General features: G+C 63.7%; 52 protein-coding genes, 1 tRNA gene and 1 riboswitch (1 of these 54 cut by a window edge). Of the genes, 29 read left to right on the forward strand and 24 right to left on the reverse strand.

Features of this window, described 5'->3' with window-relative positions; genetic code table 11:
* The 3 genes in view from xerD to queG are tightly spaced (each overlapping or abutting the next) and all read right to left on the reverse strand, a layout consistent with a single transcriptional unit that may run on beyond the window.
* Positions 1 to 329, reverse strand: the beginning of a protein-coding gene (gene xerD, locus NCS00_RS11520) for a site-specific tyrosine recombinase XerD (RefSeq protein ID WP_008342745.1). Its footprint begins 601 nt before the window's first position; 329 of the gene's 930 nt are visible here — the first part of the coding sequence; the start codon lies at positions 327 to 329; the stop codon falls past the left edge of the window.
* A complete protein-coding gene (locus NCS00_RS11525) occupies positions 326 to 802 on the reverse strand; it encodes a methylated-DNA--[protein]-cysteine S-methyltransferase (RefSeq protein ID WP_250440151.1) in 477 nt (158 codons plus the stop codon). Before NCS00_RS11525 ends, xerD begins: the two co-directional genes overlap by 4 nt.
* Complete coding sequence (gene queG / locus NCS00_RS11530; protein ID WP_250440152.1) at positions 799 to 2,040, reverse strand: tRNA epoxyqueuosine(34) reductase QueG; 1,242 nt, start codon at positions 2,038 to 2,040, stop codon at positions 799 to 801. The genes NCS00_RS11525 and queG overlap by 4 nt, the downstream gene beginning before the upstream one ends.
* Before the next feature lie 18 nt (positions 2,041 to 2,058).
* Between queG and tsaE the strand changes: the two genes are divergently transcribed.
* Both tsaE and NCS00_RS11540 read left to right on the forward strand, forming a co-directional pair.
* Positions 2,059 to 2,631, forward strand: coding sequence for a tRNA (adenosine(37)-N6)-threonylcarbamoyltransferase complex ATPase subunit type 1 TsaE (tsaE, locus tag NCS00_RS11535; RefSeq protein WP_175980460.1), 573 nt, complete (start codon positions 2,059 to 2,061; stop codon positions 2,629 to 2,631).
* Positions 2,613 to 4,115 carry an N-acetylmuramoyl-L-alanine amidase gene (locus NCS00_RS11540; protein ID WP_175980461.1) on the forward strand — a complete coding sequence of 501 codons (1,503 nt, stop codon included), beginning with the start codon at positions 2,613 to 2,615 and terminating at the stop codon, positions 4,113 to 4,115. The genes tsaE and NCS00_RS11540 overlap by 19 nt, the downstream gene beginning before the upstream one ends.
* A 19-nt stretch (positions 4,116 to 4,134) precedes the next feature.
* Here the strand turns inward: NCS00_RS11540 and NCS00_RS11545 are convergent, their stop codons facing one another.
* Together NCS00_RS11545 and NCS00_RS11550 are read right to left on the reverse strand one after the other, a co-directional pair.
* On the reverse strand, positions 4,135 to 5,013 hold the full coding sequence (locus NCS00_RS11545; RefSeq protein WP_250440153.1) for an EamA family transporter: 879 nt from the start codon (positions 5,011 to 5,013) through the stop codon (positions 4,135 to 4,137).
* Positions 5,014 to 5,177: 164 nt separating this feature from the next.
* Positions 5,178 to 5,444, reverse strand: coding sequence for a hypothetical protein (locus tag NCS00_RS11550; RefSeq protein WP_175980463.1), 267 nt, complete (start codon positions 5,442 to 5,444; stop codon positions 5,178 to 5,180).
* A 180-nt stretch (positions 5,445 to 5,624) separates the two neighbouring features.
* Between NCS00_RS11550 and NCS00_RS11555 the strand changes: the two genes are divergently transcribed.
* A complete protein-coding gene (locus NCS00_RS11555; RefSeq protein WP_250440155.1) occupies positions 5,625 to 6,524 on the forward strand; it encodes a pirin family protein in 900 nt (299 codons plus the stop codon).
* 68 nt (positions 6,525 to 6,592) lie between these two features.
* Positions 6,593 to 7,441 carry a thioredoxin gene (gene trxA, locus NCS00_RS11560; RefSeq protein WP_175980465.1) on the forward strand — a complete coding sequence of 283 codons (849 nt, stop codon included), beginning with the start codon at positions 6,593 to 6,595 and terminating at the stop codon, positions 7,439 to 7,441.
* A 64-nt stretch (positions 7,442 to 7,505) separates the two neighbouring features.
* Here the strand turns inward: trxA and NCS00_RS11565 are convergent, their stop codons facing one another.
* Positions 7,506 to 8,351: a tRNA threonylcarbamoyladenosine dehydratase gene (locus NCS00_RS11565; protein ID WP_250440156.1), complete on the reverse strand. Its 846-nt coding sequence runs from the start codon at positions 8,349 to 8,351 to the stop codon at positions 7,506 to 7,508.
* Between the two features lie 286 nt (positions 8,352 to 8,637).
* Here NCS00_RS11565 and pdxH point away from each other — a divergent pair, with 286 nt between their 5' ends.
* On the forward strand, positions 8,638 to 9,279 hold the full coding sequence (gene pdxH, locus NCS00_RS11570) for a pyridoxamine 5'-phosphate oxidase (protein ID WP_250440157.1): 642 nt from the start codon (positions 8,638 to 8,640) through the stop codon (positions 9,277 to 9,279).
* A gap of 101 nt (positions 9,280 to 9,380) precedes the next feature.
* Positions 9,381 to 10,595, forward strand: a complete 1,215-nt coding sequence (locus NCS00_RS11575; protein ID WP_008342762.1) for a class I SAM-dependent methyltransferase — start codon at positions 9,381 to 9,383, stop codon at positions 10,593 to 10,595.
* A 60-nt stretch (positions 10,596 to 10,655) separates the two neighbouring features.
* Here the strand turns inward: NCS00_RS11575 and NCS00_RS11580 are convergent, their stop codons facing one another.
* Positions 10,656 to 11,087: a DUF29 domain-containing protein gene (locus tag NCS00_RS11580; RefSeq protein ID WP_250440158.1), complete on the reverse strand. Its 432-nt coding sequence runs from the start codon at positions 11,085 to 11,087 to the stop codon at positions 10,656 to 10,658.
* Positions 11,088 to 11,214: 127 nt separating this feature from the next.
* On the opposite strand from NCS00_RS11580, the gene NCS00_RS11585 reads away from it, so the two are divergent.
* On the forward strand, positions 11,215 to 12,324 hold the full coding sequence (locus NCS00_RS11585; protein WP_250440159.1) for a DUF72 domain-containing protein: 1,110 nt from the start codon (positions 11,215 to 11,217) through the stop codon (positions 12,322 to 12,324).
* Between the two features lie 14 nt (positions 12,325 to 12,338).
* Here the strand turns inward: NCS00_RS11585 and msrA are convergent, their stop codons facing one another.
* The gene (msrA, locus tag NCS00_RS11590; protein ID WP_250440160.1) at positions 12,339 to 12,887 is read right to left on the reverse strand and encodes a peptide-methionine (S)-S-oxide reductase MsrA; all 549 of its coding nucleotides are present in this window, start codon (positions 12,885 to 12,887) and stop codon (positions 12,339 to 12,341) included.
* A 323-nt stretch (positions 12,888 to 13,210) separates the two neighbouring features.
* On the opposite strand from msrA, the gene NCS00_RS11595 reads away from it, so the two are divergent.
* Entirely contained in the window at positions 13,211 to 13,723 is a 513-nt protein-coding gene (locus tag NCS00_RS11595; protein WP_239295111.1) for a flavin reductase family protein, read from the forward strand.
* Position 13,724: 1 nt separating this feature from the next.
* Here the strand turns inward: NCS00_RS11595 and NCS00_RS11600 are convergent, their stop codons facing one another.
* Positions 13,725 to 14,228, reverse strand: coding sequence for an Lrp/AsnC family transcriptional regulator (locus tag NCS00_RS11600; protein ID WP_008342772.1), 504 nt, complete (start codon positions 14,226 to 14,228; stop codon positions 13,725 to 13,727).
* Between the two features lie 133 nt (positions 14,229 to 14,361).
* Here NCS00_RS11600 and kynB point away from each other — a divergent pair, with 133 nt between their 5' ends.
* From kynB to kynA, 3 genes are read left to right on the forward strand one after another with little or no spacing between them, the layout of a single operon-like run.
* Positions 14,362 to 14,988, forward strand: a complete 627-nt coding sequence (gene kynB / locus NCS00_RS11605; protein ID WP_244807600.1) for an arylformamidase — start codon at positions 14,362 to 14,364, stop codon at positions 14,986 to 14,988.
* 26 nt (positions 14,989 to 15,014) lie between these two features.
* On the forward strand, positions 15,015 to 16,265 hold the full coding sequence (gene kynU, locus NCS00_RS11610) for a kynureninase (RefSeq protein WP_250440161.1): 1,251 nt from the start codon (positions 15,015 to 15,017) through the stop codon (positions 16,263 to 16,265).
* Positions 16,266 to 16,278: 13 nt separating this feature from the next.
* A complete protein-coding gene (gene kynA / locus NCS00_RS11615; RefSeq protein ID WP_250440162.1) occupies positions 16,279 to 17,154 on the forward strand; it encodes a tryptophan 2,3-dioxygenase in 876 nt (291 codons plus the stop codon).
* Between the two features lie 4 nt (positions 17,155 to 17,158).
* On the opposite strand, the gene NCS00_RS11620 is transcribed toward kynA, so the two are convergent.
* Entirely contained in the window at positions 17,159 to 17,947 is a 789-nt protein-coding gene (locus NCS00_RS11620; protein ID WP_008342778.1) for an IclR family transcriptional regulator, read from the reverse strand.
* Positions 17,948 to 18,081: 134 nt separating this feature from the next.
* Between NCS00_RS11620 and NCS00_RS11625 the strand changes: the two genes are divergently transcribed.
* From NCS00_RS11625 to NCS00_RS11640, 4 genes are all read left to right on the forward strand, one after another.
* The gene (locus tag NCS00_RS11625) at positions 18,082 to 19,272 is read left to right on the forward strand and encodes an acyl-CoA dehydrogenase (protein ID WP_241814132.1); all 1,191 of its coding nucleotides are present in this window, start codon (positions 18,082 to 18,084) and stop codon (positions 19,270 to 19,272) included.
* A 296-nt stretch (positions 19,273 to 19,568) separates the two neighbouring features.
* Positions 19,569 to 19,871, forward strand: coding sequence for an ElaB/YgaM/YqjD family protein (locus NCS00_RS11630; protein WP_008342781.1), 303 nt, complete (start codon positions 19,569 to 19,571; stop codon positions 19,869 to 19,871).
* A 183-nt stretch (positions 19,872 to 20,054) separates the two neighbouring features.
* Entirely contained in the window at positions 20,055 to 20,435 is a 381-nt protein-coding gene (locus NCS00_RS11635) for a phage holin family protein (protein ID WP_034471543.1), read from the forward strand.
* A gap of 21 nt (positions 20,436 to 20,456) precedes the next feature.
* The gene (locus NCS00_RS11640) at positions 20,457 to 20,963 is read left to right on the forward strand and encodes a DUF3318 domain-containing protein (RefSeq protein WP_008342783.1); all 507 of its coding nucleotides are present in this window, start codon (positions 20,457 to 20,459) and stop codon (positions 20,961 to 20,963) included.
* A gap of 8 nt (positions 20,964 to 20,971) precedes the next feature.
* On the opposite strand, the gene NCS00_RS11645 is transcribed toward NCS00_RS11640, so the two are convergent.
* The 7 genes from NCS00_RS11645 to glyA form a co-directional block, all read right to left on the reverse strand.
* Entirely contained in the window at positions 20,972 to 21,424 is a 453-nt protein-coding gene (locus tag NCS00_RS11645) for a type IV pilin protein (RefSeq protein WP_250440163.1), read from the reverse strand.
* 8 nt (positions 21,425 to 21,432) lie between these two features.
* Positions 21,433 to 21,912 carry a pilus assembly PilX family protein gene (locus NCS00_RS11650; RefSeq protein WP_008342787.1) on the reverse strand — a complete coding sequence of 160 codons (480 nt, stop codon included), beginning with the start codon at positions 21,910 to 21,912 and terminating at the stop codon, positions 21,433 to 21,435.
* Positions 21,909 to 22,697: a PilW family protein gene (locus NCS00_RS11655; RefSeq protein ID WP_250440165.1), complete on the reverse strand. Its 789-nt coding sequence runs from the start codon at positions 22,695 to 22,697 to the stop codon at positions 21,909 to 21,911. Before NCS00_RS11655 ends, NCS00_RS11650 begins: the two co-directional genes overlap by 4 nt.
* Positions 22,694 to 22,954, reverse strand: coding sequence for a hypothetical protein (locus NCS00_RS11660; protein WP_008342791.1), 261 nt, complete (start codon positions 22,952 to 22,954; stop codon positions 22,694 to 22,696). Before NCS00_RS11660 ends, NCS00_RS11655 begins: the two co-directional genes overlap by 4 nt.
* A 108-nt stretch (positions 22,955 to 23,062) precedes the next feature.
* The gene (locus NCS00_RS11665; protein WP_008342793.1) at positions 23,063 to 23,611 is read right to left on the reverse strand and encodes a GspH/FimT family pseudopilin; all 549 of its coding nucleotides are present in this window, start codon (positions 23,609 to 23,611) and stop codon (positions 23,063 to 23,065) included.
* Positions 23,612 to 23,770: 159 nt separating this feature from the next.
* A complete protein-coding gene (gene nrdR / locus NCS00_RS11670) occupies positions 23,771 to 24,253 on the reverse strand; it encodes a transcriptional regulator NrdR (RefSeq protein WP_008342795.1) in 483 nt (160 codons plus the stop codon).
* A gap of 18 nt (positions 24,254 to 24,271) precedes the next feature.
* Complete coding sequence (gene glyA, locus NCS00_RS11675; protein WP_034471530.1) at positions 24,272 to 25,519, reverse strand: serine hydroxymethyltransferase; 1,248 nt, start codon at positions 25,517 to 25,519, stop codon at positions 24,272 to 24,274.
* A gap of 166 nt (positions 25,520 to 25,685) precedes the next feature.
* A riboswitch (ZMP/ZTP riboswitch) is annotated at positions 25,686 to 25,784 on the reverse strand.
* Between the two features lie 206 nt (positions 25,785 to 25,990).
* Between glyA and ydfG the strand changes: the two genes are divergently transcribed.
* The 9 genes from ydfG to NCS00_RS11720 all read left to right on the forward strand — a co-directional run bounded on the left by ydfG (position 25,991) and on the right by NCS00_RS11720 (position 32,720).
* On the forward strand, positions 25,991 to 26,737 hold the full coding sequence (gene ydfG, locus NCS00_RS11680) for a bifunctional NADP-dependent 3-hydroxy acid dehydrogenase/3-hydroxypropionate dehydrogenase YdfG (protein WP_034471528.1): 747 nt from the start codon (positions 25,991 to 25,993) through the stop codon (positions 26,735 to 26,737).
* Between the two features lie 127 nt (positions 26,738 to 26,864).
* On the forward strand, positions 26,865 to 27,326 hold the full coding sequence (gene ybgC, locus NCS00_RS11685) for a tol-pal system-associated acyl-CoA thioesterase (protein WP_250440166.1): 462 nt from the start codon (positions 26,865 to 26,867) through the stop codon (positions 27,324 to 27,326).
* A 165-nt stretch (positions 27,327 to 27,491) separates the two neighbouring features.
* Positions 27,492 to 28,169, forward strand: a complete 678-nt coding sequence (tolQ, locus tag NCS00_RS11690; protein ID WP_008342801.1) for a protein TolQ — start codon at positions 27,492 to 27,494, stop codon at positions 28,167 to 28,169.
* 15 nt (positions 28,170 to 28,184) lie between these two features.
* Positions 28,185 to 28,628, forward strand: coding sequence for a protein TolR (gene tolR / locus NCS00_RS11695; RefSeq protein ID WP_008342802.1), 444 nt, complete (start codon positions 28,185 to 28,187; stop codon positions 28,626 to 28,628).
* Entirely contained in the window at positions 28,625 to 29,728 is a 1,104-nt protein-coding gene (gene tolA / locus NCS00_RS11700) for a cell envelope integrity protein TolA (protein ID WP_034471522.1), read from the forward strand. The genes tolR and tolA overlap by 4 nt, the downstream gene beginning before the upstream one ends.
* 126 nt (positions 29,729 to 29,854) lie before the next feature.
* Entirely contained in the window at positions 29,855 to 31,147 is a 1,293-nt protein-coding gene (gene tolB / locus NCS00_RS11705; RefSeq protein ID WP_008342805.1) for a Tol-Pal system beta propeller repeat protein TolB, read from the forward strand.
* Between the two features lie 55 nt (positions 31,148 to 31,202).
* Positions 31,203 to 31,709, forward strand: a complete 507-nt coding sequence (pal, locus tag NCS00_RS11710) for a peptidoglycan-associated lipoprotein Pal (RefSeq protein WP_008342807.1) — start codon at positions 31,203 to 31,205, stop codon at positions 31,707 to 31,709.
* Between the two features lie 36 nt (positions 31,710 to 31,745).
* Positions 31,746 to 32,495: a tol-pal system protein YbgF gene (gene ybgF / locus NCS00_RS11715; protein ID WP_008342809.1), complete on the forward strand. Its 750-nt coding sequence runs from the start codon at positions 31,746 to 31,748 to the stop codon at positions 32,493 to 32,495.
* Between the two features lie 149 nt (positions 32,496 to 32,644).
* Positions 32,645 to 32,720: transfer RNA gene (locus NCS00_RS11720), tRNA-Lys, on the forward strand.
* Between the two features lie 65 nt (positions 32,721 to 32,785).
* Here NCS00_RS11720 and NCS00_RS11725 read toward each other — a convergent pair.
* Positions 32,786 to 33,379 (reverse strand): hypothetical protein, encoded by a 594-nt coding sequence (locus tag NCS00_RS11725; RefSeq protein ID WP_250440167.1) that lies wholly within the window; start codon positions 33,377 to 33,379, stop codon positions 32,786 to 32,788.
* Positions 33,380 to 33,555: 176 nt separating this feature from the next.
* On the opposite strand from NCS00_RS11725, the gene NCS00_RS11730 reads away from it, so the two are divergent.
* Positions 33,556 to 34,620, forward strand: a complete 1,065-nt coding sequence (locus NCS00_RS11730) for a helix-turn-helix transcriptional regulator (RefSeq protein WP_008342813.1) — start codon at positions 33,556 to 33,558, stop codon at positions 34,618 to 34,620.
* A gap of 4 nt (positions 34,621 to 34,624) precedes the next feature.
* Here the strand turns inward: NCS00_RS11730 and NCS00_RS11735 are convergent, their stop codons facing one another.
* The gene (locus tag NCS00_RS11735; RefSeq protein WP_250440168.1) at positions 34,625 to 38,074 is read right to left on the reverse strand and encodes an ATP-binding protein; all 3,450 of its coding nucleotides are present in this window, start codon (positions 38,072 to 38,074) and stop codon (positions 34,625 to 34,627) included.
* Positions 38,075 to 38,077: 3 nt separating this feature from the next.
* Positions 38,078 to 39,334 (reverse strand): metallophosphoesterase family protein, encoded by a 1,257-nt coding sequence (locus tag NCS00_RS11740; protein ID WP_250440169.1) that lies wholly within the window; start codon positions 39,332 to 39,334, stop codon positions 38,078 to 38,080.
* 149 nt (positions 39,335 to 39,483) lie between these two features.
* Here NCS00_RS11740 and NCS00_RS11745 point away from each other — a divergent pair, with 149 nt between their 5' ends.
* Positions 39,484 to 39,738 carry a hypothetical protein gene (locus NCS00_RS11745; protein ID WP_175980481.1) on the forward strand — a complete coding sequence of 85 codons (255 nt, stop codon included), beginning with the start codon at positions 39,484 to 39,486 and terminating at the stop codon, positions 39,736 to 39,738.
* On the opposite strand, the gene rsmA is transcribed toward NCS00_RS11745, so the two are convergent.
* The 4 genes from rsmA to NCS00_RS11765 form a co-directional block, all read right to left on the reverse strand.
* Entirely contained in the window at positions 39,720 to 40,535 is an 816-nt protein-coding gene (gene rsmA / locus NCS00_RS11750) for a 16S rRNA (adenine(1518)-N(6)/adenine(1519)-N(6))-dimethyltransferase RsmA (RefSeq protein ID WP_008342822.1), read from the reverse strand. The genes NCS00_RS11745 and rsmA overlap by 19 nt on opposite strands.
* A 27-nt stretch (positions 40,536 to 40,562) precedes the next feature.
* Positions 40,563 to 41,534: a 4-hydroxythreonine-4-phosphate dehydrogenase PdxA gene (gene pdxA, locus NCS00_RS11755; protein WP_239295124.1), complete on the reverse strand. Its 972-nt coding sequence runs from the start codon at positions 41,532 to 41,534 to the stop codon at positions 40,563 to 40,565.
* Positions 41,535 to 41,538: 4 nt separating this feature from the next.
* Entirely contained in the window at positions 41,539 to 42,882 is a 1,344-nt protein-coding gene (locus tag NCS00_RS11760; RefSeq protein WP_008342825.1) for a peptidylprolyl isomerase, read from the reverse strand.
* A 132-nt stretch (positions 42,883 to 43,014) separates the two neighbouring features.
* Positions 43,015 to 45,405, reverse strand: a complete 2,391-nt coding sequence (locus NCS00_RS11765) for an LPS-assembly protein LptD (protein ID WP_239295125.1) — start codon at positions 45,403 to 45,405, stop codon at positions 43,015 to 43,017.
* Between the two features lie 227 nt (positions 45,406 to 45,632).
* Between NCS00_RS11765 and NCS00_RS11770 the strand changes: the two genes are divergently transcribed.
* The 3 genes from NCS00_RS11770 to purB all read left to right on the forward strand — a co-directional run bounded on the left by NCS00_RS11770 (position 45,633) and on the right by purB (position 48,831).
* Positions 45,633 to 46,658 carry an aminoglycoside phosphotransferase family protein gene (locus tag NCS00_RS11770; RefSeq protein WP_250435160.1) on the forward strand — a complete coding sequence of 342 codons (1,026 nt, stop codon included), beginning with the start codon at positions 45,633 to 45,635 and terminating at the stop codon, positions 46,656 to 46,658.
* Positions 46,659 to 46,664: 6 nt separating this feature from the next.
* Complete coding sequence (murU, locus tag NCS00_RS11775; protein WP_250435162.1) at positions 46,665 to 47,366, forward strand: N-acetylmuramate alpha-1-phosphate uridylyltransferase MurU; 702 nt, start codon at positions 46,665 to 46,667, stop codon at positions 47,364 to 47,366.
* Positions 47,367 to 47,442: 76 nt separating this feature from the next.
* On the forward strand, positions 47,443 to 48,831 hold the full coding sequence (gene purB, locus NCS00_RS11780; protein ID WP_250440170.1) for an adenylosuccinate lyase: 1,389 nt from the start codon (positions 47,443 to 47,445) through the stop codon (positions 48,829 to 48,831).
* The last annotated feature ends 116 nt before the right edge of the window (positions 48,832 to 48,947 follow it).

Consider the following 48,947-nt stretch of genomic DNA (forward strand, 5'->3'; position numbering starts at 1 on the left):
AGCGTCGGATCGGCGGACACGCGATGCTCGCGCAACGCCCACGCGTAATAGCGCCGAAAGACCGACAGACGCCGGTTCGCGGACGTCGCCTTGTCGCCGCGGCGCGCGGCCATGTAGCCGTTCATGTCGGCTTCGACGGCGGCATCGATCGACGCGCCGCGCGTCTTGCCGAGCCATTCCGCGAAGAGTTTGAGGTCGCGCCGGTACGCTTCGAGCGAGTTCTTGGCGAGGCCGTGTTCGAGCCAGAGCGCATCGCAAAAGAGATCGATCGCGTCCTGACTCGCGACGAGTCCCGGTGCTTGTATTGCTTCAGTCGTTGCGCTCGTCATGCGATCGATACACCTTCATGCGCCAGCAGCCAGCGCTTCACATTGCGATAAAAACCTTCGCCGGGATGATGCGCGAAACCGCCGATCCCGCCCGAGGCCACTACCCGGTGGCACGGTATCACGATCGGCAGCGGATTGGAGCCGCACGCCTGCCCGACCGCGCGCGGCACGCTGCCGATCTCGCGCGCGAGCTGGCCATAGGTCCAGACTTGGCCCGCCGCGATGCCCGAGATGCCGCGCCATACGCGCTGCTGAAACGCGGTGCCGCGAAGCGCGAGCGGCAGGTCGAAGCGCATCGAAGGCGTCTGAAAATACGCGCGGATCTGCGCGGCGGCTTCCTTGGCGAGCGGCGTTTCAGGCTCAATGCTGCCGACATCGTCCGGCAGATAGACGATCTCGCGCACGCATTGCGCATCGGCGCGAATGCCGACCTTGCCGAACGGCGCGTCGATCACGGCATCGAATGCCTTCACGTTCTTGTCCCTTGATCGAGCGCCCACAGCACATGCTCGCGCACCAACGCCGAGGAATCGTCCGCACGCGCGCGCAATGCATCGACGATCGCTTCGCGTTCTTCCGCATCGAGCGACGGATCGCGCAACGCATTGCCCATCGCGACCGCGATATTGCGCAGCCAGCGCTCATGCCCAATGCGCCGGATCGCGCTGCCCTGCATGCGCGTGTCGAAATCCGCCGCGCTCCATGCGAACAGCTCGACGAGCGTCGCGCGATCGAGTCCGTGGCGCACGTCGAAATCCGCGACCGGCGCGGCCTGCGCGAACTTGTTCCACGGACAGACGAGCTGACAATCGTCGCATCCATACACGCGATTGCCGATCAGCGGACGCATCTCCTCGGGAATGCTGCCGTGCAGTTCGATCGTCAGATACGAGATGCAGCGCCGCGCGTCGACTCGATACGGCGCCACGATCGCGCCCGTCGGACACGCGCCGATGCAGCGCGTGCACTGCCCGCAATGCGCGCCTTCGTGCTCGGGATGCGGATCGACGGGCAACGGGATATCGACGAAAATTTCGCCGAGAAAGAACAGCGATCCGGCGTCGCGATCGAGCAGCAACGTATGCTTGCCGCGCCAGCCGGCGCCCGCTTTCTGCGCGAGCGCGACTTCGAGCACCGGCGCTGAATCCGTGAACGCGCGATGCCCGAACGGCCCGATCTCGCGCTCGATGCGCTCCGCCAGCTGCTGCAGGCGATTGCGCATGACCTTGTGATAATCGCGCCCGCGTGCGTAGATGGAGACCATCGCCTGCGACGGCTTCGCGAGCCGCGACCATTCGATCGCGCGCCAGTCGTTCTTCTGACCGTCGGCTGTCGCGACACTTTCATCGCGCTTTTTAGCGAGCGTTTCCGCAGGAAGATAGGCCATGCGCGCGGTGATGACACGTCGCGTGCCGGCCACAAGCTCGGCCGGTCTTGCGCGTTTCATCCCATGTTTGGCCATATAATCCATTTCGCCGTGATAGCCTGCTTCGAGCCAATCAGTCAGGCCCTTCTCGGCATCCGTCAGGTCGATATCGCTGATGCCGACCGCACCGAACCCCAACTCGCGCCCCCATGTCTTGATGCGCTGCGCGAGTTCTGCCAGCGCGTTTTCATCGAGATCGAAGACGCGAGACTCTGAATCGGATTCAGCGGCGGCGTCGCTGGACGCTGTCGTGATTTCAACGGAATGTTCCGGCAATCGGTTCATCACGACATTTTACGAGCAATGCCCGAAAGCCCCGCACGAACGACGCAAGACTTATCCGCCGCGCTTCTCGAACGCCGCTTCGACCTGCGCGACGAAGCCGCGACGCTCGCTTTCGGAGAACGCTTCGCGCGCGCCATCGACGCTACGCGTCTGTCCATATCGCACGCTTCGTCTGAACGTTTTCACGGTCTGCAAGTCCAGTTGATCGGTGATCTCGGCGCGGGCAAGACCACGCTCGTGCGCGCGACCTTGCGCGCGCTCGGCCACGTCGGCCGCGTGAAGAGCCCGACTTACACGCTCGTCGAGCCGTATTCGCTCGTCACCAAAAGCGGTCCGCTCGACGTTTATCACTTCGATCTCTATCGCTTCGCCGATCCGGCCGAATGGGCCGATGCCGGCTTTCGCGAATATTTCGATGCGGGCGCGGTGTGCCTCGTCGAATGGCCGCAACAGGCGGGTGGCCTGCTCGGCGTGCCGGATCTCGTGTTTGCGCTGTCTCTGCCGGACGAAGGAACGTCGAACGATGAAGGCCGCGTGCTGACCGCGCGGGCATTTAGCGAAACAGGAAAGTCATGTCTCGAAAGATGTTGATCAAGCCATTTCATTCGATCGAATCGGCTGCCCAAGCGCCGCACAACTGGCGTCGCCGTCAGGTGTTGCGCGCAGGCGCTTCGACGCTCGTGCTCGCGCTCGTCGGACCGAAGCTCGCGCATGCGAGCAGCGTGCTCGGCGTGCGCGTGTGGCCCGCGCGCGACTACACCCGCGTGACGATCGAATCGGACCAGCCGCTTCAGAACGCCAATCAGCTATTGCAGGGGCCGGACCGGCTCGTGGTCGATCTCTCCGGCATCGATCTCGATCAGGCGCTGCGCGATCTCGTCTCGAAGATCACGCCGAACGATCCGCAGATTCAGGCGGTGCGCATCGGGCAATATCAGCCGCATGTCGTGCGCATGGTGTTCGATCTGAAAGGATCGGTGAAGCCGCAGGTGTTCACGCTCGGGCCGATCGGCAGCTACAAATACCGGCTCGTGTTCGATCTGTATCCGGCCGTCGCACCCGATCCGCTGATGGAACTGCTCGCGCAGACCGAGCGCAAGCAGGAAGCGCTCGACCGCGCCAATCCGAATCCGTCCGCGCCGCCGCCCGCGACGCTTTCCGGGCCGGCGACCGCGCAGAAACCGACGACGCCCGATTCCACCGACGAGTTCTTCCAAAAGTACGCGCAGAACGAAACGCCCGCCGAAACGCCGCCGAAACCGGCGGTCAAGCCGCGCGTGCCGGCGCCGCCGCCCGTCATCGCGAAGAAGGACGACGACAACGACGCCTACGCGTTCTCCACGCCCAAGCAAGGCGCCGGCACGACGCGGCTGCTCACCGTCGCGATCGATCCCGGTCACGGCGGCGAAGATCCGGGCGCGATCGGCGGCCAGGGCACCTACGAGAAGCACATCGCGCTCGACATCGCGAAGAAGCTGCGCGCGAAGATCGACGCCCAGCCCAACATGCGCGCGATGATGACCCGCGACGCCGACTTCTTCGTGCCGCTCAACGTGCGCGTGCAAAAGGCGCAGCGCGTCTCCGCCGATCTTTTCGTGTCGATTCACGCCGATGCCTTCACGTCGCCCGAAGCGCGTGGATCGTCGGTGTTCGCGCTGTCGGAGCATGGCGCGTCGAGCGCGGCTGCGCGCTGGATGGCGAACAAGGAAAACTCGTCGGATCAGGTCGGCGGCATCAACGTGAAGTCGCAGGACGCGAGCGTGAACCGCGCGCTCTTCGACATGTCGACGACCGCGCAGATCCGCGATTCGATGCGCTACGGCAGCTTCGTGCTGAACGAAATCGGCGGCATCAACAAGCTGCACAAAGGTTCGGTCGAACAGGCGGGTTTCGCCGTGCTGAAGGCGCCGGACATTCCGTCGATTCTCGTGGAGACCGCGTTCATCAGCAATCCGGACGAGGAAACGCGCCTGAACGACGACGCCTATCGTGACAAGATGGCCAACGCGATCATGAAGGGCATCAAGCGCTATTTCGCGGCGAATCCGCCGCTCGCGAAGAGCCGCATGACGTAAAAATCCGGCCGGGTTTCGTTCAGCGCGCCGGCAGAATGCGCTGAACGAGCCGCGCGCCGAATACGTTCACCACGAGTCCCGCCATCACGAGCGCCGCGCCCGCCACCTGCGCCGAATTCAAACTCTCGCCGAGAAACAGCGCCGCCGACGCCAGCCCTATCACCGGGACGAGCAGCGAGAACGGCGCGACGCTTCCCGCCGGATAGCGCGCGAGCAACTTTCCCCACAAGCTATAGCCGACGATCGTCGCGATGAACGAAAGATAGAGAATCGCGAAGATCGAGATGAGCGGAATCGTCGCGAGACTGGATTCGATGCGCGCCGGGCCTTCGAAGATGAGCGAGAGCGCGAGGAACGGCAGCGGCGGAATCAGGCTGCCCCACACCACGAGCGAGAGCAGATCGACCTTGCCCATACGCTTCGTCACGATATTGCCGAGCGCCCACATCGCGGCGGCGGCGAGCGTGAAGAGAAAGCCGGTGAGGGTCATCGCGTGACCGCCGCGCATGCCGATGAGCGCAAGCCCCGCCGCCGCGATCAGCAGGCCGGCGACGTTCGCCGCGCGGATGCGCTCGCCGAGGAACATCGACGCGAAGATGAGCGTGAAGAATGCTTGCGCCTGCAGCACGAGCGACGCGAGACCGGCGGGCATGCCCACGTACATGCCGTAGAAAAGCAGCGCGAACTGCCCGAGAGAAATGGTGAGGCCGTAGGCAAAGAGCCAGCGCAGCGGTATCTGCGGGCGCTTGACGAAGATCGCGGGCACGGCGGCGAGCGCGAAGCGCAGCGCGCCGAGCAGCATCGGCGGAACACCGTGCAGTCCCAGCTTGATGACGACGAAATTCACGCCCCACGCGAGAATGACCACCGATGCGATCAGCAAATCCTTTGGCGACATCGCCCTCTTCCTTGTGTCATGTGCGTCGTTGGCGAGCCGTAAAGTGTAGCCGAGGGCGCGGCGGCAGGCTTGTCAAATCCTGCGCGGCATGACGATGCACGCAAAAAGCGCCCGCGCCTCGTGAAAGGCGCGAGCGCTTTGGCTGCGGCGATGCGAAGCGGCGCTTACTTCGTCTGGCCGGATTCCGTGCCCGCATCGTTGCCGGTTTCGACGGCCGGCGTCTTCTTGGTCGCCGTCGATTTCGTCGTGTGCTTGTGCGTCTTGTGCTTCTTCGGCGTGGTCGCGGCCGAATTATCGGTGGTGGCGCCGGCGGTGTCGTTGCCCATCGCCGCAGACGAATTGCCCGACGAGGTCTGCGCGAACGCGCCCGTTGCGGCGGTGGCGGTGAAAAGGCCAGCGGTGATGGCGATCAAAAGCTTGTTCTTGCTCATTTCGACTCCCTATCCAAATTGTCACGTTGCGAAAGTTGCGCGAAGCCGCGTGCCTGGAACCCACGCGGCACCAAAAAAACGAAAGTCTCGGCGGCAACGCCTGCGCCGCGCGGCATCGGCCGGTAGAATCGGCTGATCCACGCGCCATTCCGGCGCGCGATCTTCCTTCCGGAACCGGCCATGCCTTCGACGATCCGCGCATTGCTGAAGCCACACCAACATGACGTCGGCGGCCTCATGGTGCGGCGCGTGCTGCCCGCCCTCGCGGCGCGCACCGTCGGACCCTTCATCTTTTTCGACCATATCGGTCCCGCAACGCTCGTGCCCGGAAACGGCCTCGACGTGCGTCCGCATCCGCATATCGGGCTCGCGACGGTCACGTATCTGTTCGACGGCGCGATCATGCATCGCGATAGCGTCGGCTCCGTGCAGAAGATCGTTCCCGGCGACGTCAACTGGATGACCGCGGGCCGCGGCATCGTCCATTCCGAGCGCACGCCCGACGAGGAACGCGCATCCGGCCAGACGATGCACGGCATCCAGACGTGGGTCGCGATGCCCGCCGCGAGCGAGGACATCGAGCCGGCATTCGAGCATCACGCAGCGGCGGCGTTGCCGCAGATCGAGCGCGACGGCGTCACGCTGCGCATCATCGCGGGCACGGCGTTCGGCGCGAAAGCGCCCACGCGCACGTTTTCGCCGACGCTTTATGTCGCCGCGCAGTTCACGCCCGGCAGCGCGATCACGCTCGATACGGAGCACGAGGAGCGCGGCGTGTATCTCGTGAGCGGCGATTTGTCGATCGACGGCGAACCGCTGCCCGAACAGCAGATGGCCGTGCTCGCGCCCGGCGCCGACGGGAAGCTGACGAGCGCGAACGGCGCGGTCACGATGCTGCTCGGCGGCGCGCCGCTCGACGGCCCGCGCTTCATCGAATGGAATTTCGTGTCGAGTTCGCGCGAGAAGATCGACGCGGCCAAGATCGCCTGGAGCGAGCAGCGCATGGGCCACGTGCCCGGCGAGACCGAGTTCATTCCGCTGCCGCCGCAGCGCCGCGAGAATCGCGCGCCCGAAGCCTGACGCGCTTGAGAACCGGCTGTGTCGTCCCCACGTAATCGGGATCGACCGAAAGCATTAGGAGAAAACGCATGGATACGACCCTCGCCACATTCGAGAAAGATGTCATCAACGCGTCGATGCTCGCGCCCGTGCTCGTCGATTTCTGGGCGCCCTGGTGCGGCCCGTGCAAGACGCTCGGCCCGATGCTCGAGAAGCTCGAAGTCGAAGCGGCGGGCGCCTGGAATCTCGTCAAGGTGAACGTCGACGAGAATCAGGAACTCGCCGCGCATTTCCAGGTGCGCAGCATTCCGCACGTCATTGCGTTCGCGGAAGGACGGCCGGTCGATCAGTTCATCGGCGTGCTGCCGGAAGGCCAGTTGCGCGAGTTCATCGACCGTCTCGTGCCCGCCGGCGCCGATGCCGAGCGCCGCGCCGCGCAGAGCGCGTGGGCCGCGGGCGATCGCCAGCTCGCGATCGACACCATCAAGGCCGCGCTCGCGCTCGATCCCGGTTACGAGGACGCGCGTCTCGATCTGATCGAATGGCTGATCGCGGAACGCCGCATCGACGAAGCGAAGGAAGAGGACAAGCTGTTGTCGCCGAAGACGACGCAAGGCATCGACGCGCGCTACAACGCGTTGAAGACCGAGCTCGACGCCGCCGATGCAGCCGCCGATCTGCCGCCCGCCGACGCGCTCATCGACGCCGTGAACGCGAATCCCGACGATCTCGATGCGCGCTTCGCCCTGGCCAATCGGCTGATCGCGGGCCGCGATTACGCTGGCGCGCTCGAACATCTGCTTGCGATCGTCGTGCGCGACCGCGCGTTCATGGACGACGTCGGCCGCAAGACGATGCTGTCGGTGTTCGAACTCGCCGCGAATCAGCCGGATCTCGTTTCGCAGTGGCGGCGCAAGTTAAGCGCGGCGATCAACTGATCGTCGATCGATCGCCGGCTTTGGATGAAAAAATGGCCAGCTATCGAAGCTGGCCATTTTCGTTTCAGGCGGCGCGCTTCGCCAATTCGCGCAAGACATGCGCGGCCGCCGCGAAGCCGAAGCTCGCCGTCACGCACACGCTCGAACCGAAGCCCGCGCAATTCAGCCCGACGGGCCCCGCGTAATTCGCGCCGGTTTCGAGATGTTCGGCGCCTTCGCTGATGTCGCACGCGGGCGCTTCGGGATAGATCAGCGGCTCGTCCGAATACACCGCGCTGACCTTGAATCGCGCCTTCGGTCCGCGCGGAAAACCGTGCAGCTTGCGCAACTGGCCGCGCACTTTCGAGAGCAGCGGATCCTGAATCGTGAGCGCGAGATCGTCGATACGAATGCGCGTCGGATCGAGCTGCCCGCCCGCGCCGCCGACCGTGATGAGCGCCTGCTTGCGCGCCACGCACCACGCGATGAGCGCCGTTTTCGTACGCACGCTGTCGATCGCGTCGATCACATAGTCGAAACCGCCGCCGAGCGTTTCATCGAAATTGCCCGGCTCCACGAAGTCTTCGATCTGCCGCACGTCGCACGCCGGATCGATCAGTTTGATGCGCTCGGCCATCGCCGTGACTTTCGCCTTGCCGTAGTTGCCGTCGAGCGCGTGAATCTGACGATTCGTATTGCTTTCGGCGACGTTATCGAGATCGATCAGCGTAAGCCGGCCGACAGCACTGCGCGCAAGCGCCTCGGCAACCCACGAACCCACGCCGCCGATGCCGATCACCGCGACATGCGCCCGCTCGAACGCGGCGAGCGCGGGCGCGCCGTAGAGGCGCGCGATGCCGCCGAAGCGCCGGTCGCGATCGGCGAGTTCGTGGACGCTGGGCGTCGCAGTGGTTTCGGATGAAGCGTTCATGTCGTGCGGATGGATGAAATCGGATGCATTGAAAGCAAACTAAAAGCTGCCGAAATGCACCGCACGTTGTGCGGCGTCAAGCAACGCTTACAGACGGCTATCGAGTTCGCGAACGTGGTAGTTCGATCATGCAAAATGCGGTCGAATTGCGTATTCTGCCTTATCGAAACCATGAACGTGATAGCCGCGACTGCCGCGCTCCCGGCACGCGGTGCGGGCATGGGTAATCAGGGCAAGATCGTTTCACCTTGGCTATACTGACGCGACTGTAGCGCTTGCATAAAAAATGACGACCCTCGCAGACCTTCGCAAAAACTATTCGCGCGGCGCGCTCGATGTATCCGACGTCGACCCGAATCCGATAAGCCAGTTTCAAACCTGGTTCGCCCAGGCGCTCGATGCGAAGCTGCCCGAACCGAATGCGATGACGCTTGCGACCGTCGATGACCAGGGCCGTCCGTCCGCGCGCATCGTGCTCATCAAGGGCGTCGACGAACGCGGATTTGTTTTTTTTACCAATTACGATAGCCGCAAGGGCCGCGAACTCGCCGCGAATCCGGCCGCGAGCCTGCTGTTCCACTGGATCGAGCTCGAGCGTCAGGTGCGCATCGAGGGCCGCGTCGAAAAGACGAGCGATGAGGAGAGCGATGTGTATTACGCGTCGCGTCCGCTCGGCTCGCGCATCGGCGCGTGGGCATCGGATCAGAGTCAGCCGCTCGAAAGCCGCGAGGCGCTGGAAGCGCGCGAACGCGAGATGATCGCGAAGTACGGCGACGCGCCGCCGCGCCCGCCGCACTGGGGCGGATATCGTCTGGTGCCGGACACCGTCGAATTCTGGCAGGGACGCCCGTCGCGCCTGCACGACCGCATCGTGTACACGCGGGACGGCGCGGGCGGTCCGTGGCAAATCATGAGACTCGCGCCGTAAGTCAATAAAACGCGGGCATTGGCAGCAACCGAGATCGCAACGGCAACGAACATGAAGGCGCGAGCCTTCACCTTGATTTTCTTTAGCGCGGAGAAACAAGCATGTTCTGGGAGAAGAAGCTGACGCAGTGGGTTGAGGAAGTGCGCGCGCGGGCCAATTTGCCCGCGCGTCTCGTGCTGTGGGATGGCCAGCAGCACGATTTCGGCCAGTTCGCCGCGCCTCAGGTGACGTTGCACGTAAAGAGCGCGACCGCGCTGCCCTATCTGCTCGAACCGAGTCTCGACAATCTCGGCGAAGCCTACGTGAAGGGCAAGATCGACATCGAAGGCAAGCTGTCCGACATCATCAACATCGGCTACTCGCTCGCGAAAAGCACGGTGACGAGCGCGAGCAAGCTCGCCCGCGTGCGACGCTACTTCAATCATTCGAAGACGTCGGACAAGAAAGCCATTCAGTACCACTACGATGTGTCGAACGAGTTTTATCAGCTCTGGCTCGACAAGAACATGGTGTATTCCTGCGCCTACTTCGAGAATGGCGACGAAGACATCGACACCGCGCAGTTGAAGAAGATCGACCACATTCTCACGAAGATCCAGTTGCAGCCGGGCCAGCGCCTGCTCGATATCGGCTGCGGCTGGGGCGCGCTCGTGATCCGCGCGGCGCAGAAGTTCGGCGCGAATTGCGTCGGCGTCACGCTTTCGGAGAATCAGTTCAAGCTCGCGACCGAGCGCGTGAAAGCCGCGGGCCTCGCCGACCGGATCGAAATTCGCCTTCAAGACTATCGCGATATTCCGGGGCAGTTCGACCGCATCACGAGCGTCGGGATGTTCGAGCACGTCGGACGCAAGAATCTGCCGGAATACTTCTCGAGGATTCGCGATCTGCTTGTCGATGACGGCGTCGCGATGAACCACGGCATCACGTCTTCCGATGCCGACAGCGGCGAGACATCGCTCGGCGGCGGCGAGTTCATCGACAAGTATGTGTTTCCGGACGGCGAACTACCGCACATCAGCCTCGCGCTAGAATGCATGCAGCGCGGCGGGCTGGAGGCGATCGACGTCGAAAGCCTGCGGCGACATTACGCGCGCACGCTCGACATCTGGGCCGAGCGGTTCGAGGCCAACGCGGAGCAAGCGAAGAAGCTCGTCGACGATGAGCATTTCCGCATCTGGCGCGTGTATCTCGCGGGCTGCGCGTATGCGTTCGAGAACGACGACGTGTCGATCTATCAGGTGATCTGCCGCAAGGCGGGACGCAGCGCGACGACGCTGCCGTGGTCGCGGCGGTATATCTATGAGAAGGCGCTCTGAGACAGGTGCTGATGATTCAAGCAGGCGCAGCGCTTGCCGGTGCCGCGCCTGTTTTTTCGACTATCCGGGCAAGAATTCGCCGTCCATGATCTGCTCGACCGACCAGGGACAGCGTTCCGGAAAATCTTCCAGACCGGTTTCGTTCGAGGCTGCCACGACCGCTTTTTCCCATACGAACGCGAACCACTCCGAATCGCTGAACTTGCCTTTCAAGCTGGGCGCTTCATCGAGCACCAGGGCCACGTCCTTGCGTTGCACTGCGATCGTGCGCCTCCAGCTATTGCGACGCCGCCCTGGCTGATACTGCCATTCGAGCAAATGGGCTAACAACACAGTGAGACGACTCACCAGTTCTCGCTGTTCACTCTTACCCACGTCCTCGATCTCCTCCGCGATATGCTCGATGTCCAGAGCCGAGAGCTGCCCCGAGCGCAGCAATGCCGCTTGCTCTTTCGCCCAGAGCACGACGTCCTGTTCGTAGCGCGTTCCCATCTCATACTCCTGTCTCATCCCGGATTCCCTGCCCGGACACTCGGATATTCTATCCACTACACTGCGACTTCTTTCGCGCATCGTCGCTCAAGTCGCATCGATTTTTCTGAATTTCGGCTTGCCACTCATGAACACTCACAACCGTGTGAACAACGATGCCGAACCTCGAAAGCACGAAGTCACCATCGCGACGGATCAAGCGTTGGATCTTTTCGGCGAGTCCGCGCCAGCTTCTATCGAACCAGCCAAACCGCCGAGACAACCCAAACCGCGCGGCGTCCTTCCCGCGCCCTTGCAACCCGAGCTCGCAGCCCTCGCGAAGCGTCTTCCGGACGCGATCCATCTCGGCACATCGACGTGGTCGTTTCCCGGCTGGCGCGGCATCGTTTATGGCGATGACTACTCGAACACCAAACTCTCCCGCGACGGCCTCACCGCTTATGGCGCGCATCCGCTCCTGAAGAGCGTCTCCATCGACCGGTCGTTTTACGCGCCGCTGTCGCTCGCCGATTACGCGCGTCACGCCTCGCAAGTGCCCGCGCATTTCCGCTTCATCGTGAAAGCGCCCGCATCCGTCACCGATGCCTTCATCCGCGGCGAGCGCGGCACGCCGGGCGCGGAAAATCCCGCGTTCCTGAATGCGCAGATCGCCATCGACGAGTTCGTGACGCCGTGCATCGGCGGTCTCGGCGAAAAAGCGGGCGCGCTCGTGTTCCAGTTCTCGCCGCTGCCCGACGCGATGATCGTCGAGCCGGCGCGCTTCATCGAGCGGCTGTCGGCGTTTCTGCAAACGCTGCCGCCGCTCGAAGGCGACGCGTGCTACGCCGTCGAGATCCGCGACGCCGCGATGCTCACGCCGCGCTTTATCCGCGCATTGCGTGACGCGAACGTGCGGTATTGCATCGGCGTTCATGCGCGCATGCCGGACGTGCGCCGTCAGGCGAAAGCGCTCGCGCTGCTCGATGAAGAAAAAATGGGACCGCTCATCGTGCGCTGGAGTCTGCACAGCGGCTTCAAATACGAGCAGGCGAAAGCGAAGTACGAGCCGTTCGACAAGATCGTCGACGAAGACCTCGACACGCGCCAAGCGCTCGCCGAACTGGCCGCGCGATATGCGATCGCGGGCCAGCCGGTCGTGATCGCGGCGAACAACAAGGCGGAAGGCTCCGCGCCGCTGACCTGCTTCGAACTCGCGCGCGGCATCGCGCAGGAATGCGAACGCGCGCGGATCGACTAGCGGCTAGACGCGCATCACGCCTTCAGGCGATGCACGAACTTCTTGCGAAACTTCGCGACCTTCGGCCCGACGACCGCCGCGCAATATCCCTGATTCGGATGCTGCGCGAAGTAGTTTTGGTGATACGCCTCGGCCGGATAGTAATCGTCGTCGAGCGGCACGACTTGCGTGACGATGGTCTTGTCGTACACGTCCTCGCGACCGAGTTCCTCGATGACTTCGAGCGCCGTCTTGCGCTGTTCGTCCGAATGCGTGAAAACGGCCGAGCGATACTGCGTGCCCACATCGTTGCCTTGTCGGTTGAGCTGCGTCGGATCGTGCGTCGCGAAGAAGATCTCGAGCACTTCGCGATACGTGATGACCGACGGATCGAACACGACCTTCACCACTTCCGCGTGACCGGTGTCGCCGCTGCAAACCTGCTCGTACGACGGATTCACCACCTTGCCGCCCGCATAGCCCGATTCGACCGACTCCACGCCCTGCACCGCGAGAAACACGGCTTCGGTGCACCAGAAACATCCGCCGCCGAGTGTCGCGGTCTCAAGTCCGGGTTGAGTCATAAGGCAAGCTCCTCATCAAGTGCATGCGGCCACGCCGCGGATCATGCATATGGATGCGTCCGTCCGGTTATTCAATCGCCCGGGCGCGATGAATCGAGCTTACTGGGTTTGCGCACGCCGCGCAGAAAGCCCTCGTGCGGCAGAGAACTTGCTGCCGCAGTACGGTCATTCGACGGCCGGCGGCAGCCGATTCCGATAGAATCGACACAAATCTCCAGCTTTTACATGGCTTCTGAAAAGGTTCTTCCGACTGAAGCGCGACGCGCGGCCGGCTCGGTAGCACACGACACACTCGACCGCCCATTTGCCTGCCGATCTGCCGAATGACACGCGCCAAAACCCCGAATTTCGATCCGACCGCGTTTCGCGCCGCGCTCGGCCAGTTTGCGACCGGCGTCACGGTCATCACGACGCGCACCGAATCCGGCCAGTTGATCGGCATCACCGCGAGTTCGTTCAACTCGGTGTCGCTGAATCCGCCGCTCGTGCTGTGGAGTCTCGCGACGAAATCGGCGTCGATGCCGGTGTTCCGCGCCAATAGCCACTACGTGGTGAATGTGCTCGCGGCGTCGCAGATCGACCTGTGCAAGCGCTTCGCGACCGTCAAGGGCGACCGCTTCGCGGGCGTCTCGCACGCCGCCGGCGATACCGGCATGCCGGTGCTCGACGGCGCGCTCGCGTGGTTCGAATGCCACAATCGCAGCCGCTACGACGAAGGCGATCACGTGATCTTCGTCGGCGAAGTGGAGCGATGCGGCGTGCGCGAAGACGCAAGCGACGTCGCGCCGCTCGTCTTCCAGGCGGGCGCTTTTCACACGCTCGGACCGCTCGAATAACTTACGCCGTGTGGCCGCGCCCCGGCTGCTCGATCAGCGCGACCGGCACGCCCGCGTCGTCCTTCATCGTCTGCAACACGATGTTCGAGCGAATGTCGATCACGCCAGGCGCCTTGTAGAGCTTCGAGAGAATGAAGTCGGAGTAGTGTTTGAGGTTATGCGCAAGCACGCGCAGCACGTAATGCGTGTCGCCCGTGACGACGAACGCGCCGACCACTTCGGGCCATTCGCGCACGGCCGCGGCGAACTTCTCGTGCCAATTTTCCTGGTCATTGCGCATCGAAACGTGGACGAACGCCTCCAGTTCGATGCCAAGCCGCTCGCGGTCGAGGCACGCGCGATAGCTCGCGATCACCCCTTCCTCTTCCAGCAGCCGCATTCGGCGCAGACACGCCGACGGCGAGAGCGAGATGCGCTCCGCCAGGTCCAGGTTACTGATCCGTCCATCTTCCTGCAGTACCGCCAGAATTCGGCAATCCGTTGCATCGAGCGTGAATCCGGTCATTTTTGAGTCCCCTAGCCCGTTTCATCGAATTATGTTCTAAGCGCGACAGTTTTGGGTGGTTATTTCGCAAGCACTTTTCGAGATGACACGACTATGATTTGACGCATCTCCACGCTTTCTGCTAGGGCGCGTCATGACGCTTCTGGACATTTCTCCACCGATCAATCCCGCCACGCCCGTCTGGCCGGGCGATACGCCGGTCGGCATCGAGCGCGTGTGGCGCATGGAGGCGGGCTCGCCCGTCAACGTCGCGCGGCTTACGCTTTCGCCGCACACCGGCTCACATGCCGATGCCCCGCTTCACTACGACGAACACGGCGCGCCGATCGGCGAAGTCGCGCTCGACACGTACATCGGTGCGTGCCGCGTCGTGCACTGCATCGGCGCGTCGCCGCTCGTGACGCCCGCGCACGTCGCCGCGCATCTCGCCGACTGTCCGCCGCGCGTTTTGTTGCGCACCTACACGAACGCGCCGCTCGACGCGTGGGACAGCGCGTTCGCCGCCGTCGCGCCCGAAACCATCGACTTGCTGGCAGAAAAAGGCGTGAAACTCATCGGCATCGATACGCCGTCGCTCGATCCGCAAGACTCGAAGACGATGGATGCCCACAAGCGCATCCGCGCGCACGGCATGGCGATTCTCGAAGGCCTCGTGCTCGATGCCGCCGCGCCCGGCGATTTTGAACTGATCGCCCTGCCGCTCAAATTCTCGACGCTCGACGCGAGTCCCGTTCGCGCCGTCCTGCGTCCGCTTTCTTGATGATCTTCAAATTTATGGACTTTTCGATGAAACATCGTGACGAAGCCGCGGCGCTCGACCGCGACGATCCGCTCGGCGCGCTGCGCGACCAGTTCGCGCTCGCCGACGGCGTGATCTATCTCGACGGCAACTCGCTCGGCGTGCCGCCCAAGGCCGCCGCCGCGCGCGCCGCCGATGTGATCGCCGCCGAATGGGGCGAAGGCCTGATCCGCAGCTGGAACACGGCCGGCTGGTTCGCGCTGCCCAAGCGCCTCGGCAACAAGCTGGCGCCGCTGATCGGCGCGGGCGAGGACGAAGTCGTCGTCACCGATACGATTTCGGCGAATCTTTTCAAGGTCCTGTCGGCCGCGCTCAAGCTCGCGAACGAGCGCGATCCGAAGCGGCGCGTGATCGTCTCCGAACGTTCGAACTTTCCGACCGATCTGTACATCGCGCAGGGCTTGATCGAGCAACTGGATCGCGGCTACGAGCTGCGTCTCGTCGATGACCCTTCCGAATTGCCGACGGCCATCGACGAAAACACCGCCATCGCGATGATTACGCACGTCAACTATCGCACCGGCTACATGCACGACATGGCCGCGCTCACGCAGACGATTCATCGCGCGGGCGCGCTCGCGGTCTGGGATCTCGCGCATTCGGCGGGCGCGGTGCCGGTCGATCTGAACGGTGTGGGCGCGGATTACGCCGTTGGCTGCACGTACAAGTATTTGAACGGCGGGCCGGGTTCGCCCGCGTTCGTTTGGGTGCCGAAGCGCCATCAGAACGCGTTTTCGCAACCGCTTTCCGGCTGGTGGGGGCACAAGAAGCCGTTCGAAATGAACCCGGTGTATCGGCCGGACGACGGCATCGGCCGTTTTCTTTGCGGCACGCAGCCGATCGTGTCCATGTCGCTCGTCGAATGCGGGCTCGATGTTTTCCTGCAAACCGACATGCAGGCTCTGCGTCGCAAATCGCTGGCGCTTTCGGACTTGTTTATCAAGCTCGTCGAGGAACGTTGCGGCGACTTTCCGCTGTCGCTCGCGACGCCGCGCGATCACGCGCAACGCGGCTCGCAGGCGAGCTTCGAGCATCCGAACGGCTATGAAGTGATGCAGGCGCTGATCGCGCGCGGCGTGATCGGCGATTATCGCGAACCGCGCATCTTGCGCTTCGGCTTCACGCCGCTCTATACACGTTTCGTCGATGTATGGGACGCCGTCGAAATCCTGCGCGACGTGCTCGCGACCGAAAGCTGGCGCGCGCCCGAGTTCGCCAAGCGCGCATCGGTGACTTGAGAGGAACGTCGACATGAGCACTACACAAGGCTGCCCTTTCGGCCACGGCGCGCAGAACGCGACGCAAGAAAAAGGCTGGCACGACGCCAAGCTCGATTTCTCCGATTCGATGAGCTACGGCGATTACCTCGGCCTCGATTCGATCCTCAACGCGCAGCATCCGCTCTCGCCGGATCACAACGAGATGCTGTTCATCGTGCAGCATCAGACGAGCGAGCTGTGGATGAAGCTCGCGCTATACGAACTGCGCGCGGCGCTCGCGGCGGTGCATCGCGATGAATTGCCGCCCGCGTTCAAAATGCTCGCGCGCGTGTCGCGCATCTTCGAGCAGCTGGTGCAGGCGTGGAACGTCCTCGCGACGATGACGCCCTCCGAATACACCGCGATGCGCCCGTATCTCGGACAGTCGTCGGGCTTTCAGTCGCATCAATATCGGCAGATCGAGTTCATGCTCGGCAACAAGAACGAGCAGATGCTGAAGCCGCACGCGCATCGGCCGGAGATTCTCGCGCAGGTCCGCGAAACGCTCGAAACGCCCTCTTTCTATGACGAAGTGATTCGCCTGCTCGCGCGACGCGGCTTCGCGATTGATCCGGCGCGCCTGAACCGCGACTGGACGCAGCCGACGACGCACGATCCGTCTGTCGAAGCGGCGTGGCTCGCGGTGTATCGCGATCCGTCGCAACACTGGGATTTGTACGAGATGGCCGAGGAACTCGTCGATCTCGAAGACGCGTTCCGGCAATGGCGCTTCCGGCATGTGACGACGGTGGAGCGCATCATCGGTTTCAAGGGCGGCACGGGCGGCACGGCAGGCGCGTCGTATCTGCGCAAGATGCTCGATGTCGTGCTGTTCCCGGAGCTTTGGCACGTCCGAACGGTGCTCTGAGTCGTTACGCGAGACGCGCGGCAAGCGCCTTCAGCTTCGGGCCGATCGTCTCGCGGAAATACGCTTCGCCCATCGATGACGCCGGCCCGCTGCTCGACAGCACGAGCCAGCGTCCGTTGCGCAGATCGCGGACCGGCGCGGCGATGGCGTTCACATCGTCGTGCCACTCGCGAAACGAGTAGCAGCAGCCGTCGCGCGCGAAATCCTCGATCGAGCGGCGGGCCGCTTCGACCTTCTCTTCGCCTTCGTTCCTGCCGAGTTCCTCAAACAGAGCTTCGCGCGCCGCGTCGTCCTGCACGGCGAGATAGGCGCGGCCCATCGAACTCGTGAGCATCGACAGACGCGAGCCGGGCGCGAGGCCGAGCGTCAGCGCCGTCTCGCTGCGGATGGTTTCCAGATAGATCATGTCGAGCCCGTCGCGGCAGCCGAGCGACACCGCCGCGCCGATCTCCCGCGCCAGCGCGCGCATGTGCGGACGCGCGAGTTCGAGCGTGTCCGCGCCCGCGAGCAGCGTGAAGCCAAGCGACAGCACGCCGGTATCGAGCGCGTATTTGCCCGCGGGTTCGTCGAAACGCAGATAGCCGAGCGTCGTCAGCGTGTAGGCGAGACGATTGACCGTCGCCTTCGGCAATCCCGTGCGGTCGACGAAATCGCGATTGCCGAGCAGCGTCTCGCCGGGACGAAACGCGCGCAGCAGGTCGAGCCCGCGAGCGAGCGCGACGACGAACTTGCGCTCGTCGACATCCTCCGACGAGATGAGGCGCCCGGAATTTCGATTGGAATCTGTCGACATCGGGTGATAGACTCGAAGCTGATTTGCAAAACATTGTTCCGCGTAGCGGAACTCACGTCAAGCGCCACGCGCTTCGGCCGATCACGCGAGCCGGTCGGCGCACGGCGCTTCACGATGAAATCAGGAGATTGCACATGGCCGACGCCGCCCGTTTCAACTGGGAAGATCCGCTCTTGCTGGATCAGCAACTGACCGAAGACGAACGCATGGTGCGCGACGCCGCGCGCGCGTACGCGCAGGACAAGCTGCAGCCGCGCGTCATGCAGGCGTTTCGCGAGGAGAAGACCGATCCGGCGATCTTCCGCGAAATGGGCGAACTGGGCCTGCTCGGACCGACGATTCCCGAACAGTACGGCGGCCCGGGCCTGAACTACGTGTGCTACGGGCTGATCGCGCGTGAAGTGGAGCGCGTGGATTCGGGTTATCGCTCGATGATGTCGGTGCAGTCATCGCTCGTGATGGTGCCGATCAACACGTTCGGCAGCGACGCGCAAAAGGAAAAGTATCTGCCGAAGCTCGCGCGCGGCGAGTGGATCGGCTGCTTCGGTCTCACCGAGCCGAACGCGGGTTCCGATCCGGCCAGCATGACGACGCGCGCGAAGAAAGTGCAGAACGGTTTCTCGCTGTCGGGCACGAAGATGTGGATCTCGAACTCGCCGATCGCGGACGTGTTCGTCGTCTGGGCGAAGCTGGAGGAAGACGGGCGCGACGAGATCCGCGGCTTTATCCTCGAGAAAGGCTGGAAGGGTCTATCGGCGCCGGCGATTCACGGCAAGGTCGGCTTGCGCGCGTCGATCACCGGCGAGATCGTGATGGACGAAGTGTTCGTCCCCGAAGAGAACATGCTGCCGAACGTGCGCGGCCTCAAAGGTCCGTTCACTTGCCTCAACTCGGCGCGCTACGGCATTTCCTGGGGCGCGCTCGGCGCGGCCGAAGCGTGCTGGCACACGGCGCGACAGTACACGCTCGATCGCAAGCAATTCGGTCGGCCGCTTGCCGCGAATCAACTGATTCAGAAAAAGCTCGCCGACATGCAGACTGAAATCACGCTCGGACTGCAGGGCGTGCTGCGCCTCGGCCGCATGAAGGACGAAGGCACGGCGGCCGTCGAGATCACGTCGATTATGAAGCGCAATTCGTGCGGCAAGGCGCTCGACATCGCCCGGCTCGCGCGCGACATGCTCGGCGGCAACGGCATCTCCGATGAATTCGGTGTCGCGCGTCATCTCGTGAACCTCGAAGTGGTGAACACGTACGAAGGCACGCACGATATTCACGCGTTGATTCTCGGACGCGCCCAAACCGGAATTCAGGCGTTTTTCTAAACAAGCTTCATTCACAATCGAAAAGGGCTGGCGCATGTTGCGCCAGCCCTTTTTGTTTTCACGCGTGCATTTGCGCATCGGCGTGTGTAACTTTCGATCTACGCCTGAAACTTTTACGGGCCAGATCGTATCAATTCGAAACGATGTCGATGAAATCACGAGGCGTCGGCGGTCGCGCACGGCCCGATGCGACTGGAACGGAAACTGCGACATTCAGCGCGGCAGGGCGCACGTCTCCTCGTCAGCGATCCCATCTTTGGTTACGATTCGCGTAACCTCACCGATTGGAGCCTTTAATGTCAGAAATCAACAAGGAGCGATTCATGTCGGATATCAAATCAGTACTCGCTGACGCCGAAGATCTCTTGAAGCAAGCAGCTACCGCCACCGGCGAACGCGCCTCCGAACTGCGCGAGACCGCACTCACCCGTCTCAAGCAAGCCAAGGAAAAAGCCGCCGACGCGCAAGTCGTCGTGATCGAGCGAGGCAAGAAGGCCGCCCGCGCCACCGACGATTACGTGCACGAGCATCCGTGGGCGTCCATTGGGATCGCGGCTGGCATCGGCATGGTGATCGGACTTCTGATCAACCGGAAGTAAAGCACCCGTCTTTCGATTCAATGGCCCGCAGATTGCTAATCAGCTTTCTGTCGCGGTCCCCGCTGGACTGAACCGCGAGCGCCTCGCCCGGGCGCGCGGTTCGACACTCGCACCGGCCGGCTGCCTCGAGCGCCGACCGGACCCACAAACAGCGGCACCAAACGCGCCTCTCGCATTCAAGCCATGACGACAGAACGGCCAACGCAGCAATCGTCTCCCGGACCGTTGCGACGAATTCTGAGCTCCGCCTTCGCCATCTTCGAGACGCGCCTTGAACTCATCGGCATCGAGCTTCAGGAAGAAAAGGAGCGGCTCATCGGCGTGCTTTTCCTCGGGCTCGCGGCCATGATGCTCGCGATGATGGCGCTCATCTCCCTGACGGTGCTCATCGCCATCTTCTTCTGGGACACGTATCGCTGGCAGGCGCTCGGCGGCATCACCCTTCTGTACGCGCTGATCGCGGTCGGATGCGGCCTGCGTGCGCGCAGCAATCTGCGCGATGCGCCGAACATGTTCGACGACACGCTCGCCGAATTCCGCAAGGACCGCGATACCTTCCGTTGATTCCCGCGCCCAAATCAAGCCATGAGCCAACACGACGACACCTTCAAGCCTCCCAAGCGCGGCAAGATGCAGAAGCTGCGCACGCCGCACATGCGCGCGCTGCGCAAGGAACTGCTGATCGCCCGCGCGGATGTCGAGCGCATGGAGCTGCGGCAAGCCACCTATGATCTGCGCACGTCGGTCACGCATTTCAGCGTGCTGCGCTTCCTGATGCCTGGCAGCGGCGGCTCGCGCCGGTGGGGCAAGCGCGGCCGCGGCGGCTCGGCGGGCGGCATTGGCGGCATGCTCGCTTCGCTGCTCGGCTCGGGCAATGTCGGCTTGCTGTTCAAGCAGTATCCGGTCATCGGATCGCTCGCCTCGCTCGTACTCACCAAGCCGGTGCGGACGAAGCTGTTGCACAGCGCGAAGCCGGTGCTCAAATGGGGCGGTCTCGCGCTCGCCGGATGGGAAGGCTGGCGCATCTACACGCAGATGAAGAACGCCGCGCCCGAAACCTCCAACGACGCCGTCGATCCAACCGTTTTCTGACACCCGCGTCAACTCTTCCCCGCCCAGCATGACGCCGACTGTGCCGCATCGAGCGGCGTGGTCGCGTCAGGCGGGCAATTCCAGCGCAGCCCGGTGGCGTCGATGACGAACACGCCGCAGACATCGTCCTGCATCGCGCCCGCCCCGACCGGCACGGCTTCGATCGCATAACCGCCGTTCGTCGGCGTTTCCGGCAGCACGGCCACGCTGTACACGGCCGCCCCGCTCGATGGCGCGCGATCGAGCCCGGAAGCGAGCGCGATCACCTCGCCGCTTTCCGATTTTTGCGCAAGACGCGCGGTTTCCACGAACTGAACCGCGCGCAGCAAGGCCGACGCGGCGTCGAGCCGATGCGCCTTCACCACGTGCGCCCGATACGCCGGGATCGAGAAAGTCGCGATGATCGCGGCAACGCCCAGCGCGATCATCAGTTCAAGCAGACTGAAGCCCTTTTCGTTCATATCGATCCTCAAAACGGCCTAGCGACGACGCGCCGCCAATATTGGGTGCTCACGCCATCGGCGGTATCGATCCTAAGTTGCAGCCAAGCCTCGGAATCGGCATTCGCGCCGAAGCCCCGCGCGGTAATCAAATACGATGCGTTGGCCCGCGATTCGATCAGGCATTGCGGGGCGCGGCGCGCGTACGGCCACGAAGCGAACGGCGCGATCGCGGCAGCGGACGGTCCGTCGAACGAGGATTTCGCGCGCCATCGCGACGGCTCGTCCTTCGAACTCGGCGTTGGCAACGCGAGGGAAAGCATTCGGCTGCATCGGATCAACGCGCTGTCCGCGGCATGAAACGCGTGGACGCGCTCGCGCGTCGCGACGGTCGCGCGCGCCGCTACGAGCGACGTTTGCAGCCATGCGGCAGCCGTGATCAACATCATCGCGGCGAGGATCAGCACGATCGGCAACGTGCTTGCGCGTGTCAGCGAACGTCGCTTCATTGCGCGCCTCCGGACGGCGACGCCACCGAATTCCGTATCGCAACGCGCCGCCAGAAGACCTGGCGAACGCGGCCGTCCTCGACGGTTACGGGCAAGCCGTTGCAATCCACATAGTCCGTTTTCCGCTTGGCGTGTGCGATGAAACCGCGCACGACGACGCATACGTCCGCAGCATGGACATCGCGCCAGCGTTCGCGCGCGATAGCCGAAGCATCCGATGCCGACGGCGCCCCCGCGAGCCAATACATCACCCGCATTCGCTCGATGCCTTCGACGATCGGCTGCGCCTGTCTGCCGCCGCCTTCGCAGTACAACTCGGGCTCTCCGGTGGAACTGCTCGGCTTCCCGTAGAACCGGTTCGTGACGATGGCGTCGGAGACCGCCTGGCCGAGGCAATCGGTCGGCGCGCCTGCGGTCGACGGCCAGGTCGAGACGGCGTCGGCTGAATAGCGAACCTGCAGGCCGTCCGAATGGCTTGCGAGCGATTCGCACGATGCGGTTGTATCCGCTCCGATCGCGCGGCCTTGCGCGCAACCGAACATCGACGCATCGACCGGCGAATCCACGCTCGATGCGAATGCGGCCATCTGGATCTGCTGGGCGAGCATTTCCAAAGCGCTGGACGCGGCGTCGTGAATGCGCGCGGCATCGGCGGCGCGGTCGAAAGCGGCGCGCTGCCCGCGATAGAGCGACAGCGAAGCGGTCACGATCAGCATGCCGAGCGCGAGCGCAATCGTCATCTCCAGCAGCGTATGGCCGCGCGATGAGAGCAAGCGCGGAGTCATCGCGCAAACGCCACAGCGATGCACGACGTGAGCGGCTTAGCCTGCTGTTCGGGGCACGGCTTCGAGCGGTCTTGCGCGTGCCAGCTCACGGTCGCGATGCGCACGCCATCGGCGCGATCGGATATTGCCACGTCGCCCGCAGGCAGCATCGACGCCGCTCTCCCCTGCCATTGCGACACGATCGCCGCACGGTCCGCATCGCTGCGAATGCCTTCCGCGACGGAATCTGCGATCAGCGCGGCCCGTTCGTGCAGCAACGCCGCGCGCGAGCGCGCTTTGCGTCGCGATGAGTCCGAGCGCGGTCACGGCCATCAGCGTAAGCGCGATCATCACTTCGATCAGCGAATCTCCACGTTGAACGTCTTTCATGCCGATGCTCCGCAGCCGCCTGAGGTCATGCGCGCCCGGCCGCCTGCCGCGAGCCGTATGCATCGACGTGACGACGGATTCGCGGCGGAATCGGCGCCGCGCGGACCGAATTCGAAGCTGCGGAATCCGCCGATCACCTGCCCCGAAGGCGGCGTGAACGAAAGCTCGGTCGATGTCCCGGCGATGGAAACCGATGTCATCGCCGGCTGCATGCGCAAAAGCGTCGAAACACCGTCGCGCTCGACGAACAAGCCCCATCCGCACGACCAGTCGGTGACACCGCTTTCGCAGCTTCGGCCAGATGCGAGGCAATGACGAGACGCATCGATCTTGCAAAGCGTGACGCGTGCACCGCGCCGCACGGCTTCGGCGCGCGCAAGCGACAACGTGGAAAAGAGCGCGCGCGCCCGTGCATCGACTTGATCGCGCGTCTGCCACGCGACGAACGAAGGCGCGGCGAACGTCGCGAGGATCGCCATGACGGCGAGCACCACGCATAGTTCGACGAGTGTGAAACCTTGATTTGATGCGGGAATCGTCTGCATGCCTTATCGATCAAATCGAGCCGAAAAGCTCAATCTAGCGATAAGTCAGGCGCGCCGCCATTAGCCGAATGGCCGAGTGTTCGCACTCTCCGATACCGGGCAGACTGCGCGAGCGAATGTCAGGAAACGAGGCTTGGGAGGGAAACGATGCGGAAAAGATCACCGCTTTCGCGAACTCGACTTCTTCGGCGCGGTGCGCCGGAATTCATCGAGCACGTCTTCGAATTCGGAGACGTCTTCGAAACGCTTGTAGACGGAGGCGAAACGCACGTAAGCGATGGTATCGAGCTGTCGCAGCTCGTTCATGACGAGCTCGCCGAGACGCTCGCTCTGCACTTCGCGCTCGCCGCTGCCGAGCAACTGATACTCGATGCGCGACGCGGCGGCATCGATCGCATCGGCGGCGACCGGGCGCTTTCGCAGCGCAAGCTGCATGCTCGCGACGATCTTGCGCCGATCGAACTCGGTGCGGCTGCCGTCTTTCTTGACGACGCTCGGCAGCGCCAGCTCGACGCGTTCATACGTGGTGAAACGCTTGTCGCACGCGGGACAGCGCCGCCGCCGCCGAATGGCCGCGCCATCCTCCGACACGCGAGAATCCACGACCTGGGTATCTTCGTGTCGGCAAAATGGGCAGCGCATCGGCGGTGTGCTCGCGAATTAACGGTAAACCGGGAAACGCTTGGTCAGATCGGCCACTTGCGCGCGCACGCGCTCGAGGTTCGCCTGGTCTTCCGGATTGTCGAGCACGTCGGCGATCAGGTTGCCCACGATCTCCGCTTCCTTCGTGCCGAAGCCGCGCGTGGTCATCGCGGGCGAGCCGAGGCGCACGCCGCTCGTGACGAACGGCTTTTCCGGATCGTTCGGAATGGCGTTCTTGTTGACCGTGATGTGCGCGGCGCCGAGCGCGGCTTCCGCTGCCTTGCCGGTGATCTTCTTTGCGCGCAGATCGACGAGCATCACATGGCTTTCGGTGTGGCCCGAGACGATACGCAGACCGCGCTTCACGAGCGTTTCGGCCAGGACGCGCGCGTTATCGACCACGGCTTGCTGATACGCCTTGAATTCCGGCGACAGCGCTTCCTTGAACGCGACGGCCTTCGCGGCGATCACGTGCATCAGCGGACCGCCCTGAATGCCCGGGAAAATGGCCGAGTTGATCTGCTTCTCGAACTCCGCCTTCATCAGAATGACGCCGCCGCGCGGGCCGCGCAGGCTCTTGTGCGTGGTCGTCGTGACGAAGTCCGCGTGCGGCACCGGATTCGGATACACGCCAGCCGCGACGAGACCGGCGTAGTGCGCCATGTCGACCATGAAGTACGCGCCGACGCTCTTCGCGATCTTCGAAAGACGCTCGAAATCGATCTTCAGCGCGAACGCCGACGCGCCCGCGACGATCAGCTTCGGCTTGTGTTCCTTGGCGAGCGCTTCGGTCTTGTCGTAGTCGATGTCCTCGGCTTCGTTCAGGCCGTAGCTCACGACGTTGAACCACTTGCCCGACATGTTGACCGGCGAGCCGTGCGTGAGGTGACCGCCTTCGGCGAGGCTCATGCCCATGATCGTGTCGCCCGGCTTGAGCACGGCGAAAAAGACGCCCTGATTCGCCTGCGAGCCGGAGTTCGGCTGCACGTTCGCGGCTTCGGCGCCGAAGAGTTGCTTCACGCGGTCGATCGCGAGCTGCTCGACGATGTCCACATATTCGCAACCGCCGTAATAGCGCTTGCCGGGATAGCCTTCGGCGTATTTGTTCGTGAGTTGCGAGCCCTGCGCGGCCATTACGGCCGGGCTCGTGTAGTTTTCCGACGCGATCAGCTCGATGTGATCTTCCTGGCGGCGGTTTTCCTGCTCGATCGCCTTGAGCAATTCGGGATCGACATTGGCGAGGGTACTTTCGGCTCTGTCAAACATACGTTTTCCGTGAGATCAAAACAGGTTGACCGGATCGCGCGTGCGCCACGTTCGAAGCAGACGCAAAAGACGCTGGAAACCGATGGAGTCCAGGCGCGGCGGATAGAGGAAGAATCCGGTTTCGCGGAACGGACAGCCACCAGCAACGCAGCGACGGCGTGCGGATCTCAGCTGCCCAGGCGAACGGCAAAACGACGCTCCGCGCTTCCTGGTGGGTCGCTCCACCTTGAATCCGAAGATTCTATCGCCAGTCACGCGGGGTTTGAGCGTTGTAGTGTAATGGCCGGCCATGCTTTAGGCAACCGGCTTACAGGGCAATCGGACGGGCGCGCAGCCACGCTTAAAGCACGATCGTTCGCGCCCACGGTTGCTTGCCGCGCCGCATCAATGGAAGTACGCTTTGCGCCGTTGCCGGACGCGTCGCCCTGCGCGCGTCGGCTTTGCCCGTCTCAGTCCATTCGGAGTCCGCTCATGATCGTTTTTGTCACCGGCGCGTCGGCCGGATTCGGCGCCGCCATCGCCCGCACGTTCGTCAAAGGCGGCCATCGTGTGATCGCCGCCGCGCGTCGCAAGGAGCGCCTGGTCGCGCTGTCGAACGAACTCGGCGACGCGCTTCTGCCAGTCGAACTCGACGTACGGGACGAAAACGCCGTCCGCAACGCCGTCGCGGCGCTGCCCGACGCGTTCGCGCAGATCGACGTGCTGGTGAACAACGCCGGACTCGCGCTCGGCCTCGAACCCGCGCAACGCGCGAATCTCGACGACTGGAAGAACATGATCGACACGAACTGCACGGGTCTCGTGACGGTCACGCACGCGATCTTGCCGGGCATGATCGAGCGCAATCGCGGACATGTGTTCAACATGGGATCGGTGGCGGGCACGTATCCGTACGCCGGAGGCAACGTGTACGGCGCGACGAAGGCGTTCGTGCGGCAGTTCAGCCTGAACCTGCGCGCGGACGTCGCCGGCACCGCCCTTCGCGTGACGGACATCGAGCCGGGGCTCGTCGGCGGCACCGAGTTTTCGAACGTGCGCTTCAAGGGCGACGACAGCAAAGCCGCGACTGTATATAAGGATGTGCAGGCGCTCACGCCCGAGGACATCGCCGACGCGATCTACTGGATCGCCACGCGCCCGGCACACGTGAACATCAACGCGATCGAGATGATGCCGGTCGCCCAGACGTTCGCACCGTTGCAAATTCACCGCGGCTGATTCCGATATCTGCCTAAGGATTTGGCGGGGGTGCTTCCGGTTCCGGTAAAATGCCGCCGATGAATATTTGTCAAAATGCGAGCCAGATCGTGTTTATGAGCCTCTGCGCGAGCGGAGCGGCGCAAAGGTGAGTGATCCGTTGACTTTCGAGTGGCCGATTCGGGTGTATTACGAGGACACCGACGCCGGCGGCATCGTCTTCTACGCGAACTACCTGAAGTTCTTCGAACGGGCGCGCACCGAATGGCTGCGCGCGTGCGGAATCGATCAGCAGCGTCTCGCCGATTCGAGCGACATCCTGTTCGTCGTGAGACGCACGGCCGTCGAATATTCGTCGCCGGCACGCCTGGATGACGTCATTCGCGTTGTAAGTCGCATCGAGCGCCTCGGCCGTGCATCGGTGGATTTTCATCAGGAAGCGTGGCGCGACGGCATGCTGCTCGCGAGCGGCGACATTCGCGTTGCCTCGGTGGATCGCGCGTCGATTCGTCCGGCCGCCATTCCGGATGCGGTGATCGAAGGATTGAAGCGCGGCCCGCACGCGACGCTCGCCGCGGCATCGCGCGGCGCAGATCAAGACCGAGCCTGAACGATGAACTCATCGCACACCGAAGCGAAACCGGGCATCGGGAACAGAGGAAGCATTAACGAGCATGAGCCGGCCACGGCACGGCTTTCGTTTGATTCACATCCATTTCACGAAAGCATGACGCTTTGACCGGACGCCCCTTTCGGGACGTAACAGCAGACCTTTATGAACAATACACAAGACCTGTCGATCATTTCCCTCGTCGTTCACGCGAGCCTGCTCGCGCAGGCCGTGATGGCGCTGCTGTTGCTGCTGTCGCTCCTGTCGTGGACCTTCATTTTCCGCAAGTGGTTTGCCATTCGCCGCGCGCGCGCGCAGACCGAGCGCTTCGAGCGCGATTTCTGGTCGGGCGGCGACCTGCAGGCGCTGTATCAAAGCGCGGCGAACAACCGTCACACGATCGGCGCGCTCGAGCGTATCTTCGAATCCGGCATGCGTGAATTCCTGAAGGGCAAGGAGCGCCGGATCACCGATCCGGGCGCGATTCTCGACGGTTCCCGCCGCGCGATGCGCGCCGCCTTCCAGCGCGAAATGGACGTGCTCGAAGCGAACCTCGCGTTCCTCGCGTCGGTCGGTTCCGTGAGTCCTTATATCGGTCTCTTCGGCACGGTGTGGGGGATCATGAATTCGTTCCGCGGTCTCGCCAATGTGCAGCAGGCGACGCTCGCGAACGTGGCGCCCGGCATCGCCGAAGCGCTCGTCGCGACGGCGATCGGCCTCTTCGCCGCGATTCCCGCAGTGGTCGCGTACAACCGCTACGCGCACGACATCGACCGTCTGGCGATCCGCTTCGAGACCTTCATCGAAGAGTTCTCGAACATCCTGCAGCGTCAGGCGCACTAACAGAAGGAGTCCGCGATGGCAGGCCCCATTCGTTCCAGCATGCGCGGCGGCTCGCGCCGCGCGATGGCCGACATCAACGTCGTGCCATACATCGACGTGATGCTCGTGCTGCTCGTCATCTTCATGGTGACGGCGCCGCTCGTTTCGCCCTCGATCATCAATCTGCCGACCGTCGGCAATGCGCAGCCGCAGGAGCAGCAGCCGCCGCTCGTCATCAACATCAAGGCGGACGGCAGCATGAACGTGCGCTACAAGGAAGAAGGCGGCGCGACGCAAGAGCAGAAGATGACGATGAACGATCTCAACAGCTTCGTGCTCAACCGTCAGGAATCACATCCGGATCAGCCCGTCGTGATCGCGGCGGACAAGACCGTGAAGTACGAAGTCGTGATGAACGTGATGTCCGATATGAAGGCGCGCGGCGTGAAGCGCGTCGGATTGCTCGTCAAATCGCAATGACCCTTTCGCACAGGCCGACACGCGCATCGTCCGCGCGACCGAATCGCCCGCCGCGTGAACGCGGCACGGGTAAGGCGTTCGCGCTCGCGGCGTTGATGCATCTGCTGCTCGGCTGGTTCCTGTATCACGGCATCAACTGGCAGAACAACACGCCGGCGGGCGCGGAAGCGGAAATCTGGACCGAGATTCCGGACACGCCCGCGCCGACGCCGCGCCCTGCCCCGCCGCCGCCCGCGCCGGTGAAGGTGCAGCCCGCGCCGCCGCCGGCGAAGGACGAAGACGCGGACATCGCGTTGCAGGAGAAGAAGCGCAAGCAGCAGGAAGCCGCCGCGCGCGAAGCGCAACTCGCCGAGCAGCGCCGTCAGCAGGAAGAGGCGAAGCAGGAAGCGGAAGCGAAGCGTCAGCAGCAGCTCGCCGCGCAAGCCGCCCAGCAGAAGGCGATGCAGGACAAGCAGAAGCAGATCGAGCAGCAGCGTCAGGCCGACCTGCAGAAGCAGCAACAGAAGGCGCAGCAGGACAAGCAGCGTCAGCAGCAGCAAGCCGAAGCGCAGAAGCAGGAACAGCTCAAGGAGCAGAAGGAGAAGGAGAAGGAACAGCAGGAAGCCAAGGCGAAGGCCGACGCGCAAGCCAAGGCCAAGGCTGAGTCCGACGCGAAAGCGAAGGCCGCGGCGCAAGCGAAAGCCAAGGCCGACGCGGAAGCGAAAGCCAAGCTCGATGCCGAGCGCAAGGCGCGTCTCTCGCAACTGCAAGGGCAGTTGGGCGGCGGCACGGCGGGCAGCGGCGAAGGCCTGGCCAAGAGCGGCACCGGCAAGGGCGCGGGCGGCAATGCGACCTCGCCTGGCTACGCCGAGAAGGTGCAGCGTCGCGTGCGGCCGAACATCGTGTGGGCCGGCGAAACGGCCGGGCTCGAGACGGTCGTGTCGGTACGCTGCTCGCCGTCGGGCACGCTGCTGTCGGCGAATATCACGCGCTCGAGCGGCAACGAGCAGTGGGATCAGGCGGCACTGCGCGCGGTACAGCGCTCGGATCCGATGCCAGTGGATATCGACGGCAAGGCGCCTTCGAGCTTCACGATCACGCTGCGTCCGGCGGGCGGTTAACGCGCTAGTCAGCAGTGAAGCGCGCTTGAAAGCTCGCATTAAGCAGCGGGAACGAAATGTGCGACCGCGGGTCTGTTCTGCAGTCCGCGGACACTTGAAAACGCTTTTATCTGGAACCTATACAGCATGAGTTTGATGACGAAGCTTGGCCTGAAAACGCTGGTCGCGTCCTGCCTGATCGCAGCCGGCACCGCTGCACACGCCCAGTTGAACGTACTCGTGACCGGCGTCGGTTCGACCCAGTTTCCGATCGCGACGGCCAATTTCGCCAATGAAGCGAGTTCGCCGCAGCAAGTCAGCGCGATCATTCGCCAGGATCTGCAGCGCAGCGGCAAGTTCACGAATATCGACGCCGGCAGCGCGCCGGTCGCGGAATCCGATACGGTCGATCTCGGCGCGTGGAAGGCAAAAGGCGCGGACGCGTTCGTGTCGGGTAGCGTGAACAAGCTGCCGAACGGCCAATACGAAGTGCGCTTCCGGCTCTACGACACCGTCAAGCAGCAGAACCTGGGCGGCCTGTCGCTCGTCAGCGCCGAAAGCGGCCTGCGCATGAGCGCGCACAAGATCGCCGACTACATCTACGCGAAGCTGCTCGGCGGCCGCGGCGTGTTCGCAACGCGTCTGTCCTACGTCATTCAGACGGGCGGCCGTTATCAATTGCAGATTTCGGATTCGGACGGTCAGGACGCGAAGATCGCCCTCTCCAGCCCGGAACCGATCATTTCGCCGGCGTGGTCGCCGGACGGCACGAAGGTCGCATACGTGTCGTTCGAGAAAAAGAAGCCGGTGGTGTACATCCACGACCTGCCGACGGGACGTCGCGTAGTCGTGTCGAATCAGAAGGGCAACAACAGTGCCCCGTCGTGGTCGCCTGATGGCCGCAAGCTCGCGGTCGCGCTCTCGCGCACGGGCAACACGCAGATTTTCGAAGTCAACGCAGACGGCTCCGGCCTGCGCCGTCTGACACAAGGCAGTTCCATCGACACCGAGCCGTTCTACTCTCCTGATGGCAACTGGATTTATTTCACGAGCGATCGCGGCGGCCAACCGCAGATCTACAAGATGCCGGCGGCGGGTGAAAGCGCCGGCGCGGCCCAGCGGGTCACGTTTGCGGGTGCGTACAACACCAGCCCGCGCGTGAGTCCGGACGGCAAGCAACTCGCGTACATTTCGCGCACTGGCGGCGGCTTCAAGCTGTATCTGCAGGACCTCGCGTCCGGCACGGCGACGGGGCTGACCGACACGACGCATGACGAATCGCCGAGCTTCGCGGCGAATGGTCAGTACATCCTCTACGCCACCCAAGTGAACGGACGTGGCGTGTTGGCAGCCGTTTCGACCGACGGTCGCACGCGGCAAGTCTTGTCAGTTCAGGGCGGTGTGGTGCGCGAGCCGTCCTGGGGTCCGTTCATGCAATAAGTCCAGCAATAACGTTTCACATACAACGTTCAGCTACAACACAAGGAGAGGTACCATGATGTCGAAACTTCGTATCGGCCTGGCAGTTGCGATGGTCGGCGCATTGGCGGCGTGTCACTCGGGCGTGAAGCTCGACGAAGGCCAGAACAAGGGTGCAGTCGGCACGCAGCCGAACCCGACGGACGTGAAGCAGGTCAACATCGACCCACTGAACGATCCGAACAGCCCGCTCGCCAAGCGCAGCATCTATTTCGACTTCGACAGCTATGCCGTGAAGGACGACTATCAGCCGCTGCTGCAACAACACTCGTCGTACCTGAAGAGCCATCCGGAGCGTCACGTCCTGATTCAAGGCAACACCGACGAACGCGGCACGAGCGAGTACAACCTCGCGCTCGGCCAGAAGCGTGCGGAAGCCGTGCGTCGTGCAATGTCGCTGATGGGCGTCGCCGATTCGCAGATGGAAGCCGTGTCGCTCGGCAAGGAAAAGCCGACGGCAACGGGTCACGACGAATCGTCGTGGGCACAGAACCGCCGTGCGGACCTCGTGTACCAGCAGTAATTTACTTAACGTAACCAGTCACGGGTGAGTCGCCCTATGTTGTATCGCTTTCCCTTGCTGCGCGCGGCCGCAGCCGCGTGTGTAGTCGGTTCGACGATGTTGAGTGCGCCCGCGCACGCCGGCGTCTTCGACGACAACGAAGCGCGTAAAGCCGTGCTCGATCTGCGCACGAAGACTGACAGCCTGTCCAGTCAGTTGCAGGCCGCGCAGCGCACGATCCTCGATCAGCAGAATCGTATCGACCAGCTCAATCAGCAGGTCGCGACGGTTCGTGGCCAGAACGAGGATCTGGCCAACCAGGTCGCCACGCTGCAGAAGCAGCAGAAGGACTATTACGCCGATCTCGATTCGCGCTTGAAGAAATTCGAGCCGCAGCAAGAGACGATCGATGGCGTGACGGGTTCGGTGCAGCCGGGCGAGACGGAAGCGTTCAACGCAGCGTCGACTCAGTTCCGTAACGGTGACTACAAGAATGCCGCGGCGTCGTTCAAGGCGTTCGTGGCGAAGTACCCGCAGAGCCCGTATCAGCCGACGGCGCGGTATTGGCTCGGCAATGCGCTCTATGCGCAGCGCGACTACAAGGGATCGACTGCGATCTGGCAGGACCTGGTGAAGAGTTATCCGACGCATCCGCGAGCGCCCGAGGCGTTGCTCGCAATCGCGAACAACCAGATCGAGCAAGGTCAGAAAGCGGCTGCGAAGCAGACGCTTCAGCAGATCATCTCGCAGTACGCCGGCACGGAAGTCGCGCAGACCGCGCAGAGCAAGATGTCGCAAGTGAAGTAAGCGAAGCCGAAGTTCGGAGTTTCGCGCCTCTCGAGGAGAATGCCCGCGGGCAATGGAGCCGCGGGCGTTTTTCTTTCGATGATTTGATGATTCTTCAACCGAGCGGGTTGACAGATTCGCGAATCGAAGTTTATAATTTTGCCTCTTTCGGGTCGTTAGCTCAGCTGGTAGAGCAGCGGACTTTTAATCCGTTGGTCACAGGTTCGAATCCCGTACGGCCTACCAAGTATCAGGTAAAAAGCCCAGTCATTGCGACTGGGCTTTTTGCTTTGGCCGTTCGGTCCTTCGCATCACTGTTCCAGCAGCCTTAGCCGCGGCGTGAGCTCGAGCGCGGCGACGGCCTCGAACATATCGTTCGCTTCACTCAACGCACGGTCCGCTTCGGCCTTGCGCTTCTTGTAGCTCGAATGTCTGTTGAACCCGGCGCCCAGCAGCATCACGCCGACCAACGCACTCGGCCAGACGAAGTACGCCGCGAGCAGGCACAACACGCCCCAGAACGTGTAGGGCCAGAGCTTCGGCTCGGCGGGTATCGAATTGCGCGCCATCTCGATTCGCGCGAGCGCCCGTTCCAGTCCTTCGACGCAACCGCCGCGCTCCCGCAACCGCCCTTCGATTTCATACACCGCGCGCATCGTCTTCTCTTTCGACGGAAGCGACAAGGAACCGATGTCCGTCAGCAAGCTGATCGATTCGTTGACTTGCGCGAAGGATGGCGCCAACGACGCGAAGGTCTGTTCATGCTCGGGAAGCGCCATCGCTTTGCGGACGTCCGAACGCCCCACGCAGACCCCGTGCGAAAAGAAATATTGCTGGATCGCGCGCGATGTCCGGATCTTGAGACCCGCGAGAAATTCCTCGTTGGCCTGTTCCCTTCTACTCATTGTTTTCGCTCCTCGACATGCTGGGGCCTCATCCCCCGGCGCCGCTATTCTTTCCGCTTATGTCGAAGACCGTCACCCGAAAAATCCGAAAGCCTGATGGCCGCCCCGTCCGATCAAGACACGATTTGTCTCGATAGTTTCTATAATCAGGAGCAACCTTTCCTCGCCTGCGCATCATGACCTCCAGCCTCGACGAAGCCATCCTCCGCGTGCTCCCTACCGAGCGCGACGCGACCGCGTGGCTATCGACGCCCGAAGTCCGCAGACGTCTCGAAGAGCGCGGTCATCGCGTCGGCTATACGAAGAAGGTGCAGCGTCATCTGACGGCGCTCGAAGCCGATGCGCGCGTCGTATCCATGCTCAACGGCCGCGAGCTGCTCTGGCAGCGCAAGCCGTGGCTGCACGGCTTGCAGGAAGGCATGAGCGGTTTGATGAGCGCATCGGAGGCGGTGGCGTTTCACATCCTCCAGCGCTTTGCGGGCAACAAGCTGCCGAATGCCGTCACGCGCGACATCGATCCGCTGTTCAAGGCCGCCGAATCGCGGCTGTCGCAGGAAACGGCGGACAGCCGCATCTATCGCGCGTGGGCCGACAAGATCGATTCCGTCGATGGCGCTTTCACGCTGATTCGGCCGAAGCTGCGTCCGGAAATCTTTCAGACGGTCGCGACCGCTACGTTCTTCGAGCGCGAACTGCTCGTGCAGTATCGCGCGGCATATCGGGGCGAACGCAGCGACGAACCGCGCACGAAAAAGCTGTGGCCGCTCGCGCTGGTCGAATCCGCGGGCGTGATGTATATGGTCGCGCAAGATCCGAGTCGCGCGCCGCGTCCGGAGAAAGGCGAAACGGAATGGACGCGCGCGCTGTATCGGCTGGACCGGATTCGCTCGGTTTCCGAGTCGGGCGAATCTTTCACGTATCCGGACGATTTCAAGCTGCGCAAATACATCGAAACGCAGCAGGTCTTCGACTTTCTGCCCGAGCCGCCGGTGCTGCTCGAACTTGCGTTCGAAGGCAACGCGGGCAATCAGTTGCGCGAATCGCCGATGTCGAAGGATCAAAAAATCGACACGTTGCCCGACGGCCGCATGAAAGTCACCGGCACCGTCACGCCAAGTCTCAAGCTGCGCTGGTGGCTGCGCGCGCTCGGCGCGGGCGTCGAGATTCTCGCGCCGCAAGCGTTGCGTGACGAGTTCGCCGAGGATTTCGCCAAGCTGGCGAAGCGCTATCGGACGAGCTGACGCATCAGCCCATATAACGCACGTTCACCTGCGGCCCGAACACCTCGCGCACGATATCGACGAGATGATCGTGGTGGCTCAGAAAGATCACCTGCGTGCGTTTTGCGATCTGCGCGAGCACGCGCAAGCCGGCGCGCGCGCGGCCATCGTCGAAGTTGATGAAGAGATCGTCGGCGACGAACGGCAACGCCGACGCCTTCTCGCCATGCTCTTCCAGCGCCGCGAGCCGCAGCGCGAGATACAGCTGATCGCGCGTGCCCTCGCTCATGCCGGCGATATCCACATGCTCGCCGCTCGCGCGAATTGCGGACAGCGCCATCGGCTGACGATCGTAATCGACGACGAGCCGCGAGAACGTGTCGAGCGTGAGCGCCGAAAAAATCGTGCTTGCGCGCGACAGCATCGGTCCCTGACGGCGCTCGCGATAACGGTCGATCGCCCACTTGAGCAGCGTCGACGCCGTTTCGACCTTGACGAAGCGCTCGGCGGCATCGGACATCGTGGCGAGCGCTTCCTGCCGCTTCGCTTCGGCGCGCGCGGCGTTCGCTTCGCCTGAAATGGCATTGAGTTCGCGGCGCGCGGCGTCGAGTGCCGTCGCCGTTTCGCTCGCGATTCTCACCGATTCCGACAGCGCCGCGCCGATGCGCGACAACTCCGCCTGCACGTTCGACATGTCCGCGCCCTCCACTTCCGCGATGAGTTCGTCGAGCGTCAGGCCATCGCCGCCCTTGATGAGCGCGGCGCGCGCGTCGTCGACGGCGGCGGCCAGTTCGCGCTTCTTCTGCGATTGCGCGATGCGTGCCTGAAGCACGTCCGGCGTATCGACACCCGCCAGATCGTAGAGCGGACGCAGCGTCGCCTTCGCTTCCTCGACATCGGCGTGAGCGCGACGCACGTGCTCGCCCGCCGACGCGTGCTCCTTCTTCAAACGCTCACGCTCGCCATGCGCGGCGCAAGCGAGATCGAGACGCGCCGACAACGCCGTCGCAGTCGCGTTCGCGCCGAGCGCCGCGAGCGATTCGTCGAGTTCGCGCGCAAGGTGCGATGCCTCGGCGTCGAGCGCTGTGAGCGCCGCGCGCATCGCGTCGATCTGGCCGTTGCGTACGGTTTCGATGTGCGTCAGTTGCGCGCCGATCTTCTTCACCATGTCGATGGCCGCTTCCGCCGCCGCCTGCGAATCCGCTGCGTTCGCGAGTCCCGCTTTCGCGATCGCCGCCGACCACTCGCATTGCCAGCGTTCGAACGCTTCGCGCGCCGCTTTCGCCGCGCCTTGCCGCGCGATGCGCTCGGCTTGCGCTTCGTCGAGTTGCGCGGATACGTTGCGGCGCGTGACCGCGGCTTCGTCGATGGCCGCGATCTTCGCCTCGGCCCGATCGCAGAGCGCGTCGAGATCGGCGCGTGCGTCCGCGTCGTCCAGATGCCGCGCGAGTTCGTCGCGGCGCGCGCGGGAATCGGCGGCTTCGCGCGCGAATTCTTCGGCGCGCGCATCGAGCGTCTGCGACGCGGCCAGCGCCTTGTCACGCGATGCGATCCACGACGGCGCATCGTCGAGCGACATGTCCGCGATCTGCGACTGCGCGGCGAGCGCGCGCCACGATTCGTCGAACGATGTCAGCGCCGATTCTGCTTCGCGCACGCTTTGCTCGCGTCGCGCGAGCGTCGATTCTTCGTTCGCGACGCGCCGCTTCAAGGCCGCGAGTTGCGTCGCGTGATTCACGGAACCCAACTGACGATCGGCGAGACCATCCGCCGCGTGCATCGCCGTTTCGAAACCGGAAGCGCCTCGATCGAGCGCGACGTCGCCGGACCGGATCGCGCGCCACGCTGCATCGCGCGACGTACGCGCGTCCCGAACCTGATCGCCCGTCACGACATCGTGCGTCTCGACCAGACTGTCGAGTTCCGATCGCACGGCGTGCAGCGCGTCCTGCGCTTCCTTCGCGCGATCGGCCGCGAGCGTCAGCCGCGACGACAGATCCTGCCGCTGCGCGCGCAATGCGGCGATGCGCTCCGCCGCCGGCAGCGTCATCGACTTGAGTTCGCCGATCGGACGCGACCATCGCCCGAGCGACGCCATGCCCGCTTCGAGCAACTGTTGCGCGTCGCGCTTCGCATCTTCGAGGCGCTGCTGCGTCGCGCTCGCATCGCGATACTTCTGCGCGGCACGCAATGCAGCGCGCAGACCCGGCGACACATCGCCGTTCGCGATCGCCGCGAGCTTCGTTTGCAGCGTGACGATCTGCGCGGCGCATGCGTCGGCGGCTTGCTCCGCATTGCGCGCGGCGAGTTCGAGTTCGCCGCGTTCGAGCATCAGGCTCGTGACGGTCTGAAGCGCGAGCGCGCCGGGCATCGCGCCGCGCACGCCCGCTTCGTCGAGCGGCCAGCCGAGCTGCGCGCCGTCCTGCGCAATCTGGCGCAGCCGCAGCGCGACTTCCTGTTCGAGCCGCGCGATTTCGTTCGCGTGATCGGCACAGCGCTGTCGCGTGGCGTCGAGCGCACGAATGCGCGCTTGCGCGGCGAGGACCGCGTCGTCGATCACGATCGCGTCGAGATCGGCTTGCAACTGCGCGGCGGCTCTTGTGTGGACGTCGAGCGCGCTTTGCGCCGCCGCGAGCCGCTTCAGCGCGTTTTGCAGCGTCGCCTCGGCGTTCGCGGGCAGATCGACGGCATCGCCCAGTTCGCGCAATTCCGCGGCCTTCTCACGCCACACGTTCAAGTACGGCGCCACGCGCCTCACGCGCTCCAGCTTGGCGCGCTGCGTTTCGAGCTCCGTGCGGCGCGCGTCTTCATCGCGACGCTTCTCCTCCGCCTCTTCCACGGCGCCGTGCGCGCGACGCCACTGCGCCGTTCTCACGCTCGCCGTCTTCAGCTCGGCGGTGGCTTCGTCGTATTGCTTCAGGCCGATGTAATACGCGCGATCGCCCGACTTGCGCTTCGCCCACAGTCGATCGGCCTCGTCAGCGAGACGTTGGCGCACGTCGCCGAGACTCGCGATGCCCGCCGCCGATTGAAACAGCACCTGCCCGACATCGCTTGATGCATCGAGAATGGCTTCGCCGCCGCGCCGCAGCGCCTCGTGATTCAGGCAGTACATCTGCTCGAAGAAGCCTTTATCGGATGCGCCCAGAAACGTCGCCAGCGCGTCGGCGGGCAGCGCATCGCCGTTCGGCGTGCAGAGCGACGACTTGCGGCTCTTCGTACGATGGAACGCGAACGCGTCGCCGCCCGTTTCGATCGACGCCCCGAGCCGCAGATCGCTTTGCGGATGCACGAACGCAAGCGGCGAGCTATGCGGCATGCCGAAGAGCAACTCGGAAATCGCGTTCTTGATGGTGGATTTGCCCGCCTCGTTCGGACCGACGACAAAGTGAAAATCGTGTTCCGCCGCCGGAAACTCCACCGCGTGATCGGTGAATTTGCCGTAGCGGATGAGTTCGAGCTTGCCGATACGCATGCCTTACTCCGCGTCCGATAACTGCGCGATCAGCCCCGAGCGCACTTCGGCGACGAGCTTAGCGAGTTCGCCATTGCGCACGTGCTCGAGCTCCGGCACGGACTTCTGCAACTCGCTCGGCGCCTGCGACGCCAGTGCGATCAGCCTTTCCTTCAACATGCTCAGAAACTCCGGGTCGGATTCCGCTTCGATGAGAAGACCGTGAAGATCGGCGAGCGCATCGGTGCGGCCGGTGGCCGGCTCGCTGTGCGCGAGCGGCTCGGTCGCGATCCTCACTTTTTCGAGCCAGAGCCGGTCGTGGCTGATCGCGGCGATCTGCGCGAGGACTTCCGCGCGCAGTTGCGCTTCCAGCCCGAAGAGTTCGCCGTGCGCCGCGGTCGCGCCGGCGATCGTCACGCGCACGGCGTGCGGCACGGGCGCCGCGGACGATTCGACGAGCGCTTCGAGCGCACGTCCGACCGCGAGCGCGACTTCATCGAGCGTACCCGCCTGCGATGCGTCGACCGTCACGGCTTCCCAACGCAGCACGTCGATGAAAAGCCGCTCGACGCTCACCTCTTCCGCGTCCGAAACATTGACGATGACCGCGCCGCGCCGTCCCGTCTCGCGGATATTGCGTCCTTGCAGATTGCCCGGAAACACGATGGTCGACGCGTCCTGCCAGATCGCGTAATCGTGCACATGGCCGAGCGCCCAGTAGTGATATTCCTTCGCGTGCAGTTCGGCGACGGAGCACGGCGCGTAGCTCGCGTGCATCGATCCGCCTTCGAGCGCGGTATGCAGCACGCCGATATTGAAATATCCCGCGACCGGCGCCGGATACGCGGTGACGAGATTCGTCGTGACCGCTTTTTCCTTGAAGCTGTGGCCGTGAAGCGCGACCTTCAGATCCTCGATGAGAAAGGTCTGCGGCTTTCGCGTCGAGAACGTGTGGACGTTGTCCGGCAACTGAAGCTGGCTCGTCATTTCGCTTTCGGCGTCGTGATTGCCGAAGAGCACGTACACCGGAATGCCCGCGCGACGCAGCCGCCCCATTTCACGGCAAAAGAAGATGCCCGTGTTGTGATCGCGCCAGGTGCCGTCGTAGAGATCGCCGGCGATCACCATGAAGTCGACTTGCTCGTCGACCGCCACCGACACGAGCTTCGAGAAGGCCTCGCGCGTGGCGTTGCGCAGCATGTCCGCGGGCGCGTCCGCGTAGGCGGAGAGGCCGTGCAACGGGCTGTCGAGATGGATGTCCGCCGCGTGTATGAAGCGCATGGCGCTCGCTCCTTTCAATGGGACCGACGATCATAGCAGCCGGTCGAGACACATCGTGTCCCGATCGACGATGCGTCTTCGGGACGCGATATGTCCCGCCCCGCTCGCAGAATCACTCGTCCGGATTCAACGCGAACAAGGACAAGACGATGAACGCAACACTCGAACGAGACGCCACGATCACGAGCCCTTACACGCCGGGAAACGTCGATGCCGCAATCGGGCATCTGGAACGCGTGCTGTCGGCGGAAGGCGCGAATTCGCTGTTCGGCCAGACTTATTGGCGCACTCGCGTGCAGCAGGTGAGCGCGACGCGTGGCCTGCTTCACGAGCAGCGCGTGCGGCTGGAACGGCTGATGAAACTGCTGTCGGATGCGGGCCGCGTTCAGCCCTTCGAGCGCTGAACGGCTTGTGCCAGCGCGACGAATTCCGCGACCGGCACTTCCTCGGCGCGGCGCGTGAGATCGAAGCCGAGCGCGTCGAAATCGATCGCGTCGCGGTACGCGCTCAGGTTGTTGCGCAATACCTTGCGGCGCTGCGCGAACGCGGCTTTGACGACGTCGCTCAGCACGGTTTCGTCGACTTCGGGCAACTCGTGCGGCGCGAGCGGAATCATCCGCACGATCGCGGAATTCACCTTCGGCGGCGGATTGAACGATTCGGGCGGCACGTCGATCAGCTTGTCCATCACGTAGCGGTATTGCAGCATCACCGAAAGACGCCCGTAGTCCTTGCTCGCGGGTTCGGCGATCATGCGCTCGACCACTTCGTCCTGCAGCATGAAATGTTGGTCGATGACCTTGTGCGCGAACGTCGTCAAATGGAACAGCAGCGGACTCGAAATGTTGTACGGCAGATTGCCGACGATGCGCAGCGTCGGCTTCTCACTTTCGAGCGCGAGCGAAGCGAAATCGAAGTCGAGCGCATCGGCGGAATGCACGACGAGCCTGTCGCCGAAACGCTTTTCCAGACGGCCGATCAGATCGCGATCCAGTTCGACGGCGTGCAGCGGCGACTCGGGCGTGGCAAGACGCTCGATCAGAGGCTCGGTGAGCGCCGCGAGGCCCGGCCCGATTTCGACCATGCGCTCGCCGCGCTTCGGCGCGATCACATCGACGATGGAATCGATCACGCCCTGATCGACGAGAAAGTTTTGCCCGAAGCGCTTGCGCGCGAAATGGCCTTGGTGTTTGGTCGACATACTGATTCGAATTGAATGCGCGCGAGTTCAGGCGCTGCGCTTGTGGCGCGCCATCGTAACGGCGGCATCGATGGCGGCGATCATGCTGCCCGGATCGGCGCGGCCCGTGCCGGCGAGATCGAGCGCGGTGCCGTGATCCACCGACGTGCGGATGATCGGCAAGCCGAGCGTCACGTTGATGCCTTCGCCGAAGGTCGCGTACTTCAGCACCGGCAAGCCCTGGTCGTGGAACATCGCGAGCACGCAATCGGCGTCTTTCAGATAGCGCGGCTGGAACAGCGTATCGGCGGGATACGGACCGGGCGCATCAATGCCGAGTGCACGGGCGCGTTCGAGCGCAGGCGTGATGACGTCGATTTCCTCGCGGCCCAGATAGCCGTTTTCGCCCGCGTGCGGATTGAGCCCGGTGACGAGAATGCGCGGCGCGGGCAAGCCGAAATGCGCGCGCAGATCGTGATCGATGATGGTGAGCGTTTCGACGAGACCGTCGATGCTGAGCGCCGCCGACACGTCCTTCAGCGGCAGATGCGTGGTCGCGAGCGCGACGCGCAACGGACGTTCGCTGGAACCCGCGAGCATCATCACGACGCGCGGCGTATGCGTGCGCTCGGCGAGGTATTCGGTGTGGCCGGTGAAAGGCACGCCGGCATCGTTGATGGTGCTCTTTTGCAGCGGCGCGGTGACGATGCCGTCGAACCGGCCGGAGACCGCGCCGTCGATGGCGGCATCGAGCAGACCGAGCACGTAGCGCCCGTTCGCCGCATTCAGTTTGCCCGCTTCGGCGGGAACGGCGAGCGCGTGATGTTCGATGTCGACCGAGTCGGGCCATGCGCCGCCCGCGCGGGACGTGAGCAGATCGCGATCGCCGAGCACCGTGAAGCGCGCCGATGGCCAGCGCTCGCGCGCCTCGCGTAGCGCCGCCGCCGTCAGTTCCGGGCCGACGCCGGCCGGCTCGCCGGTCGTAATGGCGATGGCGAGCGGTCGGGCATCGGCATTCATGCTGTTACTGCGCTTGGGCAGCGACGCCCTTGTACTGCACGTACGCGGTGTCGCGCAGTTCGCGCAGCCAGTCGGAATACGCCTGCTCGGCCTTGCGCTGGCCGATCGCCTGACGCGCGATGTCGAGTTGCTGCGACGCCGATCCTTCCGCATCCCGGCGAGCGAGCACCTGAATCAGGTGATAGCCGTACTCGCTGCGCACCGGATCGCTGACCGCGCCGTCCTGCAGGTTGTTCATCGCGCGCTCGAATTCCGGCACGGTCTCGCCCGGGCTGATCCAGCCAAGATCGCCGCCTTGCGACGCCGAACCGTCCTGCGAATACGTGCGCGCGAAGTTGGCGAAATCGCCGCCGTTCGCGACCTGCTGCTTGATGTCGAGCAGCCGCTGGCGCGCGGCCTGTTCCGACATACCGTCCGACACGCGCAGCAGGATGTGGCGCACGTGCGTCTGCACGAGTTTCGGCGCATCGCCGGCGGTGCCCTGGCTCGCGCGGCGATCCACCAGCTTGATGATTTCGAAACCGCCGTCGGTGCGCAGCAGCGTCGGCACGACCTGGCCCGGACGCAGCGTCGACACTGCAGTCACGATGCCCGCCGGCAGCGAGCCGGGCGCGCGAAAACCGAGATCGCCGCCCTTGCCGGCGTCCGTGTCCTGCGAATTCTGCTTTGCGAGCTTGGCGAAATCGTCGCCGGCTTGCGCCTGCTTGAGCACGGCTTCGGCCTGCGCCTGAACCTTCGCGACTTCGCTTTCCGGCGCGTCCGACGGCAGCTTGAACATGATGTGCTGCAAACGCAGATCGCTCGCGTTGCGCGCGCCCGGACCGCGCTGGCTGGCGATGTAGTTCGCCACTTCGCCGTCGGACACGGTGATCTTGCTATCCACTTCCTTTTCGCGCAGCTTCGAGAGCGTGAGCTCCGTGCGCGCGTCGCGCATGAAGGTGGACCAAGGCACGCCCTGCGCCTCGATGCGCGAGCGGTAGACGTCGAGCGTCATCTGGTTTTGCTGCGCGAGACGCGCGAGCGTGCGGTTCACGGTGGCGTCGTCGATGACAATGCCGTCTTCCTTCGCCTTCTGAAGCTGAATGCGCTCGATCACCATCTGATCGAGCACTTGCCGCTGCATCTGATCGGCAGGCGGCACCGGCGCGTTTTGCTGCTGGAGACGCTTGACGATGAGGGCGGTGCGCTCTTCCAGTTCGCGCTGTGTGATGACGCCGTCGTTCACCACCGCGACGACGGAATCCGCGACCTGCACATTGCGATTCGACAACGCCTGCGCACCGGCCGGCGAACTCAGGATCAGCGCGCCGACCAGCACGCCCGCTGCGATTGCCGTCGATCGAAACATATTCACGTTTGCCACAGATACTCCATCAAATACGGACTTCACCGTTCGTGTCCTGCTTGTGTGTCCTGCCCTGCGCGGCCGCCGACGCGCTTTTCGCTGCACGTCCGTGGACGCCGCGAGCCCGATCCGGCCTCACTCGTAATCGCTGTACCGGGAGAGCGGCGGCGCCGCTGCCGGCGGCGGCTGATAACCCTGAACGCTCGCGCGGAACGCGCTGACGAGCCCGTTGTCGACGTTCGACAAGCCCTTGAACGTCAGCTGCGCGAGCACGCGCGTGCCCGAGGACGGCTGGCCCAGCGTGTTCACGCCGTTGGCGTAGCGCTGCATGCCGAAGCCGAACGCCCAGCAGTCGGCATCGTACTGGAAGCCCAGAAGCCCGTCGACGAGACGATGGCTCGCGAGATCATAGTTCACGCGGCCGACGGCATAGAGACGGTTCGTGAGCGGCCATTCGCCCGAGACCAGGATCTGGTTGATCGGCTCGTTCACCAGCGTTGTCTGGTTCGAACGCGTGTAGCGATAGCCGACGTTGATCACCTTGCGCGCGCCGGGACTGAACGCAAAGCCGATGCTCGAGCGCACGAGCTGGTTGTTGTCCACATTATATTGGAACGCAGTTTCCGAAGCGAAACCAGCACCCAGCTTGATGGCCGCGCCGGCGATCAGGTCGGAGTGCTTTGCCTGTCCCGGCGGCTGATCCGGCGAGATCGTGACGCGCTGGCTCTGGAAATAATACTGCTGCGCGATGACGAAACGCGCACGCTCGTCGCCCGTCGCCGGGTTGATGAAGCGCGTGGTCAGGCCGGCCGTCAGGCGATTTGCGTCCGCGATCCGGTCGTTCCCGACAAACGTGTTCGGCGTGTAGATTTCAGCGAGACCGAAGTCGGCTTCGGCGGTATCGAAAATCGGCGCGAAGTCCTGATTGTGATACGGCGTGTAGACGTAGTAGAGCCGTGGCTCCAGCGTCTGGATGTAGTCCTGCCCGAAAAGCCGCACCGAGCGGTCGAACACGAGGCCCGTGTCGAAGCTGAGCGTCGGGATCGATTCGGTGAAGTTCTTCGGCTGCCCCGCGACCGGCGGCGACGAACCCGCGACCTGCGTCGTCGCGATATGGCTCAGATCGTACGAGGCGAAGTGCCATTGCACTTTCGGCGTGACGAAATAGCCGGGCGCATTGACGCCGTAGCTCAGGTACGGATTGAAGTACAGCCGGTTGCCGTCGGTGGCGCCGTCGGTCGTGATCGTGAAGCGCGTGGCGTCCAGTTCCGCGCCGTAGTCGAAGCCGCCGACGTTGTACTTGTTGTACTGAACGTTGACCTGCGGCTCGCGGGCGTACGGCGGCGTCGAGGGTTGCAGCGTCTGCCAGCGCTGTTCGCGCGCGAGCACCGACCACGGGCCGTTGTTGTACGTGAGCCCCGCTTCCTGCTGATACAGCAGTTGCGTGCCGTTCAGGAACTGATTCGACGCGTTGCCCAGGTCTTCCGGATATTGATCGTCCGAAACCTTGTTGTAATTGATGTAACCGCCGAAGCCGCTGCCGAAGTTCTGACGGTGCTGCCAGAAGATCGCGTAGCGGTTCGAATGCGTCACGCGGTCATCGGGCAGATAGTTGACGTCGAGCGAGCCCGAGTACGTGGGCGACAGATAGCGATATGTCGCCTCGCCCAGTACGCCGCGCTTCGTCATGATGCGCGGCGTGATGGTCAGATCGCGATTGGGCGCGATATTGAAATAGTACGGGATCGTCGCTTCGAAGCCGGTCGTCGAACTGAGCGTGAAGGTCGGCGGCAGAAGGCCGCTGCGACGGTCGCCCGTCAGCGGAAACGACAGCCACGGGCTGCCGAAAACCGGCACGCCCTGGAAGAACAGCACGCCGTTGTGGGCGATGCCCTCTTCGGCGCCGGTGTCGAAATCGAACGACGTGCCCTTGATGTACCACGCCGGATCGGACTCGCACTGGCAGGCCGTGTACGTGCCGTGGTCGATGCGCGCCCGCTCGTTGTCGATCATGTCGGCGCGCGCGGCGCTGCCCGAGCCGCCCGTCAGATTGAAGCGGTACTTCGGGTTCGTCATGAACCCTTCATTCGCTTCCACCTTCAGATGCGCTTCGGGACCGACGAACGACACGCCGTTGTTGATCAGCCTGACATTGCCGAAAGCATCGGCCATGTCGGTGTCCTGGTCGTAGTGGAGCGCGTCGCCCTTGATGACCGTGACCGTGCGCCGGATCTCCGCCGAGCCCTTCGCCGCCATGTCTTCGTCGGTCGTGCCCGTCGCCTTGTCACTGAGGAGGAAGGTCGAGGGCTGCTGGCCGTTTTGCAGCGGGCGTTCCTGGAGCTCCGGCGCGAGGCGCAGGCTGCCCGGGCCGTCGAGCGGCTGCGGATAGGCGGCGTCGCCCACGAGCTGCGCGTGGGCAAGAGCGGGCATCAAGCCTGGAACGGATAGAAGCGCAGCGACGAGCCGCCGCCTGCGTGGCTTGTCGTCGCCTTTGATTTTCGATACGGGAAACTGTCGTGGCGGCATGTATGGGTGGCGGTTCGATCCCGTTCGCGTCCCACGCGCCCGATGCCGCCGGGCAGGCGGCCGCGCCTTTCCGCAGTCACGAACTTGACGGTCCGTTGCTAAGCGGGGACGACACTCGATCGAACGGTGACGCTCACAGTCGTCGGGAGCCTGGTGCCAGGCGTGAAACGGATCGCTTAAAAAAGTCGTGGGGTATTATATGGCAAGATGTTTGGCCCCTCGAATTTATGACGCACATTCCTTCCGACGCCCGCCTGAACCAGCTTCGCTCGTGGCTCGAAAACGTCGCCGGACCCTACCGGCTGAACGTCGCAAGCCTCGCTCCCGCCTCCGCCGATGCCAGCTTTCGCCGCTATTTCAGGCTCGAGAGCGATGCGGCGTTCGGCAAAACGCTCATCGCCGTCGATGCGCCGCCGCCGGAAAAATGCCGCGAATTCGTGCAGGTCGCCGGGCTTCTCGAGGCCGCGAACGTGCATGTGCCGAAAGTTTTGGAAACGGATTTCGACGCCGGTTTCATGCTGCTCACCGATCTCGGCACGACGACTTACATGTCGGTGCTCGACGAAAAGAACGCGCGGCCGATGATGCGCGCCGCGATCGACACGCTGATCCGCTTTCAGCAAACCGCGCGCGAAGGCGTGCTGCCGCCGTTCGACGAGGCGTTCCTGCGCCGCGAGATGGAGCTGATGCCCGAGTGGTTCATCGGACGCCATCTGGGCCGTGAAGTCGCCGCCGACGAACGCAAGACGCTCGACGCCACGTTCACGCTGCTCGTGCAAAGCGCGCTCGCGCAGCCGCAGACTTTCATGCTGCGTGACTTCATGCCGCGCAATCTGATGGTGTGCGAGCCGAATCCGGGCGTGCTGGACTTTCAGGACGCGGTGTACGGCCCGATCACGTACGACATGGCCTCGCTCATGCGCGACGCGTTCATCAGCTGGGAAGAAGAGTTTCAGCTCGATTGCGTCGCGTATTACTGGGAGCGCGCAAAAAAGGCCGGACTTCCCGTCGATGAGGATTTCGGCGAGTTCTATCGCCAGCTCGAATGGATGGGCCTGCAGCGCCACATCAAGGTGCTCGGCCTCTTCGCGCGGATTCACTATCGCGACGGCAAGCCGCGCTATCTCGCCGATCTGCCGCGCTTCATCGGTTATGCGCGCAAGGTCGCGGAACGCTACGCGCCGCTGTGGCCGTTCGCTCGTCTGCTCGATTCGCTGGAAGGGCGCGCGGTCGATGTCGGCTACACCTTTTGATTCACGATGACGCACGCTTTGAAAACGGCGATGATCTTCGCCGCCGGACGCGGCGAACGCATGCGCCCGCTCACCGACCTCTGTCCGAAGCCGTTGCTGCCGGTCGGCGGAAAGCCTTTGATCATGTGGCAGATCGAGCGTCTCGCGGCGGCGGGCGTCGAAACGATCGTCATCAATCATGCGTGGCTCGGCGATCAGATCGAAAGCGCGCTCGGCAACGGTTCTCAATGGGGCGTCGAGCTGCGCTATTCGGCCGAGACCGAAGCGCTGGAGACGGCGGGCGGCATCGCACGGGCGCGTCATCTGATCGGCGATGGCGTGTTCATCGCGGTAAGCGGCGACGTCTTTTGCGACTTCGATTACGCGACCTTGCGCGAGCGCGCCTCGACGCTCACTTCGATGCCCTCGCCCGGCATGCATCTCGTGATGGTGCCGAATCCGCCGTTCCATCCGAAGGGCGACTTCGCGCTGAACGACGGCACGCTCGCGCTGGAAGGCGAGCCGCGCTATACGTTCGGCAACATCGGTCTGTACGACACGCGCATGTTCGACGATCTCGCACCCGGCACGCGCCGCGCACTCACGCCGTACTATCGCGAAACCATCGCGGCCGGGCGCGCGAGCGGCGAGCTCTACGAAGGCCGATGGGAAAACGTCGGCACGCCCGCGCAGCTCCGCGCACTCGACGAGGAACTGCGGGCGGGGTGAGCTTCGGAGATTGGGACGCATCCGATGGTAAAATGCGCGGTTCTCGCGTCTTTTCCTTCCATTGCGACAAGCAATCATGTCCGATACCCGTCCCGATACCCTCTTTGCGCTCACCGCGCTCTCGCCGCTCGACGGCCGCTATGCCGCCAAGACCGAAGCCCTGCGCGACTGGCTTTCCGAAGCCGCGTTCATGCGCCATCGCGTGACGGTTGAGATTCACTGGCTGATCGCGTTGTCGCGCGCGGGTTTCGCCGAAGTGCCGCGCTTCTCCGACGCTTCCGAACAGTTCCTGCTAGGCCTCGCCGAGCGCTTCACCGCGCACGATGCGGCGCGCATCAAGGACATCGAACGCGTGACGAATCACGACGTGAAGGCCGTCGAATACTGGCTCAAGGAGTCGGTCAAGGGCCAGCCGGAACTGGAGCGCGCAAGCGAATTCATCCACTTCGCGTGCACGTCGGAAGACATCAACAACACATCGCACGGTCTGATGCTCGCCGGCGCGCGCGAACGCGTGATTTTGCCCGCGCTGCGCTCGGTGCATGAACGTCTCGTGAAGCTCGCGCACATGCACGCAGAGCAGCCCATGCTTTCGCGCACGCACGGTCAGCCCGCCAGCCCGACGACGCTCGGCAAGGAAATCGCCAATGTCGCGGCGCGTCTTGCGCGCGCGATCACGCGTATCGAGAAGGTCGAACTGCTCGGCAAGATGAACGGCGCGGTCGGCAACTTCAACGCGCATCTGTCGGCGTATCCGGACTTCGACTGGGAAGCGTTCTCGAAAGATGTCGTCGAAAATCGGCTGAAGCTCACGTTCAATCCGTACACGATCCAGATCGAGCCGCACGACTACATGGCCGAACTGTTCGACACCGTCGCGCGCGCGAACACGATCCTGCTCGACCTCGATCGCGATGTGTGGGGCTACATTTCGCTCGGCTATTTCAAACAGAAGACGAAGGCCGGTGAAATCGGCTCCTCGACGATGCCGCACAAGGTCAATCCGATCGACTTCGAGAACTCGGAAGGCAATCTCGGCCTCGCGAACGCGACGCTGCGCCATCTCGCTGACAAGCTGCCGGTCTCGCGCTGGCAGCGCGATCTCACCGATTCGACGGTTCTGCGCAATATCGGCGTCGCCTTCGGGTACTCGCTGCTCGCTTACGACGCGCTGATCCGTGGCCTCGACAAGCTCGAAGTGAACGCGGCGCGTCTGAACGAAGATCTCGACAATACGTGGGAAGTGCTCGCCGAGCCGGTGCAGACGGTGATGCGCCGCTACGGCATCGAGAACCCGTATGAGCAATTGAAGGAACTGACGCGCGGCAAGGGCATCACGCGCGAGGCGCTGCAGACGTTCATCGGCGGGCTGGCGATTCCGGCCGACGCGAAGAAGCTGCTGCTGGAGATGACGCCCGGCTCGTATATCGGCAAGGCGGTGGAGCTGGCGAAGCGGATCAGCTAAGCAAAAAGACAGAAGCCCCGGAATTCCGGGTCCGGAATTTGAACTGCACCCCAAAAGTTGGACACCCGTTCAACGATTTGGGGTGTTTTTTCATGAGCAAGTACAGCGCACGACTC

The organism is Caballeronia sp. AZ1_KS37, from assembly GCF_023631165.1.
Classification (GTDB): domain Bacteria; phylum Pseudomonadota; class Gammaproteobacteria; order Burkholderiales; family Burkholderiaceae; genus Caballeronia; species Caballeronia zhejiangensis.

Excerpts from the sequence above, each read along its gene's own strand:
- queG (WP_250440152.1), bottom strand. The coding sequence starts at position 2,040 with ATGAACCGATTGCCGGAACATTCCGTTGAAATCACGACAGCGTCCAGC.
- tsaE (WP_175980460.1), top strand. The coding sequence starts at position 2,059 with ATGCCCGAAAGCCCCGCACGAACGACGCAAGACTTATCCGCCGCGCTT.
- NCS00_RS11540 (WP_175980461.1), top strand. The coding sequence starts at position 2,613 with ATGTCTCGAAAGATGTTGATCAAGCCATTTCATTCGATCGAATCGGCT.
- NCS00_RS11545 (WP_250440153.1), bottom strand. The coding sequence starts at position 5,013 with ATGTCGCCAAAGGATTTGCTGATCGCATCGGTGGTCATTCTCGCGTGG.
- NCS00_RS11550 (WP_175980463.1), bottom strand. The coding sequence starts at position 5,444 with ATGAGCAAGAACAAGCTTTTGATCGCCATCACCGCTGGCCTTTTCACC.
- NCS00_RS11555 (WP_250440155.1), top strand. The coding sequence starts at position 5,625 with ATGCCTTCGACGATCCGCGCATTGCTGAAGCCACACCAACATGACGTC.
- trxA (WP_175980465.1), top strand. The coding sequence starts at position 6,593 with ATGGATACGACCCTCGCCACATTCGAGAAAGATGTCATCAACGCGTCG.
- NCS00_RS11565 (WP_250440156.1), bottom strand. The coding sequence starts at position 8,351 with ATGAACGCTTCATCCGAAACCACTGCGACGCCCAGCGTCCACGAACTC.
- pdxH (WP_250440157.1), top strand. The coding sequence starts at position 8,638 with ATGACGACCCTCGCAGACCTTCGCAAAAACTATTCGCGCGGCGCGCTC.
- NCS00_RS11575 (WP_008342762.1), top strand. The coding sequence starts at position 9,381 with ATGTTCTGGGAGAAGAAGCTGACGCAGTGGGTTGAGGAAGTGCGCGCG.
- NCS00_RS11580 (WP_250440158.1), bottom strand. The coding sequence starts at position 11,087 with ATGGGAACGCGCTACGAACAGGACGTCGTGCTCTGGGCGAAAGAGCAA.
- NCS00_RS11585 (WP_250440159.1), top strand. The coding sequence starts at position 11,215 with ATGAACACTCACAACCGTGTGAACAACGATGCCGAACCTCGAAAGCAC.
- msrA (WP_250440160.1), bottom strand. The coding sequence starts at position 12,887 with ATGACTCAACCCGGACTTGAGACCGCGACACTCGGCGGCGGATGTTTC.
- NCS00_RS11595 (WP_239295111.1), top strand. The coding sequence starts at position 13,211 with ATGACACGCGCCAAAACCCCGAATTTCGATCCGACCGCGTTTCGCGCC.
- NCS00_RS11600 (WP_008342772.1), bottom strand. The coding sequence starts at position 14,228 with ATGACCGGATTCACGCTCGATGCAACGGATTGCCGAATTCTGGCGGTA.
- kynB (WP_244807600.1), top strand. The coding sequence starts at position 14,362 with ATGACGCTTCTGGACATTTCTCCACCGATCAATCCCGCCACGCCCGTC.
- kynU (WP_250440161.1), top strand. The coding sequence starts at position 15,015 with ATGAAACATCGTGACGAAGCCGCGGCGCTCGACCGCGACGATCCGCTC.
- kynA (WP_250440162.1), top strand. The coding sequence starts at position 16,279 with ATGAGCACTACACAAGGCTGCCCTTTCGGCCACGGCGCGCAGAACGCG.
- NCS00_RS11620 (WP_008342778.1), bottom strand. The coding sequence starts at position 17,947 with ATGTCGACAGATTCCAATCGAAATTCCGGGCGCCTCATCTCGTCGGAG.
- NCS00_RS11625 (WP_241814132.1), top strand. The coding sequence starts at position 18,082 with ATGGCCGACGCCGCCCGTTTCAACTGGGAAGATCCGCTCTTGCTGGAT.
- NCS00_RS11630 (WP_008342781.1), top strand. The coding sequence starts at position 19,569 with ATGTCAGAAATCAACAAGGAGCGATTCATGTCGGATATCAAATCAGTA.
- NCS00_RS11635 (WP_034471543.1), top strand. The coding sequence starts at position 20,055 with ATGACGACAGAACGGCCAACGCAGCAATCGTCTCCCGGACCGTTGCGA.
- NCS00_RS11640 (WP_008342783.1), top strand. The coding sequence starts at position 20,457 with ATGAGCCAACACGACGACACCTTCAAGCCTCCCAAGCGCGGCAAGATG.
- NCS00_RS11645 (WP_250440163.1), bottom strand. The coding sequence starts at position 21,424 with ATGAACGAAAAGGGCTTCAGTCTGCTTGAACTGATGATCGCGCTGGGC.
- NCS00_RS11650 (WP_008342787.1), bottom strand. The coding sequence starts at position 21,912 with ATGAAGCGACGTTCGCTGACACGCGCAAGCACGTTGCCGATCGTGCTG.
- NCS00_RS11655 (WP_250440165.1), bottom strand. The coding sequence starts at position 22,697 with ATGACTCCGCGCTTGCTCTCATCGCGCGGCCATACGCTGCTGGAGATG.
- NCS00_RS11665 (WP_008342793.1), bottom strand. The coding sequence starts at position 23,611 with ATGCAGACGATTCCCGCATCAAATCAAGGTTTCACACTCGTCGAACTA.
- nrdR (WP_008342795.1), bottom strand. The coding sequence starts at position 24,253 with ATGCGCTGCCCATTTTGCCGACACGAAGATACCCAGGTCGTGGATTCT.
- glyA (WP_034471530.1), bottom strand. The coding sequence starts at position 25,519 with ATGTTTGACAGAGCCGAAAGTACCCTCGCCAATGTCGATCCCGAATTG.
- ydfG (WP_034471528.1), top strand. The coding sequence starts at position 25,991 with ATGATCGTTTTTGTCACCGGCGCGTCGGCCGGATTCGGCGCCGCCATC.
- tolQ (WP_008342801.1), top strand. The coding sequence starts at position 27,492 with ATGAACAATACACAAGACCTGTCGATCATTTCCCTCGTCGTTCACGCG.
- tolR (WP_008342802.1), top strand. The coding sequence starts at position 28,185 with ATGGCAGGCCCCATTCGTTCCAGCATGCGCGGCGGCTCGCGCCGCGCG.
- tolA (WP_034471522.1), top strand. The coding sequence starts at position 28,625 with ATGACCCTTTCGCACAGGCCGACACGCGCATCGTCCGCGCGACCGAAT.
- tolB (WP_008342805.1), top strand. The coding sequence starts at position 29,855 with ATGAGTTTGATGACGAAGCTTGGCCTGAAAACGCTGGTCGCGTCCTGC.
- pal (WP_008342807.1), top strand. The coding sequence starts at position 31,203 with ATGATGTCGAAACTTCGTATCGGCCTGGCAGTTGCGATGGTCGGCGCA.
- ybgF (WP_008342809.1), top strand. The coding sequence starts at position 31,746 with ATGTTGTATCGCTTTCCCTTGCTGCGCGCGGCCGCAGCCGCGTGTGTA.
- NCS00_RS11725 (WP_250440167.1), bottom strand. The coding sequence starts at position 33,379 with ATGAGTAGAAGGGAACAGGCCAACGAGGAATTTCTCGCGGGTCTCAAG.
- NCS00_RS11730 (WP_008342813.1), top strand. The coding sequence starts at position 33,556 with ATGACCTCCAGCCTCGACGAAGCCATCCTCCGCGTGCTCCCTACCGAG.
- NCS00_RS11735 (WP_250440168.1), bottom strand. The coding sequence starts at position 38,074 with ATGCGTATCGGCAAGCTCGAACTCATCCGCTACGGCAAATTCACCGAT.
- NCS00_RS11740 (WP_250440169.1), bottom strand. The coding sequence starts at position 39,334 with ATGCGCTTCATACACGCGGCGGACATCCATCTCGACAGCCCGTTGCAC.
- NCS00_RS11745 (WP_175980481.1), top strand. The coding sequence starts at position 39,484 with ATGAACGCAACACTCGAACGAGACGCCACGATCACGAGCCCTTACACG.
- rsmA (WP_008342822.1), bottom strand. The coding sequence starts at position 40,535 with ATGTCGACCAAACACCAAGGCCATTTCGCGCGCAAGCGCTTCGGGCAA.
- pdxA (WP_239295124.1), bottom strand. The coding sequence starts at position 41,534 with ATGAATGCCGATGCCCGACCGCTCGCCATCGCCATTACGACCGGCGAG.
- NCS00_RS11760 (WP_008342825.1), bottom strand. The coding sequence starts at position 42,882 with ATGTTTCGATCGACGGCAATCGCAGCGGGCGTGCTGGTCGGCGCGCTG.
- NCS00_RS11765 (WP_239295125.1), bottom strand. The coding sequence starts at position 45,405 with ATGCCGCCACGACAGTTTCCCGTATCGAAAATCAAAGGCGACGACAAG.
- NCS00_RS11770 (WP_250435160.1), top strand. The coding sequence starts at position 45,633 with ATGACGCACATTCCTTCCGACGCCCGCCTGAACCAGCTTCGCTCGTGG.
- murU (WP_250435162.1), top strand. The coding sequence starts at position 46,665 with ATGACGCACGCTTTGAAAACGGCGATGATCTTCGCCGCCGGACGCGGC.
- purB (WP_250440170.1), top strand. The coding sequence starts at position 47,443 with ATGTCCGATACCCGTCCCGATACCCTCTTTGCGCTCACCGCGCTCTCG.